The organism is Pigmentiphaga sp. CHJ604, assembly GCF_036972535.1.
GTDB lineage: Bacteria > Pseudomonadota > Gammaproteobacteria > Burkholderiales > Burkholderiaceae_B > Pigmentiphaga > Pigmentiphaga daeguensis.
Genome location: NZ_CP136998.1, coordinates 5854386 through 5897257 on the forward strand (window position 1 = coordinate 5854386; position 42872 = coordinate 5897257).

The 42872-nt window shown below is 65.6% G+C and carries 38 protein-coding genes (1 of these 38 only partly in view); 19 read left to right on the forward strand and 19 right to left on the reverse strand.

All coding sequences use genetic code 11. From position 1 onward, the window contains the following. The 5 genes in view from R4823_RS28230 to R4823_RS28250 are tightly spaced (at most 36 nt apart) and all read left to right on the forward strand, a layout consistent with a single transcriptional unit that may run on beyond the window. Positions 1–39, forward strand: the 3' end of a protein-coding gene (locus R4823_RS28230) for a MaoC family dehydratase (protein ID WP_087839068.1). The gene continues 411 nt to the left of window position 1, outside the view; only the last 39 of its 450 coding nucleotides appear in the window; its start codon lies beyond the left edge, outside the window; the stop codon is at positions 37–39. Positions 40–71: 32 nt separating this feature from the next. Continuing rightward, positions 72–1049 carry a tripartite tricarboxylate transporter substrate binding protein gene (locus R4823_RS28235; RefSeq protein WP_217896311.1) on the forward strand — a complete coding sequence of 326 codons (978 nt, stop codon included), beginning with the start codon at positions 72–74 and terminating at the stop codon, positions 1047–1049. A 7-nt stretch (positions 1050–1056) separates the two neighbouring features. After that, on the forward strand, positions 1057–2316 hold the full coding sequence (locus R4823_RS28240) for a CaiB/BaiF CoA-transferase family protein (RefSeq protein ID WP_254914604.1): 1260 nt from the start codon (positions 1057–1059) through the stop codon (positions 2314–2316). 36 nt (positions 2317–2352) lie between these two features. After that, on the forward strand, positions 2353–2751 hold the full coding sequence (locus tag R4823_RS28245) for an OB-fold domain-containing protein (RefSeq protein ID WP_087839067.1): 399 nt from the start codon (positions 2353–2355) through the stop codon (positions 2749–2751). Beyond that, a complete protein-coding gene (locus tag R4823_RS28250) occupies positions 2748–3908 on the forward strand; it encodes an acetyl-CoA acetyltransferase (RefSeq protein ID WP_087839066.1) in 1161 nt (386 codons plus the stop codon). Before R4823_RS28245 ends, R4823_RS28250 begins: the two co-directional genes overlap by 4 nt. A gap of 65 nt (positions 3909–3973) precedes the next feature. Here the strand turns inward: R4823_RS28250 and R4823_RS28255 are convergent, their stop codons facing one another. From R4823_RS28255 to R4823_RS28290, 8 genes are all read right to left on the reverse strand, one after another. Further along, positions 3974–6376 (reverse strand): TonB-dependent siderophore receptor, encoded by a 2403-nt coding sequence (locus R4823_RS28255; RefSeq protein WP_338616960.1) that lies wholly within the window; start codon positions 6374–6376, stop codon positions 3974–3976. A gap of 132 nt (positions 6377–6508) precedes the next feature. Next, complete coding sequence (locus R4823_RS28260; protein WP_338616961.1) at positions 6509–7618, reverse strand: FecR domain-containing protein; 1110 nt, start codon at positions 7616–7618, stop codon at positions 6509–6511. Next, positions 7615–8151 carry a sigma-70 family RNA polymerase sigma factor gene (locus R4823_RS28265; RefSeq protein WP_176400748.1) on the reverse strand — a complete coding sequence of 179 codons (537 nt, stop codon included), beginning with the start codon at positions 8149–8151 and terminating at the stop codon, positions 7615–7617. Before R4823_RS28265 ends, R4823_RS28260 begins: the two co-directional genes overlap by 4 nt. 120 nt (positions 8152–8271) lie before the next feature. Then, positions 8272–9282, reverse strand: coding sequence for a nitronate monooxygenase (locus R4823_RS28270; protein ID WP_338616963.1), 1011 nt, complete (start codon positions 9280–9282; stop codon positions 8272–8274). Beyond that, positions 9272–10489, reverse strand: a complete 1218-nt coding sequence (locus tag R4823_RS28275; protein WP_338616964.1) for a CoA transferase — start codon at positions 10487–10489, stop codon at positions 9272–9274. Before R4823_RS28275 ends, R4823_RS28270 begins: the two co-directional genes overlap by 11 nt. After that, complete coding sequence (locus R4823_RS28280; protein ID WP_338616965.1) at positions 10486–11190, reverse strand: alpha/beta fold hydrolase; 705 nt, start codon at positions 11188–11190, stop codon at positions 10486–10488. The genes R4823_RS28275 and R4823_RS28280 overlap by 4 nt, the downstream gene beginning before the upstream one ends. After that, complete coding sequence (locus R4823_RS28285; RefSeq protein WP_338616967.1) at positions 11187–12695, reverse strand: carotenoid oxygenase family protein; 1509 nt, start codon at positions 12693–12695, stop codon at positions 11187–11189. The genes R4823_RS28280 and R4823_RS28285 overlap by 4 nt, the downstream gene beginning before the upstream one ends. Positions 12696–12726: 31 nt before the next feature. Further along, the gene (locus R4823_RS28290) at positions 12727–13566 is read right to left on the reverse strand and encodes an alpha/beta fold hydrolase (protein ID WP_338616968.1); all 840 of its coding nucleotides are present in this window, start codon (positions 13564–13566) and stop codon (positions 12727–12729) included. Between the two features lie 177 nt (positions 13567–13743). On the opposite strand from R4823_RS28290, the gene R4823_RS28295 reads away from it, so the two are divergent. Further along, positions 13744–14706 carry a tripartite tricarboxylate transporter substrate binding protein gene (locus R4823_RS28295; RefSeq protein WP_132980197.1) on the forward strand — a complete coding sequence of 321 codons (963 nt, stop codon included), beginning with the start codon at positions 13744–13746 and terminating at the stop codon, positions 14704–14706. A 24-nt stretch (positions 14707–14730) separates the two neighbouring features. Here R4823_RS28295 and R4823_RS28300 read toward each other — a convergent pair whose 3' ends face one another. The 3 genes from R4823_RS28300 to R4823_RS28310 all read right to left on the reverse strand — a co-directional run bounded on the left by R4823_RS28300 (position 14731) and on the right by R4823_RS28310 (position 18391). After that, positions 14731–15867, reverse strand: a complete 1137-nt coding sequence (locus R4823_RS28300; RefSeq protein ID WP_176400745.1) for a crosslink repair DNA glycosylase YcaQ family protein — start codon at positions 15865–15867, stop codon at positions 14731–14733. Positions 15868–16136: 269 nt separating this feature from the next. Continuing rightward, complete coding sequence (locus R4823_RS28305) at positions 16137–17063, reverse strand: aldo/keto reductase (RefSeq protein ID WP_087839055.1); 927 nt, start codon at positions 17061–17063, stop codon at positions 16137–16139. Then, a complete protein-coding gene (locus tag R4823_RS28310) occupies positions 17060–18391 on the reverse strand; it encodes an MFS transporter (protein ID WP_338616969.1) in 1332 nt (443 codons plus the stop codon). The genes R4823_RS28305 and R4823_RS28310 overlap by 4 nt, the downstream gene beginning before the upstream one ends. Before the next feature lie 193 nt (positions 18392–18584). On the opposite strand from R4823_RS28310, the gene R4823_RS28315 reads away from it, so the two are divergent. Beyond that, on the forward strand, positions 18585–18989 hold the full coding sequence (locus tag R4823_RS28315) for a DUF4878 domain-containing protein (protein ID WP_087839053.1): 405 nt from the start codon (positions 18585–18587) through the stop codon (positions 18987–18989). Beyond that, positions 18986–19588, forward strand: a complete 603-nt coding sequence (locus R4823_RS28320) for a YiiX/YebB-like N1pC/P60 family cysteine hydrolase (RefSeq protein ID WP_165963249.1) — start codon at positions 18986–18988, stop codon at positions 19586–19588. Before R4823_RS28315 ends, R4823_RS28320 begins: the two co-directional genes overlap by 4 nt. Here R4823_RS28320 and R4823_RS28325 read toward each other — a convergent pair. Then, positions 19585–20163 carry an HD domain-containing phosphohydrolase gene (locus R4823_RS28325; RefSeq protein ID WP_338616971.1) on the reverse strand — a complete coding sequence of 193 codons (579 nt, stop codon included), beginning with the start codon at positions 20161–20163 and terminating at the stop codon, positions 19585–19587. The genes R4823_RS28320 and R4823_RS28325 overlap by 4 nt on opposite strands. Before the next feature lie 161 nt (positions 20164–20324). On the opposite strand from R4823_RS28325, the gene R4823_RS28330 reads away from it, so the two are divergent. After that, positions 20325–21572: an MFS transporter gene (locus tag R4823_RS28330; protein ID WP_087839051.1), complete on the forward strand. Its 1248-nt coding sequence runs from the start codon at positions 20325–20327 to the stop codon at positions 21570–21572. On the opposite strand, the gene R4823_RS28335 is transcribed toward R4823_RS28330, so the two are convergent. Next, a complete protein-coding gene (locus R4823_RS28335; RefSeq protein ID WP_279817113.1) occupies positions 21569–22057 on the reverse strand; it encodes a YaiI/YqxD family protein in 489 nt (162 codons plus the stop codon). The genes R4823_RS28330 and R4823_RS28335 overlap by 4 nt on opposite strands. A 120-nt stretch (positions 22058–22177) precedes the next feature. Between R4823_RS28335 and R4823_RS28340 the strand changes: the two genes are divergently transcribed. From R4823_RS28340 to R4823_RS28385, 10 genes are all read left to right on the forward strand, one after another. Continuing rightward, positions 22178–23227, forward strand: coding sequence for a Fic family protein (locus R4823_RS28340; protein WP_087839049.1), 1050 nt, complete (start codon positions 22178–22180; stop codon positions 23225–23227). A gap of 426 nt (positions 23228–23653) precedes the next feature. After that, positions 23654–24823 carry an STY4528 family pathogenicity island replication protein gene (locus R4823_RS28345; RefSeq protein WP_338616974.1) on the forward strand — a complete coding sequence of 390 codons (1170 nt, stop codon included), beginning with the start codon at positions 23654–23656 and terminating at the stop codon, positions 24821–24823. Between the two features lie 586 nt (positions 24824–25409). Continuing rightward, the gene (locus R4823_RS28350) at positions 25410–26273 is read left to right on the forward strand and encodes a phage integrase N-terminal domain-containing protein (protein ID WP_338616975.1); all 864 of its coding nucleotides are present in this window, start codon (positions 25410–25412) and stop codon (positions 26271–26273) included. A 135-nt stretch (positions 26274–26408) separates the two neighbouring features. After that, positions 26409–26705, forward strand: a complete 297-nt coding sequence (locus R4823_RS28355; RefSeq protein ID WP_338616977.1) for a helix-turn-helix transcriptional regulator — start codon at positions 26409–26411, stop codon at positions 26703–26705. A gap of 60 nt (positions 26706–26765) precedes the next feature. Continuing rightward, the gene (locus R4823_RS28360) at positions 26766–28340 is read left to right on the forward strand and encodes a class I SAM-dependent DNA methyltransferase (RefSeq protein WP_338616979.1); all 1575 of its coding nucleotides are present in this window, start codon (positions 26766–26768) and stop codon (positions 28338–28340) included. Further along, the gene (locus tag R4823_RS28365; RefSeq protein ID WP_338616980.1) at positions 28324–29532 is read left to right on the forward strand and encodes a restriction endonuclease subunit S; all 1209 of its coding nucleotides are present in this window, start codon (positions 28324–28326) and stop codon (positions 29530–29532) included. Before R4823_RS28360 ends, R4823_RS28365 begins: the two co-directional genes overlap by 17 nt. 35 nt (positions 29533–29567) lie before the next feature. Further along, positions 29568–30278: an abortive infection family protein gene (locus tag R4823_RS28370; protein ID WP_338616981.1), complete on the forward strand. Its 711-nt coding sequence runs from the start codon at positions 29568–29570 to the stop codon at positions 30276–30278. Beyond that, on the forward strand, positions 30275–32569 hold the full coding sequence (locus R4823_RS28375; protein WP_338616982.1) for an AAA family ATPase: 2295 nt from the start codon (positions 30275–30277) through the stop codon (positions 32567–32569). Before R4823_RS28370 ends, R4823_RS28375 begins: the two co-directional genes overlap by 4 nt. After that, the gene (locus R4823_RS28380) at positions 32569–35751 is read left to right on the forward strand and encodes a type I restriction endonuclease subunit R (protein ID WP_338616983.1); all 3183 of its coding nucleotides are present in this window, start codon (positions 32569–32571) and stop codon (positions 35749–35751) included. Before R4823_RS28375 ends, R4823_RS28380 begins: the two co-directional genes overlap by 1 nt. A 58-nt stretch (positions 35752–35809) precedes the next feature. Beyond that, a complete protein-coding gene (locus R4823_RS28385; protein ID WP_338616984.1) occupies positions 35810–36862 on the forward strand; it encodes a virulence RhuM family protein in 1053 nt (350 codons plus the stop codon). A gap of 104 nt (positions 36863–36966) precedes the next feature. Here the strand turns inward: R4823_RS28385 and R4823_RS28390 are convergent, their stop codons facing one another. From R4823_RS28390 to rpmH, 6 genes are all read right to left on the reverse strand, one after another. Continuing rightward, the gene (locus R4823_RS28390) at positions 36967–38166 is read right to left on the reverse strand and encodes an integrase arm-type DNA-binding domain-containing protein (protein WP_338616986.1); all 1200 of its coding nucleotides are present in this window, start codon (positions 38164–38166) and stop codon (positions 36967–36969) included. 183 nt (positions 38167–38349) lie between these two features. Next, positions 38350–39720 (reverse strand): tRNA uridine-5-carboxymethylaminomethyl(34) synthesis GTPase MnmE, encoded by a 1371-nt coding sequence (gene mnmE, locus R4823_RS28395; protein WP_338619237.1) that lies wholly within the window; start codon positions 39718–39720, stop codon positions 38350–38352. 102 nt (positions 39721–39822) lie between these two features. Continuing rightward, the gene (gene yidC, locus R4823_RS28400; protein WP_279817117.1) at positions 39823–41484 is read right to left on the reverse strand and encodes a membrane protein insertase YidC; all 1662 of its coding nucleotides are present in this window, start codon (positions 41482–41484) and stop codon (positions 39823–39825) included. A gap of 228 nt (positions 41485–41712) precedes the next feature. After that, positions 41713–42066 carry a membrane protein insertion efficiency factor YidD gene (gene yidD, locus R4823_RS28405; protein ID WP_279817147.1) on the reverse strand — a complete coding sequence of 118 codons (354 nt, stop codon included), beginning with the start codon at positions 42064–42066 and terminating at the stop codon, positions 41713–41715. A gap of 74 nt (positions 42067–42140) precedes the next feature. Next, positions 42141–42509, reverse strand: a complete 369-nt coding sequence (locus R4823_RS28410) for a ribonuclease P protein component (protein ID WP_087839047.1) — start codon at positions 42507–42509, stop codon at positions 42141–42143. A gap of 46 nt (positions 42510–42555) precedes the next feature. After that, the gene (gene rpmH, locus R4823_RS28415; RefSeq protein ID WP_008650850.1) at positions 42556–42690 is read right to left on the reverse strand and encodes a 50S ribosomal protein L34; all 135 of its coding nucleotides are present in this window, start codon (positions 42688–42690) and stop codon (positions 42556–42558) included. Positions 42691–42872: the final 182 nt, after the last annotated feature.

Below are 42872 nucleotides of genomic sequence, written 5' to 3' on the forward strand. Positions count from 1 at the left end.
GCCATGGTCGAGTTCCCGCACGAACTGGGCGCGGCCTGAGCGCTTCCGAACGATAGAAGAAAGGAGACGACATGACGATGCGCATCCAGCGTGCCCTTGCCGTGCTGGCCAGCGCGGCGGGCATGGCACTGCCCGCCCTGGCCCACGCCCAGAACTTTCCCACCCAGCCGGTCAGGATCGTCGTGCCGTTCCCCCCGGGCGGCACCACCGACATCCTGGCCCGCCAATTGGCGGCCGAGCTGCAGAAGAACTGGGGCCAGCCGGTCGTGGTGGAGAACCGCGCGGGCGCCAGCGGCACCATCTTCTCGGAGCAACTGGCGGGCATGCAGCCCGACGGCTACACGCTGATGCTGACGGCCACGCACCACGTCATCAATCCCGGCCTGTACAAGAACCTGCGCTACAACACGCGCACGGACTTCACGCCCATCGCCCAGGTCGCGGCCGTGCCCAACGTGCTGGTGGTGAACCACGCCTTCCCGGTGCGCACGGTGCAGGAGCTGATCGCCTACGCCAGGCAGCATCCCGGCAAGGTGGACTTCGGTTCGGCCGGCACCGGCGGCGCCAATCACCTGTCGGGCGAGCTGTTCAAGTCCATGACCGGCATCCAGATGACGCACATCCCCTACAAGGGCGCGGCGCCGGCGCTGAACGACCTCTTGGGCGGACAGATCCCCGTGATGTTCGACTCGGTGCCGGGCGTGATCCAGCACATCAAGTCCGGCCGCCTGCGGGCCCTGGGCGTGACCTCGCTCAAGCGTTCGCCGGCGCTGCCGGACGTCCCCACCATCGACGAGGCGGGCGTGAAGGGTTTCGAGGCCACCGCCTGGTTCGGCCTGTACGGTCCCGGCCGCATGTCGCCCGAGCTGGCGAACCGGCTGTCGGCCGACGTGCGCAAGGCCTTGTCCAGCGCCGCGGTGCGCAAGGAGTTCGCGGCGCAGGGCGCCGAGCCGGGCACCATGACGCAGCCCGAGTTCGCCGCGTTCGTCGACGCCGAGCTCAGCAAATGGTCCAAGGTCATCGCCGACGCCAACATCAAGATCGACTGATTCCGACATGTCTTCCGAAACCACACGGGCCGCCATGGGCGGCCAGACCGGCGCGCTGTCGCACATTCGCGTCCTGGACCTGTCGCGCATCCTGGCCGGACCCTGGTGCACGCAGAACCTGGCCGACATGGGCGCCGAAGTCATCAAGGTGGAACGCCCCGGCACCGGCGACGACACCCGCGCCTGGGGGCCGCCGTGGGTGCGCGACGCCCAGGGCGCGGACACCACCGACTCCACCTACTACGCCGCCGCCAACCGCGGCAAGAAATCCATCACCGTGGACATCGCGCGGCCCGAGGGGCAGGCGCTGGTGCGGCGGCTGGCGGAGCGGTCCGACGTGGTGGTCGAGAACTACAAGATCGGCGACCTGAAACGCTACGGGCTGGACTACGACAGCCTGTCGCGCATCAACCCGCGCCTGGTCTATTGCTCCATCACGGGCTACGGGCAGGACGGCCCCAGCGCCCACAAGCCGGGCTACGATTTCGTGTTCCAGGCGCAGGGCGGCCTGATGAGCATTACCGGCGAGAACGACCAGCTGCCGGGCGGCGGGCCGCAGAAGGTCGGCGTCGCGATCGCCGACGTGATGACCGGCATGTACGCCACCATCGCCATCCTGTCCGCCTTGCAGCATCGCACCGTATCGGACCGCGGCCAGTACATCGACATGGCGCTGCTGGACTGCATCGTGGCCCTGGGGGGCAACCAGGTCACGGGCTACTTCGCCAACGGCAAGGTCCCGCACCGTTACGGCAACGCCCACGCCAGCCTCGTGCCCTACCAGGTGTTCGCGGTGGCCGACGGCGAGATCGTGGTCGCGGTGGGCAACGACAAGCAGTGGCAGCAATACTGCGCCGCCATCGAACGCCCGGACCTGGCCGGCAACGAACGCTGGAAGAAGGTGACCGGCCGCATCGTCGGCCGGCAGGAACTGGTGCCCGAGCTGGCCCGCACCATGCTGGCCCGGCCGCGCGACGAATGGATCGCGCGGCTGGAGGCCCACGGCGTGCCCTGCGGCCCGATCAACGACTACGCCCAGGTGTTCGAGGACGCCCAGGTGCGGCATCGCGGGCTGCGCGTGGACATGCCCAAGGCCGACGGCGGCATCGTGTCGACCATCGCCAGCCCGCTGCGGCTGCGCGGCACCCCGCCGGCCTACGACCGGCCGCCGCCCGTGCTGGGCGACTCCACCGACGCCGTGCTGCGGGAGCTTCTGGGCTGCAGCGAAAAAGACATCGCCGCCTACCGCCGCGATGGCATCGTGTGATGCCCGCGCCCCGACATCCCGCTTTCCATTGAGACCATGGATTCCCGTACCTCCGCCTCCGCAGCGCCGGCCTCGCCGCTGGCCATCTTCCGCGACCACCTTTCCCGCGGCGAACTGGCCTATCAGTACGACCCGGCCAGCGGCCGGCCCGTGTTCCATCCGCGCGTCATCGGCCCGGGCACCGGCAATGACGACCTGCAATGGCGCGTCAGCACGGGCAAGGGCACCATCCATGCCGTCACGGTCATCAGTCCTCGCGGCGAAGCGCCCTACAACGTCGTGCTGGTCGACATGGACGAAGGCTTTCGCCTGATGAGCCGGGTCGAAGGCTTGGCGCCCGAAGAGGTCCGCATCGGACTGCGCGTGCGCATGCAGGTACACCAGCCGCAGGATGGGCAGCCTCCCTATCCGGTCTTTCGCCCGGAGGCCGCATGAACTCCCAAGCATTGAAGCGCGGCGCCTGCGCCATCGTCGGCGTGGCGGAGTCGGACCTGGGCGAAGTCGCGGCCGGGTTGTCGCCGCTGGATCTCATGGGCCAGGCGACTTCCCGCGCCCTGCGCGACTGCGGCCTATCGCTGCGCGACGTCGATGGCGTGTTCGCCACCACCTCGCAAAGCCGCATGCCTACCCTGGCGCTGTGCGAATACCTGGGCATCGCGCCGCGCTACCACGACGGCACGAACATAGGCGGATGCAGCTTCATGTCCATGGTGGCGCACGCGCAGCTGGCGATCCAGGCCGGCCTGTGCGAGGTCGCGCTGATCGCCTATGGCAGCACCCAGCGCAGCGCCGGCCGCAGCAACGTGGCCGCGCCCGACGTCAATCCCTACGAGGCCCCCTACCGGCCCATCTACACCGCCAGCTCGTACGCGCTGGCGGCCTCGCGCCACATGCACCAGTACGGCACCACGCGCGAACAGCTGGCGCAGGTCGCGGTGGCCGCGCGGCAATGGGCCCTGCTCAACCCCGTTGCGTGGGAGAAGACCCCGCTGACCGTGGACGAAGTCCTGGGCGCGCGCATGCTCAGCCATCCCCTGACCGTGCGCGACTGCTGCCTGGTCACCGACGGCGGCGGCGCGCTCATCGTGACCTCGGCCGCACGGGCGGCCACCCTGCGCAAGCCGCCCGCCTACATATTGGGCGTGGGCGAACACCTCAGCCACTATCACATCACCAGCATGCCTGACCTCACGGTCACCGGCGCCGCGCAGTCGGGCGCGGCGGCCTACGCCATGGCCGGCCTCGGTCCGCGCGACATCGACGCGGTCCAGGTGTACGACGCCTTCACCATCACCACGCTGCTGTTCCTGGAAGACCTGGGCTTCTGCCCCAAGGGCGAGGGCGGCCGCTTCGTGGCGGACGGGGCGATTGCGCCGGGCGGCAGCCTGCCCGTCAATACCAACGGCGGCGGGTTGTCGTACTGCCATCCCGGCATGTATGGGGTGTTCGTGCTGATGGAGGCCGTGCGCCAAGTGCGCGGCGAAGCGGGCAGGCGCCAGGTGGCGGGCTGCGAGACGGCCATCGCGCATGGCAACGGCGGGACCTTGTCCAGCCAGAGCACGGTCATTCTGGGAGGCGCGGCGACGGTCTGAAGCGGCCACATGCGGCAAGGGCGGAGCGCCGGTTCCGCCTGGTGTTCGCCAGTCCCCCCTGGTGGCTACCAGCGATAGGTGGCGGTGGCTACCACGGAGCGCGCCGGTCCGTAGTAGCAGTTGCCGAATCCGCAGTTGGCGATGTAGGTCTTGCCGGCAAGATTGCGCAGGTTCAAGGCCAGGCTCCAGCGGTCGATGTCGTAGCCAAGCATGGCATCGAAGATCGTGACGGCCGGAATCTTCGCGGACGCCGTTTCGTTCTCGCCCCGGGTCGTGCCGGTATAGCGCATGCCCAGGCCCACCTTTACGCCGCTCGCGAAGCGATAGTCGCCCCATATCGACAGCCTGTGGCGGGGCACGGCGGTTGCCTGTTTGCCGATCTCGTCGGGATTGGCGCTGCCCGTGACGATGGCCCGGGGCGTGAAGCTGTAGGAAGCCGTCACGTTCAATTGGTGCGTCAGTGCGGCCGTGGCCTCGAGTTCAATCCCGCGCACCGACACCTCGCCGGTCTGGCGGGGCTGGAAGTTCACGTCGTAGGTGACGTAGTTCTGGCGCCGCAGGTCGAAGACCGCCGCGCTGTAGCTCTCCTTGCGCCCCGGGGGCAGATAGCGGACGCCGGCTTCGTACTGGCGGGCGGTCTCGGGCTTGAAGGCCTCGCCCGTCGCCGGATCGAGCGCGAGCGTAGGGATGAACGACTGCGCATAGCTCAGGTAAGGAGCCCAGCCGCCGGGCGCCAGGTACACGACCCCGCCGCGGGCGGTGAACTTGTGGTCCTTCATGATCGTCGTCGTGCCATCGGCACGGCTGAAGGTCTTGGCTTCGGCGCTGTCGTAACGGCCTCCCAGCGTGAAGACCCATTTTTCGCGCCATTTGATCTGGTCCTGGACGTAGGCGCCGGTCTGCGACAGCCGGGTGATGCCGTCGGTGTAGGGATCGGCGAGTTCCACCGCGCCGCCATAGACGGGCGCGTAGATGTCCAGCACGGGCGCGGTGCCGCTGCTGCGGCTGACCTGGTCTATCCGGGTGCGCTGGTGGTCCAGCCCGAACAACAGCTTGTGCTGCCAGTCCCCGGCTCGAACATCGGCTTGCAGTTGATTGTCGATGGCCAAGGCCGTCATCTTCTCCTTGCTGCTGAAGGGCGTACGCGACAGCAGCCGGAAGTTGGCCGGATCGAGCGCGTCGTTGTCGTTCACCGTAACGAAACGCGGGCCGCTCAGTTGCCGGTAGTCGACATCGAGATGTGCGTAGCGGGCATTCTGGCGCACGGTCCAGGTGTCGTCGAAGCGATGTTCGAATTGGTATCCGACCATTTGCTGGTCCTGGTTCAGGCGATCGAAATTGCGATCGCCGATGAACAATGAATCAGGTATCCGGGTGCCGATGGGGGTGGGCACGAGAGATCCGTATTCAGGCGCTACGCGGGTCAGCGCACCGGCACGAATGCGGCCCAATTGCGACAGCAGTGTCAGCGACGTATCGCTCGAGGGCTGCCAGGTCAACGAGGGCGCGATATAGGTATGGTCGTCCCGCATGCCGCCTTGGCCGAGCTCCCCATCGCGAACCACGCCCGTGATGCGATACAGCAGCTTGCCGTCGGCGTCCAGCGGGCCCGAGAAGTCGGCGGCGACCTGCTTGCGCCGATGGTCGCCCATCTGTACCTGCAGTTCCCGCACGGGTTCCGCCGTGGGACGCTTGCTGATGACATTGACGACGCCACCCGGGTTGCCCTGTCCGTAGAGCACGGAAGCCGGCCCCCGCAAGATCTCGATGCGTTCCGCGCCGTAGTTCTCGATCTTCCAGAGGCCGAAGTTCCCGTTGTTGCGCAGGGGCAGGCCGTCCATATAGAACCCGGGGCTGTAGGCGTCGAAGCCCCGCACGGTGATCCAGTCGAAACGAGAGTCGATGCCGTAGGGCGAGATGCCGACGCCGGGGGTGTAGCTCAACGCGTCCTTGAGTGTCGTGGCGCCGATCGCCTGGATGCGGTCGGCGGTGATCACCGAAATCGACTGCGGAGTTTCGATGATCGGCGAATCCGTCTTGCTGCCGGTCGAGCTGCGCCTGGCTACGTAGCCAGAGACCGGTCCGTAGGCATTCTCCCTTTCGAGATTGGCGGTGACGACGACCGGCGCCAGCATCGTGGCCGGACCCGAGTGCGAAGCGGCCCTCACGATCACGGTATTGCCTTCGCTGACCGCTTCCAGTCCGGTTGCGGCCAGGAGCCGGTCCAGCGCCTGCCTGGGGGTCATGCGGCCGGATACGGCCGGCGCCACCTTGCCCGCCACCAGTTCGGGAGAGAACAAGAGCTGTAGCCCGGCCTGGCGCGCCAATTCGTTGAGCGCCTGTCCAAGCGGCTGGCTGGCAAGCGAGACGTCCAGGGCGGCAGGGACCGATTGGGCAGCGGCAGGAAGGCCGGCCACCAGCATGGCGACGCAAGCCAGGGGAACGAGGATAGGGCGCAACGGCCGCATGGTTGTCGACTCCGAACAGTAATGGAAACGAGAAGCACTACTGATGTAGTCGTACGGGGCGGCAAAACCCGCATGTGTGGCGAAACAGAGGACTGGAAGTTTTTTCCGGGTGCCGGGACCCGGGTCGTTTTGTCAGCGCAGGCCGACGATCTCGGTCGTGCCGCCGCGCCGCTCCAGCCGTACCGGCAACAGTCGTGGCAGCGCCTGCGCGAAAGCCCCGGCCTGTCTCAGGTCGAAGCTGCCCCCGAGGCGCAGGTCGGCTACCGCGGGATCCCGAACTACCAGACCGGTGTCGGCATAGCGCTCGAACTCGGCCAGCGCCAGGGCCAGCGGCGTATCGCCGAAGGTCACCCGGTCCGCGCGCCAGGCACCCACGGCTTGCACGGGCAGATCGACGATCGCCTCCAGCCGGCCAGCTTCGTTGGCCGTGACGCTCTGCCCCGCATGCAGCTCGACACGGTCGCCGGCCGCCGTCTTCCGTTCTTCCTGTCTTGGGACGCCGGTTACCCGCACCTGTCCCGACTCGACCGCGACGATAGCCTTGCCCGCGTCGAGGCCGTCATGCGTATACCGCACCGAGAAGCGCGTGCCCACGACGGTGACTCGCGCGGCGCCCGCCGCGACGTCGAAGGGGCGGGTCGGATCGGCGCTGACCGCGAACATGGCTTGACCGTCCAGCAGCTTTGCATCGCGCCGATGCCGATACAGGTGCACCTGGACCCGCGTGGCGGTGTCCAACTGCAGTATGCTGCCATCGGGCAGCTCGACATCGAGGCGCTGGCCTCGGGCCGTGACGTAGTCGCCGGCGAAAACGGGTTTGCTGCGCCAGTGCTCCAAACCGGCCCAGCCCGCCATCAACACCACCGTCGCGACGGCCGTGGCCGCCCACGGCCATGCCCAGCCCAGGCGGGGCACCAGGCGAGCGGACAGAGATGGGCGAGACCGCCGGGCCGTCCCAGCTCCGGCCATGGCGGCCGGCGGGCCGCGCCGGTTCAGGCCCGTCCTGATCGATTCAATGGCATGTTCCGGAAGCGCGCTGACCCGCTGGAAGCTTTCTTCCATGGCACGATAGGCCTCGACATGAGCGGGATCCGCGGCCAGCCATGCCTGGAGCCGGCTCGCGGAGGCTTCATCCATGCCGTCCTTCCCGCGCGACACCCACAAGGCGGCCTGCAGTTCCACTTCGTCCTGAGTCTGAACGTACCCGTCCAACTCGCGCAGATCGGCGTCGTTCGGCTTCATGGAATCCTGACGCCCGGTACGTCTGCCCCGGCTTGCGGAGCATCCTGTCCCTGCAATCGTTTTTCGCAGGCGCGGCAAGCCAGCCGGCCGCGGGCCACGTGCTTTTCCACCATGCTGACCGAGGTATTCATGCGCTGGGCGATCTGGGTGTGCGACAGGCCGTCGAACACGTGCAGGACGAAGGCCTCGCGGCAACGGGGCGGCAGCGCCTCGATGGCGGAGACATAGGCTCGTACTCGTTGAGTCGATGACAGGATCGCATCAGGCTGCGACTGGGACGGTATCGCCGGATGCTCGGCCTCGGCCAGCAAGTCGATGCTTTCGTGGCCGCGCACGAGCTCGCGCCGATGCTGGTCCACCATGATATGGCGCGCCGTCTGGTACAGCAACGCCCGGGGCTCCGCGATCGGCTGCCTGCGCTGGATGGCCAGGAAGCGCGCATAGCATTCCTGCACGATGTCGGCCGCCGCATCGCGGTTGTTGACCGCTCGGGCACAGAAATTCAGCAGTTCTCTGTAGTAGTGGGCAACCACGAAGCGTCCAGGACCATGGGATGGGCGTCCCATCGACCGGCGGCGTTGGAAACAGACGGCTGACCTGTCGCGTCTAGAAGATAGGAATGGTTCGCATTATCATCGCGGTGTGAGTGGCTGTCAACGCCCGGCCGAACCAGACTTCCGATGCGCGCCGAAGAGCGGCTCCGCCGCGCCGCGCAGCAAATCGAACCGCTCGCTCGCCTGCCGGTACTCCCGCTCCAGCCGATCCACCAGTTCCGCCACGTCCGGTACGTCCCCTATCACCCCCAACCCCTGCCCCGCGGCCCACACGTCCAGCCAGCGTTTCTTCGCGAAGGGCGTGTTGCTGTCGTAGTGCCGGGTGCTGCTGGCGGCCAGCGTATCGGGATCGATGCCGTTGGCCGCCAGCGACGGCTTGAGCCAGCTCGCCGGCGTGCCGGTGATGCCGCTGCTGACGATCAACTGTTCGGTGTCGCACTCGACCACCATCTGCTTGTAGGCTTCGGGCGCCCGGCTTTCCCGGGTCGCCAGGAAGCGGGTGCCCATGTAGACCAGGTCCGCCCCGGCGGCAATCGCGCCGGCCGCGCCCCAGCCGTCGGCGATGCCGCCGCCGACCGCGATGATGCCGTCGAAGAACTGCCGCACGGCGCTGATGAAGGCGAAGGGCGACAGGCTGCCGGTATGGCCGCCCGCCCCGGCGCTGACGCAGGCCAGTCCGTCGGCGCCGGCGGCGATGGCCTTGCGGGCCAGCCGCAGGTCGATCACGTCGGCCAGCACGATGCCGCCGTAGCCGTGCACGATGTCGATGGCGGGCCGCGGGCTGCCCAGCGCGGTGATGACGATGGGCGGCCGGTAGCGGGCGACCAGCGCCAGGTCCTCGGGCAGCCGGGAGTTCGAGGAATGGGTGACCAGGTTCGCCGCCCAGGGGCCGAGCCGCGCGTGAGGATCGGCGGCGCGCGCCGCTTCCAGGCCTTCGGTGATGGCGCGCATCCATTGGTCCAACACGTCGATCGGACGCGCGTTGGGGGTGGGGAAGGCGCCCACGATGCCGGCCTTGCATGCGGCAAGCACGAGTTCCGGCCCGGACAGCAGGAACATGGGAGCCGAGACGACGGGCAGGCGCAGGCCGCGCAGGAGTTCACGAGACATGGGAGGGCACTTCTTCTTGCGTTGTGGGCAGGCGCACACACCGGGCGGCGGCCAGTTGCCGGATGTCGCGCTCGGCCAGGCCGGCTTCGCGCAGGATGTCGCCGCCGTTCTGTCCGATCGCGGGCACGGCGGGTACACGCGCCCGCGCCGACCAGGCGGGCGCGCCGGGCAGCCGCACGAGCGGGCACTCGCCCACGCCCGCCACGTCCACCGTTTCCACCAGCCCGGCGAACCGCATCTGTTCGGACGCCATGAACTGGCCGACGCTGCGCACGACGCTGGCCATGACGCCGCGCTCGTTCAGCAGGGTCTCCCATTCCTCGGCGGTGCGCGTGGACAGGCTGGCGGCGATCTCGCGGTCGAGCCCGGCGGCGTTGCGGTTGCGCGCTTCCTGCGTGGCATAGCGCTCGTCCGTATGCAGATCGGGACGGCCGATGGCCTCACAGAAGCGCTGGTACTCCGCGGGCTTGCGGGCGGCCAGCATCAACGTGCCGGCGCGCGTGGGGTATTCGCCGGTGGGGGCGGCGAAATAGACCTGTCCGGCCTCGCCGCCGCCGGTGCCGACGGCCACCAGCCGCGGCGCGAGAAAGGCTGCCATGGCGCCCATCAGCGAGATGTCCAGGCGCGCGCCGTTGCCGTGGCGCAGCTTGCCGATCAGGGCGCCGCCGACGGCCTGGTACGCGTAGAGTCCGGTGACCTGGTCGGCCAGCACGACGTTGCGCGTGCGCTGGGGTTGGCCCGCGGCATCGGCGTTCAGGGTCATCCAGCCGCAGAATGCCTGCATGATCTGGTCCACGACGCCGCGCCGGCTCAGCGGTCCGTCCTGGCCGAAGCCCGAGACCGAGGCGTAGATCAGGTCCGGCCGGCCGGCGCGCAGCGTGGCATCGTCCAGGCCCAGCCGCGCGGCCACGCCGGGACGGAAGCTTTCGATCACGATTTCGCAGCCGGCGGCGATGCGGCGCGCCACGTCCGGGCCGTCGGGATGTTTCAGGTCGAGCGCGATGCTGCGCTTGCCGAGATTGACGGTGATGGAGGCCGGCGTGTGCCCGCGATGCTGGTTACGCCCCGACCGTATCCAGTCGCCTTCGAAGGGTTCGACCTTCACCACATCGGCGCCTTGCGCGGCCAGCAGCATGGTGCAGTAAGGGCCGGCCACGCCCTGGCTCAGGTCGAAGACGCGCAGTCCCTGCAGGGGAAGCGGCATCATGATGCGTCTCCATGCGCGATCCATCGCGCCAGGACCCCGGCCAGCGCGCGGGGTTGTTCCAGCGGCACGAGGTGCCCGGCATCCGCCACTATCTCCAGCCGGCTGCCCGGCACGTCGGCCGCCAGGCGCGCCAGGTTCTCCGGCGCGACGACGCGGTCGTGGGTGGTGGTCACCAGCAGGGTCGGGTGGCGGCCGTCCAGCAGCCCGGTGCGATCCGGCCTGGCAATGCAAGCCAGGCAATGCGCGATATAGCGCTGCGCACCATAGGCCTGCACGATGGCCCGGCGCCGGGCCAGCAGATCGGGACGGGCCAGGCTGTCCGGATGGAAGGGGGCGGTCGAGGCGGCGGCCGTCTCCAGGTAGCTTCCCTGGCGCGCGCCGGCGATGGCTTCGCGCCGTTTGGCCGCCTGGACCGGCGTGTCGGCCGCCGGCCCGGAACAGATCAGCGCGATGCCCTGGATCCGTTCGGGCGCCCGATCCAGCACCGCCATCGCGACGTAGCCGCCGAACGAGAAGCCGCCCAGCCAGAAGCGCGGGGGGGCATCGCGCAGCACGTGGTCGGCCAGATCCTCCACCGTGTCCAGCGCGGGCAAGTCGGGACAGTGCGTGCGCAGGGTGTCCGGAAGCGCCGCCTTCACGTCATCGAACACGGCCGCCGTATTGTTCAGCCCCGGCAGCAGGACCAGCTCGGCCGGCGTCATGCCCAGGCCGCCGGATCGCGATGTTCGCCGTGAATGCGGTCGCCTTCCACCCAGCAGGCATGGGTGCCCACGGGGATGCGCTCCGGCAGCACGATGGTGGCCAGCGGCCCGCGCGAGATGTCGCGGGCGTCCAGCACCAGGCATTCGGACCGGTCCTGGTTCATGTCGGTGACGAACACGGTCACGTAGCCGTCGTCCTCGCCGCGCGCGCCCAGGCGGCGCGCTACCTGTGGTTCGCTGCCGTAGCGGCCGGGACCGTATTCGTAGCGCTGCACGGCGCCGGTGTGCAGGTCGAAGCGCTTCAGGCCGCGGAACAGCCACTCGCCCGGCTGGTAGAGCACGTTGTAGCTGTAGCGGTAGGGCCGGCCCACGTAGTCGTTGCTGACGACCGGGAACTCGGTGATCTCGTCGTCCAGGTACTGCTCGGTGGTGGTGCCGGTGCGCAGGTTGAAGCGCCAGCGGTGCATCATGGTGGGGTTGTTGTGCTTGTCCAGCCGCGCCTTGATGCGGGCGTAGATGTCCTTGCCGTCGGTCGCGCCCACCGGGTGCAGCTTGGGCTCGGGCATGATGCAGCCGTCCATCACGATCTCGTCGCCGTCCTCGTAGCAATTGGCCAGGTGCAGGATGTGGCAGGCCTTGGCCTCGAACCATCGCACCTGCGAGCCGTCGCCGTGGCGCGGGATCACGCCGAAGCGCGCGGGCATCTCGGGATGGAAGGTCATCTTGTGCTGCCCGCGCTTGAGCAGCTCGGGATCGAAGAAGTGCGGCGTGTCGTGCAGGATGGAATAGTTCCTGGTGATGCCCAGGTCGTGCGGCCAGCGGGCGCCCGGCAGCTCCACCGGCACGTAATGCACCAGGCGGTTGTTCCGGTCGATGACGCCGTAGTGCATGTATGGCCAGTGTTCCGGGTAGTTGAAGAACATCATCTCGCCGGTTTCCGGATCGACCTTGTAGTGCGAGCTGATGCCGTCGGGGACCTTGCGCGCCCAGTTGATGTCGGGTCCCAGCGTGTCCAGCGTGACGGGATCCAGGCGCCACGGTTCGCTGCCCTGCGACATCGTGGCCAGCAGCAGCCCCGCGTGGCAGATGATGTCGGTGCCGGCGTTGTCCTTCATCGCGCCCATGGCGCCGGACCCGCGCCGGGACGCCTTTTCGGGTTCCAGCAGGCCCGACCACAGCGACCGGCGGGCGGCCTGCTCGGCCAGGAAGCCCGTGGTCTGCACGAAGCGGTTGCGGTAGGTCGCGTGGCCGTCGTGGAAGTGCACGGCATGCAGCATGCCGTCGCCGTCGAAGGGATGGAACATGCCCAGCGGCTGGTGGATCTGGTTGTGCGTGTTGCGGATGAAGATGCCGTCCAGGTCGCGGGGGATCTCGCCGATGACCTGCAGGCTGCGGGTGTCGGCGATGTACTCGTTGAACATCGGCCGGAACGGGCCGTTCAGGAACGGATGGTCGGTGGGCTGCAGCGTGGACATCACGCCGCCGGGCAGGGTCTGTATCGTCATGGCGGTAGGCACCGGGAGGAATGGAGGCCGCTCAGGCGGCGGCGCGTTGCGGCAGGCCGTCCAGGAAGGACAGCAGCGCGGCGTTGAAGGCCCCGGGCTGTTCGGCGAAGGAATAGTGGCCGGCGCCCTCGATGCAGACGAAGCGCGCGCCGGGGATGACGGCGGTGAGCTCGCGCATGCCGTCGGGCCGGCCGACCTTGTCCTGCGCGCCGGCGATCAGCAGCGCGGGCACGCTGACTTCCCGCATCGTCTGCAGGCCGTCGTAGTTCACGATGGCTTCGATGGCCGCGCAGAAGGTGTCGGCCGACATCGACAGGGCGACCTCGCGCACCTGGTCCACCAGCGGGCCGGCCGAGCCCGACGCGAACATCGAGCGCACCACCGGTTCGGCGGCGGTACGGAAGGGCACGCCGCGCTTGAGCGGGTCGATGCGTTCCTTCAGGAAGGTGACCTTGTCCTCGGCCGACTTGCGGGCGAAGGAGCCCAGCGTGGCCGAGATCACCAGCCCGTGCACGCGGTCGCCCGCCAGGCGCTGCATGTGGGGCCGCGCCGTGCGCATAAGGCCGATGTGGCGTTGTACGCTGGCGCCCAGCCCCAGCACCCGGGCGCCCATGGCGTATTTGCGGCTCTGTTCGTCCAGGCGCAGGTAGCCCAGCGATGCCAGCGTGCCGGTGATGCGCGAGACCGTGGTCTTGGGCAGGCCCGTGATGGCCACCAGTTCCTGGTTGCCCAGGGGATGGCCGACCTCGAAGGCGGCCAGGATCTCCAGCCCCTTGGCCAGCGAGGTCATGAAGTCGCCGCGCCGGCCATCGATGCCGGCGGTCCGGGTCTTGCCGGGAGAGGATTTCCGCATATCGGGAATGATGGCCATGAAGGCTCCGACTACACAACGCGCAACCGTGTCCGGCCTGCGCATGGAATCATGCCAGATCCGCATGCCGGAACGGGGCCGGGTTGCTGTCGTCAACCCGCCGCCGGTGACCAAGAATCCTCGTCCATGGAAGCGAGGCAGGCACCGCAGCCTGACCCGCGGGAAGGAGACTCATACATGATACGCACCGCCATGCTCATCGCCGCGCTTGCCGTGGCCGCCGCCGGCCCGGCGCGGGCGGACTGGCCCACCCGGCCGATCACCATCGTCGTTCCCTATGCACCCGGCGGGCTGACCGATGCGGTGGCGCGCACCGTCGCCGAGGGCGCCGCGCGCGAACTCGGCCAGCCGGTGGTGGTCGAGAACAAGCCCGGCGCGGGCGGCAAGATCGGCATGGACCAGCTGCGGCGGGCGCCCAAGGATGGCTACACGATAGGACTGGCCGTGCCCGCCACCATGGTGACCCTGCCGCTGACCGATCCCGGCTACGGCATCGAGCCGCTGAAGGAATTCGCGCCCGTCACCATCGCCGTCGATACGTTCATGGTGCTGGTCGCCAGCAAGAAGATCCTGCCGTCGGGCGGGCTGAAGGAATTCATCGCCCTGGCCAAGAGCCGGCCGGGCCAGTTGAACTACGGCACGCCGGGGGCCGGTACCAGCTTCCACTTCAACAACGTCTATTTCGCCAACCTGGCCGGCATCCAGACCGTGCACGTGCCCTACAAGGGGGAAAGCGGCGCGCTGGCCGACCTGGCGGGCGGGCAGATCGACTACATGCTGGCCGGCCAGGGCGCCAAGACCTTCGTCGACACCGGGAAGGTGCGCGCGCTGGCGGTCGCGGCCAAGAAGCGGGTCGAGGCCTACCCCGACGTGCCGACCTTCAAGGAGGCGGGCATGGATTTCACCACCGACGGCTGGGTCGGATTCATCGCCCCGGCGGGCATCCCCCCGGCGGTGCTGGAGCGGTTGAACGCGGCGCTGGTCAAGACCATCCAGTCGCCGTCCGTGCGCGCATCCTTCGCGTCCATGGGCTACGAGCCGGTGGGCAGCACGCCCGCGTATTTCCGCAATGTGGTGCAGGAGGCGTCCAAGCGCTATGGCGCGATGATCGAAAGCGGGCAGGTGAAGCTGGCGCAGTGACGGCAGACGGCCCGCCGGGCAGCGTTACCCGCGCTGGAAACGCTCGAACCCGTGCAGCGCCTCGTCGATGGCCGTCTTCCACGCTGGCCGCTGCGCCGCGATCCAGGTCCATTTCTGCACCAGCAGCCGGCCTGCCTGGCGGTCCATCTTCAGGTCCAGCGCCGCCACGACCTGGTCGCCCACCAGCACCGGCAGCGCGAAATAGCCCAGCACGCGCTTCTCGGGCGGCACGTAGGCCTCGAAGCGGTGTTCGTAGTCGAAGAAGGCATGCAGCCGCTTGCGTTGGATGACCAGGGGATCGAAGGGCGACAGGATATGCGTGGCGGTGGCCGGTGGCGCCGGCGTGTCCAGCGCGGCGGGCTCGATCCAGTGTTGGGTCCTGGCCTGGCCCGCGATGTGCACGGGGACCAATGCCTTCTTCTTGACCAGGGTGTCGATCAGCGCGCGCACCGCGGGTTTGGCGCCGGCGTCGCCATAGCAGATCGAGTCCAGCCCGACCATGCCCTGCGAGCGCAGCGCCCGCCGCAGCAGGTATTCGGCATACTTCGCCTCGCCCACCGGCCGGGGGCGGCGTGTCCAGCCGAAGTGGCGCCTGGACAACTCGTAGGTCTTGAGCATGCCCGTGCGCTTGCTGACCGTCAGGTCGCCCACGAAGAACCCCAGCCGCAGCGCGCGCTTGGAGGGCTTGCGGCTGCCCCAGGGATGGGTCTTCTCGACCAGGGCTTCGTCGATGTCGCGGATGGACAGGGCGCCTTCATCGCGGATGCGCCGCAGCAGCGCCGCGTAGTCCGTCTCGTCCACGCCGGCGATCCAGGGCCCGGGCCGCGCGCGGCGCGCGTCCATGGCGGCGACGAATTGCCGGTAGTCGGCCGTCGGCACGTAGGCCAGCGCATGGGTCCAGTATTCGAACACGCTCTTGTCCGCCGATTGCGCCTGCTCGAGGTCGGCGCGGCGATAGCCGGGAATGCGGGAATACAGGATGTGATGGTGGCAGCGTTCGATCACGTTGATGGTGTCGATCTGCACGTAGCCGAGATGTTCGATGGCCCGGCCCACAGCCCCGGGGCCGGCGCCGAAGGGTGCCGTTGCATCCAGCCGCTGCGCGCGCAGCCAGATCGCGCGGGCCCGCGCGGCGGGCAGTTCGAAGGAAGCGGGAGCCACGGTCAGGCCCCCCGCGATGTCGGAACGGGCGCAGGATACGGTCCGCCCATCGGGCGTAGCAGGCGAAGGTCGCTTCGTGGCGGCGCGGCGTGCTGGTCCATCTCGGGGCTTCCTTTCCGGGTTCGGGCTGTATGGGCTGGATCTCGCCCGCGGCCATGGCCAGCGCCGGGGCGGGCGTGGGAGTGAACGATACACCGGATGTCGGGCTGATCCCGTTGACGCCGGGTTGGTCCACCATCCTTCCCGGCGGGAGCGGGACAGCGGCCGCGCTAAAGCTTGCCGATGTGCGCGGCCATCCGCTCGCGCATCGCGCGATCCGGCAATTCGCCGCGCGCCGCGCCCAGGTTGTCGATGGCGTTGGAGGCGCGGCTGGTGGCAGGGGTGGCGCAGGTGATGGCGGGATGGGCGATCACGAACTTCAGGAAGAATTGCGCCCACGACCGTATGCCGATCTCGGCCGCCCAGGGCGGCACGTCGTGGCCGCGCACCTTGTCCCACAGCCGCGTGCGGCCGAACGGCGCGTAGGCCAGCACCGCGATGCCGCGGTCGGCTGCCAGCGGCAGGACGCGTTCTTCCATCACGCGGTTGTCGATGGCGTAGTCCACGCCGATGAAGTCCAGCGGTTCGTGCCGCATGGCCTGCTCCAGCATGTCGTACTGCCGGGGAAAGGTGGTGGTGACGCCGGCATAGCGGATGCGCTTGTGGTCGCGCAATTCCCTGAGCAGGCCGAATTGCGTCGCGACGTCGCCCATGTTGTGGACCTGGATCAGGTCGATCACCGGCTTGCCGACCCGCTGGAACGAGGCCTCGACCTGCGCCCGTGCCTGCTCCAGGTCGGCCCGTCCGCCCCGGGCCACGTTCAGCTTGGTGGCCCAGAACAGCTTGCCGGCCATGTCGTTCTCGCGCACGATCTGCCCGGCCACTTCTTCCGAGGCGCCGTAGGCCGGGGCGGTGTCGAACACCGTGCCGCCCTGCTCGATCATGGCGGCGAAGACCTCGCGCAGCCGCTGTTTCTCGTCGCCCGCCGCGGTGCTCGAAAAGGTGGCCGAGCTGCCCAGGCCGACCACGGGCAGCCGTTCGCCGGAGCGGGGGATGGGCCGGGTGATGACCGGCGCGGAGGCATCGGCCCCCCAGGACCACGCGGGCGCGGCGGTGGCGGCCAGCGCGAGTTTCAGCGATGCGCGGCGAGTAATCATGGTTCGGTCCTTTTCTGCAAGACGGGAAAGGCGGTGGAAGCCGCTGGCTCCGTGCCCGGAGTGGCCGACGCCATGCGCTGCTGGGCGCGGCCCAGCCACAACGCCAGGCCGATCCAGGCGAAGGCCAGCGGCACGGCCACGCCGGCGATCGCGTACAACCCCATCGCCAGCCGGCCCAGCGCGCCTTCGAGCTGCGCGCCGGCCACGTCGCCGAAGCGATAGACGAAGGTGTCGATGAAGGCCTTGGCCTTGTACTTGTCCTCGCGGTCGAGCACGGTGAACAGCGTTTCGCGGGCGGGCCGCATGATGGCCCGCTGCACCGCGCGGAACGCGGCCTCGAAGGCGATCAACGCGGCCAGCGACCCGACCAGGGCCAGGCCGACGAAGCCCAGCGCGGTGGTCAGCGGCAGCAGGGCCAGCGTCACGGCCACGCCCAGCCGCTTCATCAGGTGTCCGGCCAGGACGAGCTGGATCGCCAGCGTGGCGGTCTGGGTCAGCATGTCGATGCGCGCGAACAGCGCGGTGCGTCCGTCCAGTTCGTGTCCCAGCGCGGCCACCATCTGCAGCCGCGTGAAATACAGGAAGGTCGCCATCACCGCCAGGATGACCACGTAGGCCGCGATGCCGGCCAGGTAGCGCGACCGCGCCAGGGCCTTGATGCCCTCCCAGGCGCCGCCGCCGATGCGCTCCGCGTCATGGGCTTTCCGCCCGGCGGGGGCCGCGGCGGACGGCTGGCGCGCGATGCCCCAGCCCAGCGCCAGCGCCAGCAGCAGGAAGCCCGCGGACACCAGCAGCAGGCCCGCCGTCCCCACGGCACGCACCAGCACCGACGCCAGCCATGGCCCGAAAATCGCGCCCAGCGTACCGCCCACCGAGATCAGGCCGAAGAAGCGCTTGCCCTGCTCCAGCGTGAAGCGGTCGGCCATCAGTGCCCAGAACACCATGGTCGAGAACAGGTTGAACACGCTGAACCAGACGTAGAACACCTGCCCGCTGGCCGTGCCCACGGCCGCCGGCGCCCAGGCCAGCAGCAGGTAGAAGCCGGCCAGGCTGGCGGCGAAGAACAGATAGGTCGCGCCGATGAACTGCATGCGCCGGAACCGGCTGACCAGCAGGCCGAACACCGGATTGACCAGCAGCGTGACGACGGCCGTGCCCACGAACAGCCAGCGCACGGCATCCAGGCCGCCGCGCATGCCCAGGGCTTCGCGGGCGGGGCGCAGCATCATCAGCGCGGTCAGCACGCAGAAGAAGAAGCCCACGGCCAGCGAAACGTGAAGGATCTCGCCGCGGCGGACGTTGAACAGACTCGGAAGGTCGAGCGTCATGAGCGGTTCCGGTTCGTGGGGGCCGGCCCACGCGCCGGCCCGGACAGCATATCGGTTTTCGGCCCATCAGGACCAGGAAGGCCGCCAGGATGGTGAACGATCATTGAAAGTGGGTAGTTACTGTCAGTAATCGCGCGATATCATTGCGGGGTTTGCCGGATGTCCGGCTGCATCTCGAAGAACAAGGAACCCCATGCGCCTCGCCTCCCGTCCCTATTCGATCTTCCTGCTCGCCCTGTTCGCGCTGCTGTTGTCGGCCTGCTCCGGCGGCAAGCCCGAGTCCGCCATCGAGGATTTCTATCGCGCGGCGGCCAAGGGCGACGTGGAAACGGCCACCGAGCAGATCTCCTTCGCCCAGGTGCCCGCCGCGCAGATGGTGCAGGCCAAGGGCAAGGTCCAGATGATCGTGGGCGAAATGCAGAACCGCATCAAGGCCAACGACGGCCTGGACAAGATCGAGATGGACCAGGTCACCGTCGACGAGGCGGGCAAGACCGCGCAGGTGCGGGCCCGCATCAAATACAAGAACGGCAAGGACCAGACCCAGGTCCACAAGCTGGTCAACGAAGACGGAACCTGGAAGATCCTGCTCAAGTGACGTCCGCCCGCGCCGCGCTGCGCCGGTCGGGCGGCGCGTTGCTGCTGGCGCTGCTGGGCGCGGCGGCGCACGCGGCGGACGCGCTGGCGCCCGGCGCCCGGGAGGGGGATCTGATCTTTCGCGAAGGCACCGAGGCGGTCAGCGCCGCCGTCATGGCGGTCGACCGTGGCGCCTACAGCCACGTCGGCATGCTGGTGGGCCAGCCGGGAAGCTGGCGGGTCGTGCACGCCACGCCCTCCGAAGTGCGCGGCCGGCCCGACGGCGTCGTGGTCGATACCCTGGCGTTCTTCACCGACGCGCGGCGGTCCAGGCGGCACGCGGTCTACCACGTCCAGGCCGGCGACGACGCGCGCCGTCGCGCCGTCGGCCTGGCGTTGTCCATGCGTGGACGTCCGTTCCGCATCGCCGATCCGGCGGGGACCTATTGCACCGAGCTCGTCTGGAAGGCCTGGCGCGATGCCGGGCTGGACCTGGAGGTACGGTTCACTCCGCTGGCGCTGCCCCTGATGCCGGGACGCTATCTGTTGCCGAGCGATCTGCTGGCGTCGCCCCGGCTGCGGCCGCTGGCGCAGGACGTGCCCTTGCCGGCAGGAAGCTAGGCCTGCTGCTGCGTCAGCTGCTCGAACAGGTCGAACAACCGGGGATCGCTCTTGCGCCCCCGTTCCTCGCGCATGATCCGCATGATGTCCCCGTGCGTGCGCGGCCGCTGGTAGGGCCGCGTCGAGGCCATCGCGTCATAGCTGTCGGCCAGGCTCACGATGCGCGACAGCAGCGGGATCTGCTCTCCATGCAGGCCGTCGGGATAGCCCGCGCCGTCGAACCATTCGTGGTGATGGCGGATGGCCGTGGCGACCACGCCCGCATCGCCGCAGCGAACGGCGGCGAAGATGCGCTCGCCGCGCTCGGAATGAGTCATCATCAGCTCGCGCTCTTCGGCATCCAGGCGGCCCGGCTTGTGCAGGACCGCGTCGGGAATGCCGATCTTGCCTATGTCGTGGAAGCGCGCGGCCGCGGCCAATAGTCCGAGTTCGTTCGCGGGCAGGCCGCAGGCGCTGCCCAGCATCCAGGCAAGTCGGCCCACGCGGCCGCAATGCTCGTGGGTTTCAGCACAGCGTTCGCCGAGCGCGATGAAAAGGGGATCGAGGGTGGGCTGTTCGGGGATGATGTCGGACATCGGTCGATTGCGGGACAAAATCATGCGAATTCTACCGCGCGGCGCCCGGACCCATCGTGGTACCCTGGCGCCCGGCGGACGACGGAAGCCCACCGCAGGCCTTCCGCCAGGCCGTCGTCCTCGCGCCTGATGCGCGGGGCCCAGCATGGGTGTCTGACGATATGGCTTCCCCTCCACTGGTCGATTCCAGGGCGTCCTGGATCATCGCTACCGCCGCCCTCTGCTGCCTGGGCATGACCTTCGGCGCTCCGCTCATCTCCACGGTCGGGCTCAAGGCCATCGCCGGCGAAATGGGAGGCGCCCGATCCGTGCCCGCGCTGGGAGGCTCGCTGGCCTGGCTCGGCTCCGCCGTGGGCGGCGTGATGATGGGCCGGCTCGCGCATCGCTTCGGCGTGCGCTGGACCGTGATGGCCGGTTCCGTGTCGGTCTGCCTGGGGCTGTTCATCTCCACATTGGGCGAACCCTGGCTGCTGTACATCGGCCACGGCGTCTTCATCGGATTCCTCGGCATGGGCGGCCTGAACGCGCCGCTGTACGTCTACGTCAGCCAATGGTTCGAACGCCGGCGCGGCTCCGCGCTGGCCCTGCTCTCCAGCGGAAGCTACATCGCCGGCGTCGTCTGGCCCCTGGTGTTCGAACACACCATCGCCACCTGGGGCTGGCGCGCGACCATGATGGGATACGGCCTGCTCGAGGCCGGCATCGTCCTGATGCTGGCATCGCGCTTCCTGCGGCCCGTCGCCGACACCGCCGTCCGCGCGGCGGATCGCCAGGGCGGCGAACGGTCCACCGTATTCGGGCTGCGTCCCAACATCGCCTTCGCCATGCTGGCGGGCGCGGCCTTCCTCTGCTGCATTCCCATGGCCATGCCGCAAAGCCATCTCGTCGCGCTGTGCTCCGACCGCGGCCTGCCGGCGGCCGTGGGCGCCGCGATGCTCTCGGTCCTGCTGGCCGCGGCCTTCATCAGCCGGCAGGCGTGGGGGCTCGTCGCCGACCGCATCGGCGGGTTGCGCACGGCGCTGATCAGCTCCGTGATGCAGGCCACCGCCGTTTCCGGCTACCTGTACGTGACCGAACAGTTCGGCCTTTTCACCGTCTCCATCGCGTTCGGGCTGGGTTTCAGCGCGCTGATCCCGGCCTATGTGCTGGCCGTGCGCGAGGCCTTTCCCGCGAAGGAAGCCTATTGGCGCGTACCGTCGTTGATGCTGATGAGCGGATGCGGCATGGCGGTGGGCGGGTGGCTGGCGGGCTACATGTACGACCGGTATGCGTCGTACGATCCGGCGTTCTTCACGGGCGTGCTGTCCAATGTGGCGAATCTGGCGCTGCTGGGGACGCTCGTCGTGTTGCAGTTCCGCTGGATGCGGCGGGCGGTGGCGAAGGCCGCGGCGCCGTCCGGCTTGGGTTAGGTTGAAGGCGGTGTCCCGCGAGGCCGGCCAGCCGCGGCGTTTTGCAGGAACCGGTCCAGCGCATTGCCGAACGCCCGCCGGTCCGCCTGGCTGAACGCCGCCGGCCCGCCGGTCGCCACGCCGCTGGACCGCAGTTCCTCCAGCATGTCCCGCATGGCCAGGCGCTCGCCTATGGTCGCCTCGGTATAGCGCTCGCCGCGCGGGTTCAGGACCGCCGCGCCCTTTTTCAGCACCTCGGCCGCCAGCGGAATGTCGCCCGTGATCACGAGATCCCCCTCTGCCGCCTGACCGGCGATGTAGGCATCGGCCACATCGAAGCCGCGCGGCACCTGGACCGCGTTCACCCAGCGCGACGGCGGCGTGCGCAGCATCTGGTTGGCGACCAGCGTGACCTGGACGGCGCAGCGGTCGGCGGCGCGGAACAGGATGTCCTTGACGACGGCGGGGCAGGCGTCGGCGTCTACCCAGATGCGGAGGGGATTCATGATGGCGTTGGTGTCGAGGTGATTCAGGATGATCGCATTTTCTGCAGAACGGGTGTAAATGGGTGTGGTAATGGGATAGAAACCAATAATTGGGTGTAAATGGGTGTAGGATTGGATGCCATGATTCGTACCGACACCCTCCAGATCACCCCGGAGATACTTCGCCTGATCGCCGGCATCGATGAGTTCAAGGGAGCTTGGCGCGCCCTGGGCACGCTCGCGCCGGACCGATTGTCGGCGCTGCGACGGGTCGCGACCATCGAAAGCATCGGTTCCTCGACCCGGATCGAGGGCAGCAAGCTGTCCGACCGCGAAGTCGAACGCCTGCTCTCTAACCTGCAGATCAAGTCGTTCGAGACCCGCGATGAGCAGGAAGTGGCAGGCTATGCCGAGGTCATGGAGCTGGTGTTCTCGTCCTGGCAGGACATCACACTGACAGAGAATCACATCCGGCAGTTGCACCGCGACCTGCTGGCCTACAGCGACAAGGACGCCTGGCATCGCGGCAACTACAAGACAACCACCAACAGCGTGGCCGCGTTCGACGAACAAGGCAAACCGTTGGGAGTGGTGTTCGAAACCGCCACGCCTTTCGACACACCGCGCCTGGCGGCCGAGCTGGTCGCCTGGTTCAACGAGGAGCTCGGCGCCGGCCGCCTGCATCCCCTGCTAATCATCGGTATCTGGGTGGTCGTGTTCCTGGAAATCCATCCCTTCCAGGACGGCAACGGCCGCTTGAGCCGGGTGCTGACCACTCTGCTGCTGTTGCGGGCCGGCTATGCCTACGTGCCCTACAGCTCGCTCGAAAGCGTCATCGAGCAGAACAAGGAGACCTATTACCTCGCGCTGCGCCAGACCCAGGGCAGCATCCGCACCGACAATCCCGACTGGCATCCCTGGCTGGCGTTCTTCCTGCGCGCGCTATCGCAGCAGGTACGCCGGCTGGAACGCAAGGTCGAGCGCGAGAAACTGGTGCTGGCCAGGCTGCCGGATCTGGCGTTGCAGATCGTCGAATTCGTGCGTGAGCACGGTCGCATCACCATGGCCGAGGCGATCCGCCTGACCAGCGGCAATCGCAACACGCTGAAGCAGCACTTCAGGACCCTGGTGGAGCAGGGCCATCTGATGCAGCATGGTGCTGGTCGCGGAACCTGGTATGAGCTGCGTTGAGCCGCGGCGCTCACTTCCCGATGCAGAAGCGGCGCTTCTGACGCATGCCCTTGATTTTCAAGGTATTTATGGTGGTTCCGCAACGCGCTTGGACCTATTCTTGGACCCAAATACCAAGCGTGTTCCTTGGTAGCGGCGGATGGCCCATCTTGGACGCTCCCTGCACTCTCGTCGCCGGTGCAACACGTCAGCAAGCGGTCCGATCAAGGACGGCGAACATGGCCACCGGCGCTCAGCAACGTCCAATGACTGTAGAGGGGGTTCATTTTCCCACCTCCTGACCCGGAACACCAAGGATGTTGCGCCCTGCTTCAGCCCGAAAAAACGGGAGGCACGCAGTTCGGGTTGATGGCTGCGGCAGCGGTGATGCCGGGGTGAGATGACGGCTCCTTTGGCCAGTTGGCCGATACCGACAGGAGCCCCACCATGTCACACCCAACCTCAGACATCATCACCCCGAAAGCCCTGTTGCTCGATGAGCGGCTGACACCACTGGAACGCAACGCTTGGCTGACTTTCCGTGCGCTGGCCGGCAGCGACGGCACCGTGGTTCTCAGTTACGACGCGCTGCGCGGGTACCTGCCGAGCGCGCCGGGCAGCAAGCGGGCTGCCCTTGAAACCGTGTCCAGGGCCGTGCTGTGCCTGCGACTGTCCACGTGGATTGCGCTGGTCGAGTACCGCCGCAACCCGATGACCGGCTTCTCGATGGCCAGCCGCTACGCGGTGCGGAATCAGCCCCTCGCGTTCGACGACGCCTGCATGGAGGACGAAGACTACCTGCCCCTGCTGGAACGGGCATTCGGCCATGTCAGCGCGACGATCCGCCAACTGGCGCAGTCCATTCTCGATGAGGCCATGCGCCATCCGGACAGGTTGGAAAAGCTGCCCGCAACGATGCAGGAGCGGATCAGGCGCCTACAGCACCGTGGCGACGACCATGACCCGGGCAGTCCTGGTGGCTCAACTGCGCGGGATGCCCTCGTGCCCGAAGCCAGCGGCGGCATTCCGAAACCCGTTCCGGCATCTGCGACAGCAGTACATACTGTACAAAAAGAAGTATTTAAGGAAGTACATACGTACCGGTCACCAACCGAAGTCCAGGCATCGCGGTCGGATGTGCCCATCCGCTTCCGGCAACTGCCGCAGGATCAGCAGCAGATTCTCACCGCTCGTCTCAGGGGCTTGCCTCTGGAGCAACGCCTGGCGGTGCTGGCCGAGTGGGACGTGCGCTGCGAATCAGGTGGCGTGCACAACGCCATCGCCTACCTCTACGGGTTGATCAAGAAGGCCGTGAAAGGCGTGTTCAAGCTCTGGGCGGCGCGCAAATCCACCCCACAGCAGACACCCGTGCAGGACGTCAGCAACAGCCAGCATGGCTCGCCGCCCGCTCCTTCGCCATCGTCCAGCAGCCAAGCCGCAAAGCCTGCATCGCGCGAGGTGGCGCAACGGCATCTGGATCAGATCAGGCGCATGTTGAAGACTCCATCGCTGCCCATCGGGCAGATCATCGGGTGCATGGCTGACAGCGGAATGCTGCCAACAGCCCCGGGAAACACGCCTGCTGCTGCAAGGCTGGGGCCACTGGGCTCGGCGTGAGGCCGATGGGGCCGTCACTGCCCGCCGCAGTGACGGCCCGGCGAAATGCAGCAGGAATGCGGGTTGGCGCAGCATCGCATTGATGGCTGCGCACATGATGATGCCCCGGCACACTGGCCCAGCAACAACCTGCCGGTGGGTATGAACACCGGAACCCTGGCGCAGGTTCCTACAAGCGCAGACCCGGCTCGCCGGACGGAACCATCCCAGGCACACCCAGGCTCGCTTGGTGTGCCGCCCTACCCATGGGCAGAGCCTTCCTCATCCTCGGCCTGATTCGTCCCGCCATCGTCGCAACACACATCCGCCGTTCCAGGCACTCGTTGCTGGTCGCCCTTCCTCGCGCGGCCTGCCGACACCTTTTCCACACTGCATCACAGGAGGTACTCATCCCAGCATATCGCGTTGTCGTCCCTTGCCATTCCTCCGCCCAGCCTTCCTACAGGAAGCAAGGCGGACGCCTCATTCGAGGCCACAGGTGAACTGAGCACCTGGCCCTTGCCCTTCGGGGATCTCGCCTTGGCGAGTTGGCAAAAACACTGACCGTTTGCTTCTCAACCCCGACAACCGATGGAAAAACACCGCGATGGACGACCTGACCTATACCCTGCGCCAGCTCTGCCTGCGCAACCGCGACGGCAGCCACGCCACCCAGGCTGACCGGCAACGGTCGCTGAGCCTGGCTGCTCGCCAACTGCGCGAAGCGGGTTTCCGCCAGATACGGGCTACTTCGCTCAAGGGCAAACACGTCGAAGCTCTGGTGCAACGCTGGCAAGCCGAAGGCCTGTCGGCTGGCACGATCAAGAACCGCATGGCGCACCTGCGCTGGTGGGCAGAGAAGGTCGGCAAGGCAGGCATCCTGCCGGCGGACAACACCAAGCTGGGCATTCCCGAGCGGCACAATGTGCCCCATGAAAACAAGGCCAAGGAACTGGATGACAAGCTGGACCGGATCACCGATCCACACGTCCGCATGAGCCTGCGCCTGCAAGCGGCCTTTGGCCTGAGGCGGGAAGAGTCCATTAAGTTCCAACCCCGCTATGCCGACCGTGGCGGCCACATCGCCATCAAAGGCTCGTGGGCCAAGGGCGGACGAGATCGGACGGTGCCGATCACGACGCCGGAGCAGCGCATGGTATTGGACGAGGCCCACCGGCTGGCAGGGGTGGGCTCGCTGATCCCCGCGAACAAGACCTACATCCAGCAGCGGCACGTTTACGACGGGCAATGCAAGGCGGCGGGCCTGAGCAACATGCACGGTTTGCGGCATGGCTATGCCCAAACGCGCTATCTGGTGCTGACAGGATGGAAGGCTCCGGCGGCAGGCGGTCCTTCGACGCAACAACTGACACCCGTACAACACAGCCAAGACCAGGTTGCGCGACAGACGATCAGCCGCGAATTGGGACATGAGCGACTGCAAGTCACGACGGTGTACCTGGGCCGATGAATTGATTCTCTTGACGCCAGCCTTGCGGCTGGAGCGCGAGCCATTGGCTCCGATGCCTCCGATGAAAAAATGCTCTACAAGCATTTAATTGATATATAATGCTTTTCAAGCATATTTACGCCACCAAGATACCCTATGGTCAACAGCGTCGCTGATCTCATTCGGGCCGCCCGCAATGGGCGAACCCAGGCGGAGTTCGCCACCATTTTGGGCGTTTCGCAGTCCCAGTTGAGCCGGTATGAGCGGGGGGAGTACGACCCGCCCGCCAAGGTGATCAATGCCTGTATGCGGGAGGCGCATATCGGCAATGGGGTATCCGCACCATCGGCTGACGACTTGGCCCAGAGGGTGCGCACGATGTTGGCCAGCCCAGATAAGGAGCAGGCACGCTCCGCCATCGCGAGCCTGTTAGCGGTGCTTGCTCATGAATAGCGATGACAAAGAACTTCTGGTGGTACTGAGCGGCCCGGCACGCACATAGGACAGGAAACAATGGCACAGAACGACAACAACGGCGGCAACCTCGGCTTCGAGGCGGAGCTGTTCAAAGCCGCCGACAAGCTGCGCGGCAACATGGAACCCAGTGACTACAAGCACGTTGCGCTGGGCCTGATCTTCCTCAAGTACATCTCCGATGCCTTCGAGTCCCGTCATGCTGAATTGCTGGCAGAGGACGCCGCTGCCGCCGAGGACAAGGACGAATATCTCGCCGACAACATCTTCTGGGTGCCCAAGGAAGCGCGCTGGTCGCATCTGCAAGCCAACGCCAAGCAAAGCAGCATCGGCGCGCTGATCGACGACGCCATGCGCGCCATCGAGAAGGACAACGAATCGCTGAAAGGCGTTCTGCCCAAGGACTACGCCCGCCCCGCGCTCAACAAGGTGATGCTCGGCGAACTGATCGACCTGATCTCCGGCATTGCCCTGAACGAAGGCAACGACAAGTCCAAGGACGTGCTGGGCCGCGTCTATGAATACTTCCTGGGCCAGTTCGCCGGTGCGGAAGGCAAGCGCGGTGGCGAGTTTTATACGCCGCGCTCTGTGGTGCGCACACTGGTGGAAATGTTGGAACCGTACACCGGGCGCGTGTATGACCCTTGTTGTGGCAGTGGCGGCATGTTCGTGCAGAGCGAACGGTTCGTCACCGAACACGGCGGGCGCATCGGCGACATCGCCATCTATGGCCAGGAAAGCAACTACACCACCTGGCGCCTGGCGAAGATGAACCTGGCCGTGCGCGGCATCGACTCTGACATCCGTTGGAACAACGAGGGCAGCTTCCACAAGGACGAACTGCGCGACTTCAAGGCCGACTTCATCCTTGCCAACCCACCTTTCAACATCAGCGACTGGGGCGGGGAGCGCTTGCGCGAAGACGTGCGCTGGCAATTTGGCGCTCCGCCCGTGGGCAACGCCAACTATGCGTGGTTGCAGCACATCTTTCATCACCTTGCACCGCATGGTGTCGCGGGCGTGGTGCTGGCCAATGGCTCGATGAGCTCGCAGCAGAGCGGCGAAGGCGAGATCCGAAAGGCCATGCTTGAAGCCGCTGATGGCGCTGGCGTGGTGGATTGCATGGTCGCCATGCCCGGCCAGTTGTTCTATTCCACGCAGATTCCGGCTTGTCTATGGATTCTGGCGAAGGATCGCAGCAATGGCTTGGTGAAGAAGACCAAACTGCGCGATCGTCGCCGCGAAGTACTCTTCATTGACGCGCGCAAGATGGGTGTGCTGGTGGATCGCACGCGGCGCGAACTAACCGATGCCGAAATCAAGCGCATTGCTTCCACCTATCACGCGTGGCGAGGGGAACCTGACGCGGGTGACTATTCGGACATCCCTGGCTTCTGTAAGTCCGCTACCCTCGAAGAAATCCGCAAACATGACTATGTGTTGACACCGGGTCGCTATGTTGGTGCGGAAGCGCAGGAGGATGACGACGAAGCTTTTGACGACAAGATGCAGCGCCTGACTGCACAGTTGTCCAAGCAGACGGAGCGTGGCGCCGAACTGGATTCGCTCATCCGTGAAAAGTTGGAGGCGTTGGGCTATGGCCAAGCTGTCTGATGTAGCTGCCATCAACCCGACCCGCAAGGTCAAGAAAGGCGAGTTTGTACCATTTGTCGAAATGGCCGCGTTGCCTTTGAGTGGGCGAGATATTTCTCCTTCAGCGGTTGAAACTCGCATCGCAAAAGCCGCTGGAGCGCATTTTCAGAATGGCGATACGCTTCTCGCGCGAATCACGCCGTGCCTCGAAAATGGTAAGACAGCACAGGTTAATGTGCTCCCAGATGGAGTTATCGGTGAAGGTTCGACTGAATTCATTGTGCTTTGTGGTCACGATTCGGCGGACAACGATTTCGTCTACTACCTGTGCCGTGCCCCGGAGTTTCGCAACTTCGCCATCTCGCGCATGGAAGGGACATCGGGGCGCCAGCGCGTTGCATGGCAATCCATTGCCAACTATGAGTTTGAGTTGCAGCAGCCAGAAGTTCGTCGCGCAGCGGCGGAAGTTCTAGCGACGCTCGACGACCGCATCAACAACCTGCGCCAGACCAACGCCATTCTGGAATCCATCGCCGCCGCGCTGTTCAAGTCCCGTTTTGTGGACTTTGACGGTGTGTCGCCAGAGGATATGCAGGAATCAGAACTCGGATTGATTCCCAAGGGGTGGCGGGCGGAAGAAGTCGGCAAGCTTGTGCAGTGCGTGGGTGGAGCAACACCTAGTACCAAGGACGAAACCTTTTGGAATGGCGGCTTACATTACTGGGCAACACCGAAAGATTTATCTGGCCTACAAGCGCCCATACTGATAACCACCGAGCGTCGTATCACCGATGCGGGCGTAGCACGCATCAGCAGTGGCCTGTTGCCTGCTGGCACGCTGTTGATGTCGTCGCGTGCCCCCATCGGCTACCTCGCCATCGCCGCCGTGCCTGTCGCCATCAATCAGGGCTTCATCGCCATGCTGCCCGGCGGTGCACTGTCGCCAGTGTGGCTGCTGTTCTGGGCGCAGGTCAACATGGAATCCATCAAACAAAAAGCCAACGGCTCCACCTTCATGGAGATCAGCAAGTCCGCATTTCGCCCCATAAAGGTCGCGCTGCCGCCGCCCGACGCACTGGCTCAGTTCGACGAAGTGGCGGCACCGATGCTGGAACGCATCCAGAACAACGAGCGCCACATTGCCACCCTCGCAGCTATACGTGACGCACTACTGCCACGCCTTCTCTCCGGCCAACTTCGGGTGCCCCAATGAGTCTGGATTGGTGTCCCGGTATCCGCGAAGCTTGCATGCATTGGCGCGATGCGCCGATGTTGCAGCAGACCTTCGAGGCGCTGGAGCGCACCTTGGAGCAGGACAACGATGCGTGCATCGACTGCGCGAAATCCATTGTCGAAGTGTTCTGCCGCATCATTGTCGATGAACTGGATTCACCCGCTCAGCCCGTCAAGCCGACAGATGCGGCCCCGAGTTTTAGCGCATGGGTCAGCGCGGCAGTGCGCGTACTCAAGCTTGGCGAGAACCAGAACAACAAGTTCCTCAAGCTGGTATCGCAGCACCACAAACTGACGACGGCCCTGAGTGATCTTCGGAATGAATCCGGGCCAGTCAGCCACGGTCGGGATGGATTCCTGGCCAAGCTGTCTGTCCATCATCGGCGCTCAGCGGTCTTGTCGGCGGACGCGCTGGTGATGTTTCTGCACCAAGCCTATCTGGAGGCACAGCGCGATCCAATCAGTTCGCGCGAGCCGTGGGAACGATTCGAGGCGTTCAATCAACTTATCGACGCAAACGTAGGACTGGAGTTGGTGACGGACGATGATGGCAACCCGGAACTTCGGGTGCTGCTGCCCGGCGGCGAATATCTTTCCCTCAACATTCCCGTCAGTCGCTTGCTCTATCAGCTCGACCGGGATGCCTACATCGAAGCCCTGAACGCTGCGCGTGGCGTACCGGTTCCGGCTGTGGAATCCGTCGAAGAACAAGGAGAGTCGGCATGAAGTTGACTCGCATCGCCAAGCTACGACTCCGAGTGTTCCGCGATTTTTCATGGCCAACAGAACTGCACCCATTCGCGCAGTTCAATGTCATCTATGGATGGAACGGCAGCGGGAAGACGACGCTGTCATGGCTGCTTTCGCTCGTCGAGAAGAAAACCGCGCTCCTAGAGGGTGAGGCGGCACTGGAGATCGACGGCACGACGAAGGTGGCAGGTTCCGCTTTCGGTTCGGCGCAAATGCCCCAAGTGCGCGTATTCAACCGGGATTCCATCAATGCCACCCTGTCGCAAACGGGCGGCGGCATTGCACCGATCTACTTTCTCGGCGAAGACAGCATCGGGAAGCAGGCACAGGTCGAGCAGCTCAAGAAGGAGCTTGCCACAACCGACATCGCGTTGCGGAGTGCCCAGGCCGAGAAGACGAAAGCAGAGTCAAAGCTGGACGATTTCTGCAAGGACAAGGCGAAGCTCATCAAGGAGCTGTTGACCACCGCGAACAGCCAGACCTACAACAACTACGACAAGCGAAATTTCAGGCGTGCCGTTGAGGCAATGGATGCACAGCGGGCGGTGGCCGCGACTCTGACCAACGAGCAGAAAGCACATCTCCATAGCCAGAAGAACGCCCAGCCAAAGCCCCTTGTCGAGAAAGTTGTTGCGCCATCCATCGACCTTGCTGCGTTGACGAGTGAGGTCGGCACGTTGGTCGGTCGCTCCGTCGTCGCGCAGACGCTCGAAGAACTGACCAGCAATTCCAGGCTTGCCGCGTGGGTGCAAGAAGGGCTTCATCTGCACTCGGGCGAGCACGCCTCCGACACCTGCCGCTTCTGCCAGCAACCGCTTCAGGCAGCACGTCGTGCCGCGCTCGAAGCTCATTTCAACGACGCCTTCGCGGGCTTTCAGAAAGACCTGTCTGCTCTTCTCTCGAAGCTGAAGGCGGCCAAGCAGGCTGCGGCCTCACTGCCGCTGCCCGATGTTTCACGCTTCTATGACGCGCTCGCGTCCGAAGTTCCATCCGCCTGCACGATGGTGTTGACGGCGCAGTCTGAGACCCAAGCCGCGCTCGATGCCCTCATCGCACGTGTCGAGGCCAAGCGAGATCAGCCGTTCGCACCCACCGCCACGCTGACACCCGCTATTCAGAAACCTTCCTCGATCACCGACTCAGTTGCCGCATTCAACAGGATCGTGGAGAAGCACAACCGCATCTCCGCAGAGTTCAAAGCGTCGGTCGATGGTGCGTGCAAGAAGCTTGAGGCCTCGTATGTCGCTGAGGCACACACCGAGTTCGTCCAACTCTCCGCTGCTGTAAAAACCGCGACTGCCGAAGTGGAGGGCATCAAGGCCACGCAGGCAGGAACCCAGACGCAGATCAATGGCCTGGAACGCGCGATCCTCGAACATCGCCGCCCCGCTGATGAACTGACCGCTGAGCTACGCGCCTACCTGGGGCGCGACGAACTGCGCTTCGAGGTGAAGGGCACCGGCTACGCGCTGACCCGCAGCGGCGAGTACGTAGCGCATTTGAGCGATGGAGAGCGCACGGCGATTGCATTCCTCTATTTCCTCAAGTCGTTGCAGGACAGAGCATTCGACTTGAAGAATGGGATTGTCGTCATTGATGACCCAGTGTCGAGCCTCGATGACAACGCACTGTTCTCGGCCTTCGGCTACATGAAGGATCGCACCAAGGAAGCCGGGCAGCTTTTCATCTTGACGCACAGCTTCTCGTTCTTCCGGCTGGTGAAGAACTGGTTCCATCACCTGCCTGGGCAACGAAAGAAAAAGATCGAAGACCGGCCCGGTCGGTTCTTCCTGCTTCGTACCCGGCGTCACGCGGACGGATCGCGCACCAGCGAGTTAGGCCATCTTGATCCTCTGCTTGAGGAGTACGAATCGGAGTACCAGTACCTGTTCAAGCGCGTCCACGAGGAGGCTCACCGCAATGACGTTGTCCAACTGGAGCACCACTACGGTTTGCCCAACGTCGCGCGCCGGTTGATTGAGGCCTTCCTCGCATTCCGCTTCCCCGAGATGAGCGGGGATCTCGGCCCACGACTCGAGCGCGTAGATTTCGACAGCGCGAAAAAGACCCGCATCCTCCGCTTGCTCAACACGTACTCACATGCTGGCGCGATCGCTGATCCGGGGCACGATCTTTCTCTACTTGCAGAAACCCAACCCGTGTTGCGCAACACACTCGAAATGATGATGGCTGTCGACCGTGAGCATTACGACGGGCTGTTGAAGCTGGTGGCTATTCAGCCCAGCGATGAACAAGGAGAACTGTAATGGCGTTCCTGTCGGAGGCAGCCGTGGAGCTGGCGCTGCTGGAGCAGTTGCGAGGGTTGGGTTATGCGATTGCTTCGGACGACGTTATCGGCCCGGATGGCAGCGCGCCGGAACGCGACAGCCACGATGTCGTCATCCTGAAAAATCGGCTGGAGAATGCCGTACTGCAGCTCAATCCGCAGCTTCCGCCGGAGGCGCGGGCGGATGCCATCCGCAAGCTCACGCAATCCGTCTTTCCCGCTCTGCTGGAAGAAAATCGCCGCATCCACGCGCTGCTGACCGAAGGCGCAGATGTTGAATACTACGGCGACGATGGCGTGCTGACGGCGGGCAAGGTTCAGCTTCTGGACTTCGATGCGCCTGAACGCAACGACTGGCTGGCCGTGCAGCAGTTCGTGGTCATCAACGGCCAGGTCAACCGCAGGCCGGACGTGGTGCTGTTCGTCAACGGCCTGCCGCTGGCGGTGATCGAACTGAAAGCACCGGGCAGCGCGGGCGCGCACCTGGCCGGCGCGTTCAATCAACTGCAAACCTACAAGCAGCAGATTCCAACACTGTTCCACACCAATGCGCTGCTGGTGACGAGCGACGGCATCGCGGCGCGAGTGGGTTCGTTGTCTGCCGATCTGGAACGCTTCATGCCGTGGCGCACCACGGATGGCAAGTCCATTCTGGAAAAGGGCCTGCCGGAACTGCCGACGCTGATCGAGGGCGTGTTCGAGAAGCAACGGTTCCTCGATGTGCTGCGTCACTTCACCGTGTTCGGCGAAACCGGCAGGGGCCTGGCGAAAATCGTGGCGGGCTATCACCAGTACCACGCAGTCAACCGCGCCATCGAGTCCACGATTCGTGCCGCCGACTCGCAGCAGGGCGTGGCCGAAGAGCCGGCATCCTACGGGCTGCCCAGCGTAGCGACACAACATAAAGGCGACCGGCGCGCGGGGGTGATCTGGCATACGCAAGGTTCTGGTAAGAGTCTGCTGATGGCCTTCTACGCCGGGCGTCTGGTGAAACACCCGGCAATGGAGAACCCGACGCTTGTCGTGCTGACCGACCGCAATGACCTGGACGACCAGTTGTTCGCCACCTTCTCGATGTGCCGCGACCTGATCCGCCAGACGCCGGTGCAGGCCGAAAGCCGCGAACATTTGCAGCAACTTCTGGCTCGGGCTTCGGGCGGCGTGATCTTCACAACCTTACAGAAGTTTGGAGAGGTGAATGAGCCGCTGACCACACGCCGCAACGTGGTCGTCATCGCCGACGAAGCGCACCGTTCGCAATACGGCTTTAGAGCGAAGGTGGATGCCAAGACCGGTGAAGTCTCCTACGGATTTGCCAAGTACATGCGCGATGCGCTGCCCAATGCCTCCTTCATCGGCTTCACGGGCACGCCCATCGAGGCCACCGACGTGAACACTCCAGCGGTGTTCGGCAATTACATCGACATCTACGACATCAGCCGCGCGGTGGAGGACGGCGCGACGGTGCCGATCTACTACGAATCGCGGTTGGCGCGCATTGAACTGGATGAGGACGAGAAACCCAAGCTCGATGCTGAGGTGGAAGCGCTGACTGAGGACGAGGCGGTCACCGAACAGGAAAAGCTGAAGGCGAAATGGGCGACCGTCGAAAAACTAGTCGGCAGCGAAAAACGCCTCGCACTGGTAGCTCAGGATTTGGTAGCCCATTTCGAAGACAGGCTGGCCGCGCTGGATGGCAAGGCAATGGTGGTGTGCATGAGCCGCCGCGTCTGCGTGGCGCTGTACGACGAGATCGTCAAATTGCGCCCGGATTGGCACAGCACCGATGACAATGTCGGAGCCATTAAAATCGTGATGACGGGCGCAGCTAGCGACCCACCCGAATGGCAGAAGCACATCGGCAACAAGACGCGACGCGACCTGCTTGCCAAACGCGCCCGCGATGCCAAAGACCCGCTCAAGCTGGTCATCGTGCGCGACATGTGGCTGACCGGCTTCGACGCCCCTTGCATGCATACGATGTATGTGGACAAACCGATGCAGGGCCACGGACTGATGCAGGCCATTGCTCGCGTCAATCGCGTGTTCCGCGACAAGCCTGCGGGCCTGATCGTGGACTACATCGGTATCGCCCAGAGCCTGAAGTCGGCGCTGGCGCAGTATTCGGCGCGCGACCAGGAAACCACGGGCGTCGATGAAGCGCAGGCCGTAGCCGTGCTGTTGGAGAAGTACGAAGTGGTGCGTGACATGTACCACGGCTTCGACTACGCCACGGCCTTGAGCGGCACGCCGCAACAGCGGCTGGCGATGATGGCCGGAGCCATCGAGTGGATTCTGGACAGGCAGCAACAATGGGCGGCGGCGGAGACCACCGAGGAGGGCAAGAAGAACGCTCAGCGGCGTTATCAGGACGCAGTGCTGGCCTTGTCGAAGGCGTATTCGCTGGCGTCAGCCTCCGACGAGGCACGTGGCATTCGCGAGGAAGTCGGCTTCTTCCAAGCTATTCGCGCCGCGCTGGTCAAGTCGAGCACGGGCTCCGGCGTGACCTCACAGGAGCGCGACTTCGCCATCCAGCAGATTGTCAGCCGTGCGGTGGTCAGCACCGAGATCGTGGACATCCTGAAAGCGGCAGGCATCCGGTCACCGGACATTTCCATTCTGTCCGACGAGTTCCTGGCCGAAGTGCAGCAGATGCAGAAGAAGAACCTTGCGCTGGAAGCCCTGCGCAAGCTCATCAACGATGGCATCCGTTCGCGCAGCAAGGCCAACATCGTCGAAACGCGGACGTTTTCGGAACGACTTGAAGCCGCCGTAGCGCGCTACCACGCCAATGCCATCACCACCGCCGAGGTGTTGCAGGAGCTGATTCAGTTGGCGAAGGACATCCGCGCGGCACGGCAGCGTGGAGAGGAATCCGGCCTCAGCGACGAGGAAATCGCTTTCTACGATGCACTGGCCGAGAACGAATCGGCGGTGCAGGCAATGGGCGATGACAAGCTCAAGGTGATCGCCCATGAACTGCTGGTGAGCCTGAAAGGCAACGTCTCGGTGGACTGGGCACATCGCGATTCGGCGCGTGCCCGGATGCGTGTATTGGTCAAGCGCATCCTGCGCAAGTACGGTTATCCGCCTGATTTGCAGGACGCCGCCGTCCAGACAGTGTTGCAGCAAGCGGAAGCACTGTCGGCCGGGTGGGTTTAGAGGGCAGATGGATGACGGATCTTCCTGCTCTCCTGCAAATTTCGCACAGGTATTGCTCATGACCGATCAACTTCAGCCTCTACCCGGCGAATTCTTGCTTTACGAGACCGAAGACGGGCGTACCCGCGTCGAATGCCGCTTCGTGGCCGATACGCTATGGCTGCCGCAGGCGGGCATGGCCGAACTGTTCCAGACCAGCAAGCAGAACGTCGCCAAGCACCTGAAGGCGATCTTTGCCGAGGGGGAATTGCGGCCCGAGGCAGTTGTCAACTATTGGTTGACAACTGCCTCTGACGGCAAGAACTACCGGGTGGCCTACTACAGCTTGGAAGCAATTCTGGCGGTCGGCTACCGGGTGCGCTCGCCACGGGGCACACAATTCCGCCGTTGGGCCACGGAGCGCCTGGCGGAGTACCTAGTCAAGGGCTTCACCCTAGACGACGAACGCCTGAAGAATCCGCCCGTCGCCGGTTCCGCCGTTCCCGACCGTTTCGACGAGTTGCTCGAACGTATCCGCGACATCCGGGCCAGCGAACGCCGGATGTACCTGCGAGTGCGCGAGATATTTTCGATGGCAGCGGACTATTCGCCCACGCTGCCGGAAACCACCCAGTTCTTCCGGTTTATCCAGAACAAGCTGCACTTCGCCGTCACAGGCAAGACCGCCGCCGAACTGATTGCCGAGCGTGCCGACAGCCGCCAGCCCAACATGGGGCTGACGACCTGGAAATCCAGCAGCGTACAAAAGGCCGATGTGACCGTTGCCAAGAACTACCTGCGGGAATCGGAAATCAGCGAACTCAACCGCATCGTCACGATGTGGCTGGACTTTGCCGAGGATCAGGCCCGTCGGCGCAAGGAGGTGTTCCTGAAGGACTGGGCGGAGCGGCTCGATGCCTTCCTGACCTTCAACGAACGCGATGTTCTCACCGGCGCAGGCCGCATCTCCAAGAAGCAGGCCGACGCCCACGCTGAGAACCAATATGAGCAGTTCGCCGTCCAGCGGCGGGCCTTGTTGGAGGCCGAAGGTGCAGATGCCAATGTGCGAGCGTTGGAGGACGCCGCCAAGGCGCTGCCCAAGCTGGGCAAAAGTAGCAGGAAGAGAAAATAAATTGCCGGGCTTGGCCCGGCCAAAGGGAAGATGAAAAGGCGATAAGGGAATGGTGCCCAAGGGACAACGGCCCTACCCGGAAAAGGAAAAGGCCACCATCACGTCTAGCCGGCACCGATCACCAGATTCCCCGACGGCGCCAGCCTGTCGATGTAGTCCGACCACGCCTGCAACATCTCCCGCCGCTGTTCGGCGTACTCCGCCCGGTTGTAGACACCACGCACGCCGCCGATGGTGTGGTTCAGCGCCTTCTCCACGACATCCGAAGACCAGCCCTGTTCGTGCAGCAACGTCGATGCGGTGCGTCGCAGGTCATGGATGGTGAAGGCAGGGATCTGCTGCCCCTGCAATGACACCTTCAGCGCCTGGTTCAGCGCATTGTTGGCAAAGGGCTTGGTCAGGGTGCCGCGCCCCGGCAGCACCCAGACGCTGCTGCTGGCGAGTGGCTTGAGTTCCTTGAACAGCGTCTGCGCCTGGGTGGACAGGTAGACGATGTGCGGCTTGCCGGTCTTGGAGTTCTCGACCGGGATGTGCCATTCGCCTTCGTCCAGATGCACGTCCTTCCACTGCGCCAGCATCAGTTCCGACTTGCGCACCAGAGTCATCAAGATCAGCTGGAAGGCGATCTTGAACTGGCGGCGGATGTTGGAGGTCTGCATGGCGCGAAGGAACTGCCGGATTTCGTCCGGCGTCAGCGCCCGGTCACGGGCGGCAGCGCGGTAGACGTGCCGCATCGGCAGGGCCATGACCGGGTTGGCCTGGATCAGGCCGCAGGTCAGCGCGTAATCGAGCATGCGCTTGAGCAGGCCGCGTACCTGCCCGGCGGCGGCATCGAAGCCTTGTTCCTTCTTGCGCCAGATGACGCTGCGCACGTCGTCGGCGGTGATGTCCCGGACCGGCTTGCTGCCGATGTGCGGCAGGATGTCCTTCTCCAGGTAGCGGCGAGGCATGGTCACGTCCTTGCGGTCGCGTTCCTGGATGTCCCTGAAGAAGCGTTTGGCGAAGTCGGCCACGGTGGCGTCTTCGGGACCGGCCACCTTCTCCTGCTGCTTCTTCTTTGCCGGCGATTCGCCCATTGCTACTTGCTGGGCCGCCTCATCCCGTTTCAGGCGCGCATTCTTCAGCGTCAGCGCGGGATATTTGCCCAGCGTCAGCTTCTCGTACTTGCCATTCAGCCGGTAGCGATAGCGCCAGACGATGCCCCCGGTCGGGAACACTTCCACATGAAGCCCCCGGTCGTCGGTGACCGTGTAGGTCTTGTCCCTGGGCTTGAGCGCCTTGAGTGCGGTGTCGGTCAGCGCCATCTCATCCTCCGTATGTCCAAGTAGGAGAAAGAAAGCAATCATCCACCTACTTGGAACTAAACTTGGACATAAAAGTGTGTGGCTTTGACTGTATCACCGAATCCGTTAGTAGACAGAAATCCCTTTGTTTACGCGGCTTAAAGCCACATCAGAAGACTTCAGTGGACGTCTCTAGACCCCACCTCACTTCCCGATGCAGAACCGCGAAAAAATCACGCCCAGCAGATCATCGCTGCTGAACTCCCCGGTAATCGAGGTCAACGCCTCGTGCGCCAACCGCAATTCCTCGGCGAACAGATCCAGCACCCGATCGCTTTGCGCCGCATGCCCGGCCGCCAGTTCCAGATGATTCGCCGCCGTCAGCAGCGCATGGATATGCCGCTCGCGCGCCAGATAAGGTGATTCCGCCGAGGGATTCCATCCGGCGATCGCCAGCAGTTCGCGCTTCAATGCGTCCAGGCCCTGCCCGGTCCTGGCCGACACGGGCAGCCGCTTGGCGCCCGCGGCCTGGGCCTGTCCGATCTGTCCGTCCTCGACCAGGTCGATTTTGTTCACCACTTCCAGCACCGGGGTGCGCGGCGGCAGCCGCGAGGTGATGGCGGCGTCGAGTTCGGGGCCCGGGCGCGTGGCATCGAGCAGGTGCACGATGACGTCGGCCTTGCCGATCTCGGCCCAGGTGCGTTCGATGCCGATGCGCTCGACGGTGTCCTCGGTCTCGCGCAGGCCGGCGGTGTCGACCACGTGCAGGGGCACGCCGTCGATGTCGATCTGTTGCACGACCTTGTCGCGCGTGGTGCCGGCGATGGGGGTGACGATGGCGGCGTCGAAGCCGGCCAGCGCGTTGAGCAGGCTGGACTTGCCGACGTTGGGCTGGCCGGCCAGCACGACGTGCAGCCCTTCGCGCAGGATGGCGCCCTGGCGCGCCTGCGACAGTAGCCGGGCCAGGTCGGCCTGGATCGCGGCCAGGGTTTCGCGGGCCTGGTATTTCTCCAGGAACTCGATCTCTTCCTCGGGGAAGTCCAGCGTGGCCTCGACCAGCATGCGCAGGTGCACGATGCGGTCGGCCAGGCCGTTGACCTCGGCCGAGAACACGCCCGTCATCGAGGCCGCCGCGCTGCGGGCGGCTGCCTCGGACGACGCGTCGATCAGGTCGGCTACGGCCTCGGCCTGGGCCAGGTCCATGCGGTCGTTCAGGAAGGCGCGACGGGTGAACTCGCCGGGCTCGGCCAGCCGCATGCCCATCTCCATGCCCGCCTGCAGACAGCGCGCCAGCAGGCGCCGCAGCACCACCGGCCCGCCATGGCCCTGCAGTTCCAGCACGTGTTCGCCGGTGTAGGAATGCGGCGCGGGAAAGGACAGCGCGATGCCTTCATCGATGATCCCGCCGTCGGCATCGCGAAAAGGCAGGTAGTGCGCATGGCGCGGCACCAGCGCGCGGCCCAGCAGCGCCTGTATCAGTCCATCGAGCGGCTGGCGCGCCGACACGCGCACGACACCGATCCCGCCGCGTCCGGCGGCGGTGGCGATGGCGACAATGGGATCCTGGTCGGAAATCATGGGCGAAGTTCGGAAAAGGCGGCGAAGCCCGTCCCCGCACTGTAAAACAAAAGGCCGTCCCGGTTTCCCGGAACGGCCCGACAAGCGCGCAGGAGACTCCTACCGATTGTTTTTTGTGATGAACCACTGCTGCGCGATCGACAGGCAGTTGTTCACCACCCAGTACAGTACCAGGCCCGCGGGGAAGAAGAACATCATGCCGCCGAACACCAGGGGCATGATCATCATGACCTTGGCCTGCACGGGATCGGGCGGCGTGGGGTTGAGCTTCATCTGCAGGAACATGGTGGCCATCATCAGCGCCGGCAGGATGAACCAGGGGTCGGGCGAGGCCAGGTCATGCACCCACAGGATCCAGGGCGCGCTGCGCATTTCCACGCTGGCCAGCAGCACCCAGTACAGCGCGATGAACACCGGCACCTGGACGATCATCGGCAGGCAGCCGCCCACCGGGTTGATCTTCTCGGTGCGGTACAGCTCCATCATCGCCATGTTGAGCTTCTGGCGGTCGTCGCCGAACTTCTCTTTCAGCGCCTGCATGCGCGGGGCGACCTTCTTCATCCGCGCCATGGACTTGTAGCCCGCGGCCGACAGCGGGAAGAACACCGCCTTGATGATGACGGTCAGCGCGACGATGGTCCAGCCCCAGTTGCCCAGCAGCTTGTGCAGCCAGGTCATCAGCAGGAACAGCGGCTTGGCGATGATGGTCAGCCAGCCGTAGTCCACCACCAGGTCCAGGCCCTGAGCCACGGCGGCCATGGCGGACTGGTCCTGCGGGCCGATCCACAGCTTGGCGTCGACGGTGTTGCCGGTGCCGGGAGCCAGCGTGCCGACGGGTTCGATGGCGCGCACGGCGTACAGGTTATTGCCGACCTTGGACATGTCGTAGGTGCGGGCCACGCCTTCGGGCGGCACCCAGGCCACGGCGAAGTAGTGCTGGATCATGCCCAGCCAGCCGTCGTTGGCCGACTTGTTGAACGATGCCTTGCCCTTCTCGATGTCCGAGAACGTGACCTTCTGGAACTTGTGCTCGGCGGTATAGATGGCCGGGCCGGTGAAGGTGCTGTAGAAATGGCTTTCGCCGGGCGGCTTGTTGCCGTCGCGGGTCAGCTGGAAGTAGAGCGAGGGCGAGACGGGCTCGGTACCGACGTTGGCCAGGTTGTGGCGCACGTCGATGGCGTACTGGCCCTTGTGCAGGGTGAAGGTCTTGATCAGCTTGACGCCGCCGCTCTCGGCCTCGAACGAGATCTCCAGCTTGTCGCCGGCCAGTTCGCGCGCCGGGGTGGTGACGTGGAAGGGCGTGCGGTGCGTCGGGAACGACGCGCCGTTGGCCGCGCCGACCACGCCGCTTTGCGCGAGGTAGACGCGCTGCGCGGAATCGTCCAGCAGCACGGTGGGGTGCTCGTGGTCTTCGATGTCGGCGTGCTTGAGCAGTTCGGCCTTGACGATCTGCGCGCCAACGGTGTCGAAGGTCAGGCGCAGCACGTCGGTGGTGACGACGATTTTCTCGGCGGGCGCGGGCTGCTGGGCCTGCGGCGCGCTACCGGGAACGGCGTCTGTGCCGGCCGCGGGCGCGGCCGCCGGCGTCGCGGACGGCACGCCGGCCTGGTCGGGCTGGGCCTGCGGAGCCTGCGCGGTCGCCGTCTTGGCGGGGGTGGAGCCGAACATCGAGGGATGTCCGTTGTACTTCTGCCAGCCATCCCACAGGAAAAGCAGGGATAGCGAGAAGATCATCCAGAGGATGGTGCGTTGCATGTCCATGGACGGATAGTTCCAATCGTCGTCGCGGCAAAGTCCGCTAGTGTAGCAAGGCCCCCCCCTACGCGCTTACGCGCGCCCCGAATGGTGGGCCCCCCAAGCCGCTACGCGGCAGCCCCCCGAGGGGGCCGGGACCCGGCTTGGGGCGGCCCGGCGCCGGGTCCCGTGGGGGCGATGCGGGTGGACCGGCAAAGCCGGATCCACCGCATCCTGGGTCTGTTTCGTGTCTTCCTACCGGTTTCCTCTTATCCAAAACGCCAGTCGTCGCCAGCCTGGTTTTACCCCAGGGCACAGCGGATCCGGCTTTGCTGGTCCGCCAGTGCCGCCCCCTGGGGGGCGCGCGTCAGCGCGTAGGGGGGGGACCATGTCCAGACCTCCTTGGGCATAGGGGTGGCAGCGGCAGATGCGGCGCAGGCCCAGATAGGTGCCATGGACGGGGCCGTGGCGGTCGATGGCTTCCATCGTGTAGGCGGAGCAGGTGGGGGTGAAGCGGCAGGACTGGCCGATCCAGGGGCTCAGGAAGTACCGGTAGAAACGGATGGGCCAGATCAGCAGGCGGCGCGGGAGCGTCGAGCCGGTGGGCAGCGCGTTGCTATGGGTTTCCGTCACGATGGGCCCCTGTTGCGGGAAATACGCCCGCCTTCGGCCGTCCGTCCGGTCTAGCCGGGGCGGTTCGCCTTCATTGCCCGGGCCAGGTGGGCGTCGATTTCCTGCCTGGCCTGGCGCTTGAGTTCGGTCAGCGAGCACGAAGGAATGCGGGCGTGCAATCTGAAGACATAATCGCCGGCCGGCAGTTCCGCGCGCCGCAGCCGGAAGGCCTCGCGCGCGACGCGTTTCAGGGCGGCGCGGCTGACCGACAGGGGGGCGTAGCGCTTGCCCACCACCAGGCCCAGCCGGGGCTGGGCCGACGGCGCCATGCTCAAAACAAAAAGCGCCCCTCTTGCAAGGCGGCGCCCTTTCAGCGCAGGAGCGAATTCCGCCGGGCTGCGCAACCGCGCGGTGCCGGGAAACGACGCGCGCGGATTCAATGCTGTAACGCTGCGTGGCCGGCCTGTACGACGGCCGGCACTGCCGTCAGATGGCCAGGCGCTTGCGGCCCTTGGCGCGGCGGGCGTTGATGACGGCGCGGCCGCCACGGGTCTTCATGCGCACGCGGAAACCGTGGGTACGCTTGCGGCGGGTGACGGAAGGTTGGTAAGTACGTTTCATGACAGTTCCTGAGTTCCGGTATGGGTATGAAAGCCGCCCCGGAAGCTTGCGCAGTCCCGGCCTGCGTGCGGCCCGGCAAAGCTTGAAGTTAAGCGCGCGCGAAGCCCGGCATGCATCCTTGGAAAGACTGCCAACCCAGGGTCTTGGATTCAGCCCGAATCTCTTCGTGAAATTCGGAAAGC

Coding starts and splice junctions, on each gene's coding strand:
- R4823_RS28235 (WP_217896311.1), top strand. CDS start 72: ATGACGATGCGCATCCAGCGTGCCCTTGCCGTGCTGGCCAGCGCGGCG.
- R4823_RS28240 (WP_254914604.1), top strand. CDS start 1,057: ATGTCTTCCGAAACCACACGGGCCGCCATGGGCGGCCAGACCGGCGCG.
- R4823_RS28245 (WP_087839067.1), top strand. CDS start 2,353: ATGGATTCCCGTACCTCCGCCTCCGCAGCGCCGGCCTCGCCGCTGGCC.
- R4823_RS28250 (WP_087839066.1), top strand. CDS start 2,748: ATGAACTCCCAAGCATTGAAGCGCGGCGCCTGCGCCATCGTCGGCGTG.
- R4823_RS28255 (WP_338616960.1), bottom strand. CDS start 6,376: ATGCGGCCGTTGCGCCCTATCCTCGTTCCCCTGGCTTGCGTCGCCATG.
- R4823_RS28260 (WP_338616961.1), bottom strand. CDS start 7,618: ATGAAGCCGAACGACGCCGATCTGCGCGAGTTGGACGGGTACGTTCAG.
- R4823_RS28270 (WP_338616963.1), bottom strand. CDS start 9,282: ATGTCTCGTGAACTCCTGCGCGGCCTGCGCCTGCCCGTCGTCTCGGCT.
- R4823_RS28275 (WP_338616964.1), bottom strand. CDS start 10,489: ATGATGCCGCTTCCCCTGCAGGGACTGCGCGTCTTCGACCTGAGCCAG.
- R4823_RS28280 (WP_338616965.1), bottom strand. CDS start 11,190: ATGACGCCGGCCGAGCTGGTCCTGCTGCCGGGGCTGAACAATACGGCG.
- R4823_RS28285 (WP_338616967.1), bottom strand. CDS start 12,695: ATGACGATACAGACCCTGCCCGGCGGCGTGATGTCCACGCTGCAGCCC.
- R4823_RS28290 (WP_338616968.1), bottom strand. CDS start 13,566: ATGGCCATCATTCCCGATATGCGGAAATCCTCTCCCGGCAAGACCCGG.
- R4823_RS28295 (WP_132980197.1), top strand. CDS start 13,744: ATGATACGCACCGCCATGCTCATCGCCGCGCTTGCCGTGGCCGCCGCC.
- R4823_RS28305 (WP_087839055.1), bottom strand. CDS start 17,063: ATGATTACTCGCCGCGCATCGCTGAAACTCGCGCTGGCCGCCACCGCC.
- R4823_RS28310 (WP_338616969.1), bottom strand. CDS start 18,391: ATGACGCTCGACCTTCCGAGTCTGTTCAACGTCCGCCGCGGCGAGATC.
- R4823_RS28315 (WP_087839053.1), top strand. CDS start 18,585: ATGCGCCTCGCCTCCCGTCCCTATTCGATCTTCCTGCTCGCCCTGTTC.
- R4823_RS28325 (WP_338616971.1), bottom strand. CDS start 20,163: ATGTCCGACATCATCCCCGAACAGCCCACCCTCGATCCCCTTTTCATC.
- R4823_RS28330 (WP_087839051.1), top strand. CDS start 20,325: ATGGCTTCCCCTCCACTGGTCGATTCCAGGGCGTCCTGGATCATCGCT.
- R4823_RS28335 (WP_279817113.1), bottom strand. CDS start 22,057: ATGAATCCCCTCCGCATCTGGGTAGACGCCGACGCCTGCCCCGCCGTC.
- R4823_RS28340 (WP_087839049.1), top strand. CDS start 22,178: ATGATTCGTACCGACACCCTCCAGATCACCCCGGAGATACTTCGCCTG.
- R4823_RS28345 (WP_338616974.1), top strand. CDS start 23,654: ATGTCACACCCAACCTCAGACATCATCACCCCGAAAGCCCTGTTGCTC.
- R4823_RS28350 (WP_338616975.1), top strand. CDS start 25,410: ATGGACGACCTGACCTATACCCTGCGCCAGCTCTGCCTGCGCAACCGC.
- R4823_RS28355 (WP_338616977.1), top strand. CDS start 26,409: ATGGTCAACAGCGTCGCTGATCTCATTCGGGCCGCCCGCAATGGGCGA.
- R4823_RS28360 (WP_338616979.1), top strand. CDS start 26,766: ATGGCACAGAACGACAACAACGGCGGCAACCTCGGCTTCGAGGCGGAG.
- R4823_RS28365 (WP_338616980.1), top strand. CDS start 28,324: ATGGCCAAGCTGTCTGATGTAGCTGCCATCAACCCGACCCGCAAGGTC.
- R4823_RS28370 (WP_338616981.1), top strand. CDS start 29,568: ATGCATTGGCGCGATGCGCCGATGTTGCAGCAGACCTTCGAGGCGCTG.
- R4823_RS28375 (WP_338616982.1), top strand. CDS start 30,275: ATGAAGTTGACTCGCATCGCCAAGCTACGACTCCGAGTGTTCCGCGAT.
- R4823_RS28380 (WP_338616983.1), top strand. CDS start 32,569: ATGGCGTTCCTGTCGGAGGCAGCCGTGGAGCTGGCGCTGCTGGAGCAG.
- R4823_RS28385 (WP_338616984.1), top strand. CDS start 35,810: ATGACCGATCAACTTCAGCCTCTACCCGGCGAATTCTTGCTTTACGAG.
- R4823_RS28390 (WP_338616986.1), bottom strand. CDS start 38,166: ATGGCGCTGACCGACACCGCACTCAAGGCGCTCAAGCCCAGGGACAAG.
- yidC (WP_279817117.1), bottom strand. CDS start 41,484: ATGGACATGCAACGCACCATCCTCTGGATGATCTTCTCGCTATCCCTG.
- rpmH (WP_008650850.1), bottom strand. CDS start 42,690: ATGAAACGTACTTACCAACCTTCCGTCACCCGCCGCAAGCGTACCCAC.